Here is a 57,671-nt window from a genome sequence, read left to right as displayed (position 1 = left end):
GGCTGAACAGCTCCCAACTGTAGTTGACCGGCATCTTTTCAAGGATGTCAGCACCCAGAATATCAACTGAGCTAAGTACACCACTTGTGCTTAAAGGGTCGCTTGCCGAGCCCTGAATGCTGACCGCACCCAGGGTCAGGGTTGAATTTTCGATCTTGCTGGCTTCAGCTAATGCCACTGACAGCGGGCTCAACGCCAGCATGCCTATTGAAAACAGGGGCCATAGGGGACGAGACACAGACAAGGCCTTTGCTGGGCGCAAAGTAGTTGAAGCAGGCATAGCACGCACTTCCTGATGATCAAGAAACTTTTAGGGCGTTCAGCGTCCGTCGCAGGTCGCTAAAAGAATTTAAAGAGGGCAGCACCGCAGGTTTTAAGCGGTGTTGTGATCAGGCGAAAGGAGAGGCGCGTGGACTTAGACTGGGCCAACGAATCCTTGGATGCAGCGTCGGTAGTTCAGAATTTTCGAGGGCGGTATCGGGTGTGTATTGCGGTAGGAAATGGCGATAGTAGTCAGAGGGTAATGCTGCCAATCCTGCATGCCCACAGCAGCAGTCGCCGTGTTGCATGACAGGTTTCGATTGGGGTGACTGCAAGGCATCAATCACCTTGCCAAGATCTTTAGGAACGGCACTCGAGTTCCCGCCCGAACAGAACCCGCCCCAAAGCATCAGGTTCACGTCTGGCGTCTGCATCGCACGGCTCAGCGGCATGGCGAACATGTTCAGCAAGACGGCCAGGCATGCAATCCAGGGACGGATGTGTTTCAACGAACTCATAACTGAAATCGCCGCGAAGGGGCGGCTATTTAGCCCGCTTTATAGAGTGAAGTAAATTTTTCCTGGGTGCGCTATTTCGCCACAGGTCATATTGGATCGCAGGGGAGATGTCTGCGTCCAAACAAGACGCCTGCACCAACTGGTAAACTCGCTCATCAACTTGTTGGATGATGGCTATGTCTCTACGCGCACTTCGAACACTGCTTGCCATTGCCCAACACGGTTCTTTCGTCAGAGCAGCGGACGCGGTGCATCTCACCCAATCAGCTGTCAGCCTTCATGTTCGGTCTTTGGAGGAGGATTTCAATACACGCCTGTTTGACCGCTCACGACGGTTGCCGGTGCTGACGGATGCAGGCCATATTGCCGTTGAGCGCGCGCGAGAAATTCTAGCCTTATACGACGGGATCTCCTCCGAGATTGGAGGCGACACTGAGTTGCGCGGCAGGCTCAGAATCGGTGCCATTCATACAGCGCTGGCGAGCGTCTTGCCCCTCGCGTTGTCGGCAATGCGTGCTGAGCATCCTCACCTTCGCATCACTGTTGCGTCGGGAATGTCCGCTGAGTTGGCCACGCGCGTGGAGGCGGGCGAGCTTGACGTTGCGATCACCACGGAGCCGGTGAAGCCACACCCTTATGGCCTGGCAAGCACGGTACTTTACGAGGAAGGGTTCTGGATCATCGCGCCGGTGTCTCATGCGCATGAGGACTTGAAGCTTCTACTCAAAAGCCAGCCGTTCATTCGATTTGATCGTCGCGCCTGGGCAGGTCGTACCATTGAGCGAGAGCTTCGCGCTATGCGGCTGCGCGTGCAGACCAGCATGGAACTGGATAGCCAGGATGCGATTATCCAGATGGTCTCAAGCGGGCTGGGCGTATCCATCATTCCGCTCTCTGGACATCAAGTCGCAAGCTTGAAAACACTGGCCGTTGGGCCTTTCGGCATCCCTCAAAAAACCAGGCGCGTGGTATTGCTGGAGCGCGAAGATCGTCCGCTTGGGCGACTGGCGGCAGCCCTGGCGAACGCGGTGAAAGCGCATGTTTTGCACGATAAACCATGAGAAATACTTGTTGATTGCTGAAGTTTAAAACGTTTTTATTTTGGAGTCCGACCTCTTATCGTGGTCCTCGTACAAGTGAGTTCTTGAGGGCACCATGATCACTGGACCTGCCGTAGACATGCCGCTGATGAGCCGACTGATTGTGGGATGTGAACCGTCGGCACAAAAAACCAAGGCACGCGTATGACCCTTTCCTTGTTGACTGCCTTGTTACCCATCGCACTACTGATCGTCCTGGGCGCGTGGCTCAAGCGTCGTCAGTTTCTGACGGATACTTTTTGGGCGCAGGCAGAGCGCTTGGCGTATTACGTGTTGCTGCCTTCTCTTTTCTTTCACGGATTGGCGACCGCCAACCTTGATGGCGTGCCCTTTCAAAGCATGGTTTCGGTGCTCGTATTCTCGACTGCGGTGGTATCGTTGATGCTGTTGGGCGCGAAGTCGCTGATCACCATCGACGATGCTGCGTTCACTTCGGTTTTTCAGGGGGGGATACGTTTCAATAATTACGTAGGCGTGTCGGCAGCCGCGGGCTTGTTCGGTGTGCAGGGTATAGCCCTGGCAGCGGTCGCGAACGCGGCCATAGTGCCCAGCGTGAACATTCTGTGCGTAATGGTATTCTCGAAGTACGGGTCAGCCGGCAGGATGCCATTTAGCAAAGTCCTAAAGCAGTTGGCATTGAACCCACTGATACTCGCGTGCTTCGCCGGCGGATTGGTCCAGGTCTCGGGCTGGGGACTGCCTGTCGGTATTGAGCCGATGCTCAAGGCCTTGGGACAAGCGTCACTGCCGCTCGGATTGCTCTGCGTTGGTGCTGCGCTTGAGTTCGGAAGCATAAAGCAATGGTTTCGCCCGGTGGGTTACTCGTCGCTGACCAAGTTTTTAATCATGCCACTGGTTACGCTTTTGGCGTGCCACCTATTCGAACTTGAAGGAAAGGCCGCGGTTGCAGCACTTCTATTCCAGGCACTGCCCACAGCCTCATCCTCCTACATCATGGCAAGGCAATTAGGGGGAGACGCCCCCCTTATGGCTGGGATCATCGCTTGCCAGACCATGCTGGCAGGATTAGCACTTCCAGCGGTTATCCTCGTGATGGCCCAGTGGGTTTGAGTGTCAAGTGTTTACAAACATTGAGTAAAGTAAGACCGACAAGAAAGCGCCTCTGGTTCGTTCGAGTGTGTCAGGTGTTACTCATTGACAAACGAGAAATGAGCTGACCACTTCAGGAAACTTTGCATCTGCCCTCCCTCGAACACCGTATTCCTGTTTGGAAAACGACTTTTGCTGCCGCGACACCGGGTCGAGTTATGAAGCGAGAACATGAGTTGGTGCCGGGCGGCCAAACCCTTCGGGTTGATCGCCTTCACGCGTTAGGCACAGCCCATAATGCGCTGTGCCTAACACAGTTTCATGAGTATTCGATAATCTGCTGGCTACGTAACATATTGAACCTCGCAAAGCCTTCTTCGAGATCGGAGATAAGATCAGATGGATCTTCAAGACCGATATGAAGCCGCACCAGGTGCCCGTCGACTTCCCAAGAGGTCGCACTTCTGACGGGTTTGGGGTCGGCAATCATCGCCAAGCTTTCAAAACCACCCCAAGAGTAACCAATTGAAAACAACGATAGGCTATCCAAAAGTGCGTCTGCCGCGACTTGTGTTGAAGGTTTGGTCACGAAGGAGAGTAAACCGGACGCTCCTTTAAAATCCCTCTTCCATAACTGGTGCTGAGGGTGAGATTCTAATGCAGGATAATAAACCGCTTTCACCTCCTCGCGTGTCTCCAACCACTTGGCGACAATCGTAGCGTTTCTGTAATGACGCTCCAGTCGCACATCAAGTGTTCTCATGCCCCGGAGCGCCAGCGTCACGTCATCTGGACTCGCAAATAAGCCCATGCTGAAATGGAATCGTTTGAGGCTGTCCCACGCGCGCTTGGAGGCTGATACGGTGCCAAGAACCGCATCGGAGTGACCGACGATATATTTCGTAGCTGCCATGATGGACAGATCAACACCAAGTTCCAATGAAGGAAAGTAAAGCGGGGTGCCCCAAGTGTTGTCTGCAATAACTAGGATGTCATGATCATGTGCAACCTTGACTATAGCAGGGAGGTCTTGTATTTCCAAAGTCAAGGAGCCAGGAGATTCGGTATAGATCGCCTTAGTGTTCGGCTTGAGCAAGTCAACGATTCCGGCTCCTATTGTCGGGTCGTAAAACGAGACCTCAATCCCCAGCCGTTGACCCACCTGCTCACAAAAAGCCCTTATCGGCGAATACACATTGTCGGCAACTAGCAGATGATCCCCAGTTCCCACGACAGACAGTATGGCAGTCGTGCATGCCGAGAGCCCTGAAGGACAAAGAACCGTGCCTTCCGCTCCCTCCAACTGCTGGAGGGCCTGAGTCAATGCCTCTGTCGAAGGGTTATTCCACCGGCCATACGAATATTTTTGGCGACCCTCGCGCATCGATTCCGATGTAGGAAAAGCTACGGTGGAGCCCCGGTAAACCGGTGTATTCACGAAACCATGATGCTGATTGGGGTTGATAGAAGCATGGGCGAGCAGGGTTTGCACGGTTTTATATTTTTTCATACAGGCTGCCATTTCTTGAGTAGTGGGGGGCGTGTCGTTGCGCGTGTCGCTGAGATTAAAGTACTAAATTTATTAAATGTCTACCATTTGGTTTGCGTTTAGTAAAAACTCCTTTAGAAACAGATGGTTATCCTTAGATTATAAAATCTGTTGCATGGCTACCGAGTAGATGGTAGGTTTTTAGTGCCTGATGGTTTCGGCCTTTTTCGACCGAAATGTGATGCTTATGGCGCGCTAGGACATTTCTAGAGCGAGGCCTAATAACCGTAATGGTGAAGGCGCGGTGCGCTCTCTTTCTTCTCTTTGAAGCTGGGGAGGAAAGACTTAAGTTTGCAAGGGATAAGAAAAATAACTGCAAATTAATTGTTTGGGTGACACATGAAAAAGAAAAACGTACAGCCCGTTCCAGCCGTTCAGTGTGAAAACGAATTGAGAGACAGATCAACCTGGCTTGACTCTCATGAAAGTGGCTACTCAAAACACCTAAAAAAACGCCATGTGCAGATGATGGCACTCGGCGGAGCTATCGGCACTGGGTTGTTCTTGGGAGCAGGGGCCAGGCTTCAAATTGCCGGGCCTGCACTTGCGGTGGTGTATTTAGTGTGTGGGGTTTTCGCCTTTTTCATACTAAGAGCATTGGGTGAACTGGTTATGCACCGCCCTAGCAGCGGGAGTTTTGTATCTTATACTAGAGAGTTTATGGGGGAGCGCGCCTCGTTTGTAGCGGGCTGGATGTACTTCTTGGTTTGGGCACTAACGGGTGTAGTTGACATAACAGCGATTGCGATATACATGAAATACTGGAGCGTTTTTTCGGACGTCCCACAGTGGATATTCGCGCTTAGCGCCTTGGGCGTTGTGACATTGATGAACATGGTTGGTGTCAAATGGTTTGGTGAAATGGAGTTTTGGTTTGCTGTTATTAAGGTGGCAGCTATCAGCATTTTTTTGATTGTCGGCTCGTTCTTTTTTGCAACTGGCCACGAGGTGGCGGGGCACATCCCGGGTCTGCATTTGATCTCGGATAATGGAGGTGTTTTTCCCCATGGCTTTCTGCCGGCGATTATTATCGTGCAAGGCGTAATTTTTGCTTATGCGAGTATAGAATTGGTGGGAACCGCTGCTGGTGAGACGGCAGATGCTAAAAGGGTCATCCCTAAAGCAATCAATGGCGTGGTTTGGAGAATAGGCCTTTTTTACGTAGGCTCGGTATTCTTGTTAGTCACTGTATTGCCGTGGACGGCCTACAGCGCTAATGTCAGCCCTTTCGTGACGTTCTTTGAAGCGCTCGGCATTCCTGGAATTGGCTCCGTTATGAATATCGTTGTAATGACTGCCGCACTCTCTAGTCTGAACTCAGGCTTGTACGCAACGGGGCGGGTACTGAGATCGCTAGCCATGGGAGGATCTGCCCCAAAGATGTTTAAACGTATGAGCACCCAAGGGGTTCCTTATATGGGGATCTTAGTGACAATGGGGATCAATGTATTTGGCGTGCTATTGAATTTTCTAATTCCGTCCCAGCTATTTGAGCTGCTGCTTAATCTAGTTTCTCTGGGGATCCTTTCCACTTGGGCATTCATTGTACTTTCTCAAATAATGTACCGTCGTGCGGTGAAGAGAGGTGAAGCCGAGATGGTCTCGTTTAGAATGCCTGGTGCTCCGTTTACCTCTTGGCTGACCCTGGGTTTCTTGCTCGTAGTGCTGGTGCTATTGGGTTTCGATTATCCTAATGGAACATATACTGTTTTATCTATACCGTTAGTCGCTGGAGCTCTAATGCTGGGTTGGGCAAAGGCCGTCCGTTCCAAAGCTGTACGCTCGGAAAAAATAGAGGGCAGTTCGAGCCATGTAGGAGTATAGCTTAATGCCGATGAGCGCGCGGTTTATGACGTGCTTTCATCGCTTTAAGTTGAATCGTTGCTGTAAAGCAGTTAATATGCGTATGTCAATAATGCAAGGTAAGATTTATGAGTACTCGTTCTGACCTTTTAACCACTGCCGAGCTGTTGCTGCGTACCAAAGGGTACGCTGCATTTAGCTATGCCGATTTGGCTGACGAAATTGGTATAAAAAAGGCGAGTATTCATCATCACTTTCCTACAAAGGAAGGGCTTGGAATTGCCGTTATTGATAGCTATCTTTTTAGGTTTGTGAAGAGTCTAGAATTGATAAATGAAGAGAGTTCCGACACGATTGTTCGGTTGAGGGAGTTTTCTAAGCTGTTTATTGATAGCTCAAAAAATGGAATGCTACCCTTATGTGGTGCGCTCGCTGCCGAACTTTCTGCTCTGCCGGACAGTCTTAAGGATTTGACTAGGAGGTTTTTTGAAATCCATATTGCTTGGTTGGAAAATAATCTCGCATTGGGTCAATCTGAAAAGGTTATAAAGGCGGATCTCAATCCCAGAACAGTTTCACGGGCGATATTGAGCTTGCTTGAGGGTAGCAGTTTTGTATCTTGGGCGCTCAATGATACAGTTGTTGATCAGTCTGGGTTTGATTTGATATTGAATAATATTGTCGTTTCGTAATATAAACTGAGAATCAGGTTGCCAAAATCAGTAGGAAGCCTTTCACGTTGTGTTTGCCCATCTTATTAGGTGGGCTTCATATTTCTCCCCCCCCCCCCTTTTTTTTTCAGTCCACCGCTACAGCTGATCTAATCCCACAAATAGGATTTCGGTTCGCGCACACCTTCCAAGCGTTTCTCCGCCTGTCAGATCGGACAGGCGGTACTTCGCCATGAGCTACGTTTAATCAGGGATAGGAGCTGATCGCACCGTTAGCACGTGGGAGGTGGGGTACCAAGTCAAAGAATTTTATTGCTAGCAAACCTACTAATAGGTAGGATTGCTGTGCGTAACATTTATTCGGCCAAAAAATGCGGTTAATAGAGGATTTTTTAATGACTACTAATCTGAATGGAATTGATGTCGTGGCTCTGCAGCAGTTTGCTCAAGGTGTTGCGGAGGATGCGAATAAGCGTCACGCGAGCTTCAACGTCAATACCCAGTGGAAAGGCCAGACGCGCTCTGTGGCGAAAGTCAGCCGTTACAGCTTAGCCGGTGAAACCTATTCGCGTGATTTCGAAATCGTCGCCGATGAGCCAATTGAACTGTTAGGTCAGGACTCGGCGCCAAATCCTCAAGAGCTGCTGATGGCCGCGCTGAACGCCTGTATGGCGGTAGGTTACGCAGCTAACGCAGCCATGATGGGCATTAAAATCCACAGTCTGGAAATTGAGACCGACGGCACTCTCGATTTGCGTGGTTTTCTGGGCATCGACGAGAGCGTAAACCCAGGGTACGACCAAGTGCGGGTCGTAATCCGTCTTCACACCGATGCACCTCTTGAGCGTGTAGAAGAACTGCACAAAAATGTAATTAAAACATCAGTTAATTACGCGAATTTCTCCAAAGCCATCCGCATGGTGCCAACCCTCGAGGTTCGTGAGGACTGATAATCATCAGATCTTTCATCTTTACAACCTTGAGAGCGCCAGTAGGCAAGGCCTACTGGCGTTGCTACATTTGCTATTGTAATTGAGCGCGTTGCTTTTTGCTGTTAAACGGTTTTTTAACTTTGCTCAATGGGGTAGCAGCGTTTTTATTTATTTCAATATAGAGGGGTGTATGAGCACTATTTCGAAAAAGTTTGTAGTAGATGTTTGGTCTGATTTCGTCTGTCCTTGGTGTTGGGTCGCCAAGCGTCGTTTTGAGAATGCGCTTGAGGACTTTCCGTACAAAGACGATGTTCAGGTAAACGTGAGAGCGTATCGTCTTGCCCCTAACCATGCTGCTGAGCCTATGGTGAGAGCCCTTAAAGTCAAATTAGGTAGTTCAATCGCTGCTTTGAATATGATGAGTACGGTAATGCAATATGGCCAATCTTCAGGGCTTGATTACCGTTTCGAAACCATGATGTTTGGTGACACCGCGGATGCGCATGTCCTCGTCAAAGCGATTGACGATGAAGTATTGAAGACGCACTTGATGGAGGCGCTCTATGAGCAAAGTACTACCCAGGGTAAGTCACTATTTGACCGAGGTAGTTTAGAATCGATTGCAAAATCTGTAGGTGTTTCTGATGAGTCGATTCGACTCGCGTGGTCATCTAATGAATTGTTTCACCGGATGCAGGAAGACGAGCGTGCTATGGGCCAATTTCACTCGGGCGTCCCGTTTTTTGTTTTCAATAGTTCATTTTCTATTTCGGGGGCTCAGCCTCAAGAGATATTTTCCCAAGCACTCAATCAAATGTATTTCGAACCAAATGACGGACATGAGTCGTCCAGCAGTCAAGTTTGCGGGCTTGATGGATGTAATTAGTACCAGAGATGCTTCGGCACTGTTGGTGCCGCAATTCCTGGATTTGGAATGATGTTGTGGGTGAAGTGCAGATGAGCCGTATTGTAGACGTGAAAGCCGGAGAGTTCGCCCGATTCGTTGCAAAAGGTAGCTGCGCTGTGCTGTTTTCGGCGTCCTGGTGCAAGCCCTGTCAAGAAATGAAGCCGGTTTTTAATGAACTGGCAGAAAAGCTGCAGTCGTGCGCCGCATTCGGGAAGATTGATGTGGCTGTTTCGCCCACGATCTCCCAGATGTATGGTATCCGGTCGGTTCCATCCTTGGCGATTTTCCACGAAGGGCGATTACGTTTGGTTTTGGCCGGCTCTCGATCGGCTGCCGCGTTGAAGAAAGCAATCTTAGCTGACTTAAAGGATGTTCTGTAGGTCGGTCTAAAAATGCAATGCGCTCTCAAATTGACTGTCCGAATGAGTGTAGGAAGCGCGTCAGGATGTTGCTGGGCTAAGTGTCCGACTGGCGTATAGGCAAGCTAAGCTCCGCTTTACGACCGGCCAGGCCATGTTTAGCCCAGCGTAGCCTTTGCTTGAACACAGTTACGCTTCAGCCGGAGTATCAGCGATAACGAAGTTCGGATAATGTAAAGACTTTGATTTCATCGGCAGGCCATCAGCACAACGACGTGGTTGGCTAATGGCATGCAGAACAGCTTATAGGGCTTTAGCGACTTCTCAGATTTAATTGGCGACGGGGGTAGCTAAGCCTCTACTATTATTGATCCTTCCGCACTGCTGGGTATCAAGATTTATCGAATGCATCCAAAACGTGAGTGCTGTAAACCAATGCAGCGCCAGCGTTCATATTAATCGCAACGCCCAAAGCTTCTGAGACCTCTTCAGTCGTTACGCCGAGCTTTTTGGCCTCAGCTGCGTGGAAAGCGATGCAGCCGTCGCAACGGGTGGTGACGGCAACTGCGAGTGAGATCAGTTCACGAGTCTTAGCGTCGAGGTGGTTTGTTCTTTCGCCGGCGCTCCCTAAAGAAGCCATACCTTTCATGGTCTCTGGGGATAGGCCATTCAGTTGCACTAGGCGGGCGCTGACGTCTTTTCGAGTTTGCTTCCAATCTTGCATGGGATATTCCACTTTGGGCGCGGTGCCCTGTAGGTGTAGGGGAGGTGTGAAACTGATCGAAACATACCATCCAGTTGGTAGGTATGCAAGTGTGTCCTACAAATGGCTTGATCGTGCGGTCGACGTAGAAGGGGTGAGCTGGTGTGGTGAGAGGGCATTGGCGTTAATGCCTTACTTGTAGTGATGAGCTCTCCCGGCTCAGAATCAGGAGATACTTGAGCGGAGTTCGCGTGATCAGGGAATGCTGCTGGTATCAGAATTTTGAGCGCATAAGGAGCCTTAGGGATGTAATGCTGTTGTCAAGCTAATTTTCCCGCGCACTTACATAAGGCTATTACTGGGAAGCAATAAAAAGCTCCACAGCCAAAACGAGAATCTATCGTCATAGCTGTGGAGCAAAAAACTGCCTGGACATTTAACGTATACGGGATATCAGCCAGAATAACTCACGTGTTCATGGTGGATATCATCTATCAGATGCTGGGCAACAACTTATTCAATACCAAGTCGTTCAGGCAGCCGGAAGCCAATAACTCACTGGCCGCATTGATATCCGGCGCGAAGAAGCGATCCTTCTCGTAATAGGCCACTTTGCTTCGCAGACTGTTCCGGGCCAGTTCCAGCTTGGGCGACGTCTTCAAGCCGTCACGCAAGTCCAGGCCCTGACAGGCCGCTAGCCACTCCACAGCCAGGATTCCACGGGTGTTTTCAGCCATTTCCCACAATCGCTTGCCAGCCGCAGGTGCCATCGATACGTGATCTTCCTGGTTCGCGGACGTGGGCAGGCTGTCTACGGAATGGGGGTGAGCCAGCGCCTTGTTTTCACTGGCCAGCGCTGCTGCTGTTACTTGAGAAATCATGAAACCCGAGTTCACGCCGCCATTGGCTACCAAGAACGGCGGCAGTTGTGACATGTGTTTATCCATCATCAACGAAATGCGGCGCTCGCTCAGGGAGCCGATTTCAGCAATGGCCAATGCCATATTGTCTGCGGCCATGGCCACTGGCTCGGCATGGAAGTTGCCGCCAGAGATCACGTCACCTTCAACGGAAAACACCAGCGGGTTATCGGATACGGCATTGGCTTCGACGACTAATACTTCCGCGGCCTGACGGAGCTGGGTCAGGCATGCGCCCATGACTTGAGGTTGGCAGCGTAGAGAGTAGGGGTCTTGGACCTTGCCGCAGTCCTTGTGCGAATCGGCGACCTCACTGCTTTGGCCCAGCAGGTCGCGATAGGCAGTAGCAGTATCAATCTGAGCCCTCTGGCCGCGTGCGGCATGGATGCGTGCGTCAAACGGCGAGCGGGAGCCCAAGACAGCTTCGACCGTCAAAGCACCAATGGCCAAGGCGCCCGCAAACAGGTCTTCGCCCTCGAACAAACCGCGCAGAGCATAAGCAGTGGAGACCTGGGTACCGTTGAGCAACGCCAAGCCCTCTTTGGCAGCCAGCGTCAACGGCGCCAAACCGGCCACCTTCAGGGCTTCGGTGGCTTCCAGCCATTCGCCCTTATAACGGGCTTTGCCTTCTCCCAGCAGCACGAGGGACATGTGCGCCAAAGGTGCCAAGTCACCAGATGCGCCGACCGAACCTTTTAACGGAATATGCGGATACACCTCGGCGTTGATCAATGCTATCAGAGCATCGATCACCACGCGGCGTATGCCGGAGAAACCACGGCTGAGGCTATTGACCTTGAGCACCATGATCAACCGCACCAGCGCATCGCTGATCGGCTCACCCACACCAGCGGCGTGGGACAGTACTAGCGAACGTTGCAGATTTTCCAGATCTTCACTGGCGATACGGGTCGAGGCCAGCAGGCCGAAACCGGTATTGATACCGTAGGCGGTGCGATTCTCGGCGAGGATCTGCTCCACGCAAGCGACACTGGCTTCAATTTGCGCAGAGGCACTGTGGTCGAGGGTGATTTTTACTGGGTGCTGGTAAACGGCACGCAGTTGGGCAAGGCTCAATTGGCCTGGGATAACGTTAAGTGTTTTCATGCTTTGGCTCCTTTAACAAGAGTGATCATTGGCAGGTTCAAGCCTTGCTCATTCGCGCAATCAATGGCGATCTGGTAACCGGCATCGGCATGGCGCATCACGCCGGTCGCCGGGTCGTTGTGCAGTACACGGGCAATCCGTTCGGCCGCTTCGTCAGTACCGTCGCAGACGATCACCATGCCCGAGTGCTGGGAAAAGCCCATGCCGACGCCGCCACCGTGGTGCAGCGACACCCAGGTCGCGCCACTGGCGGTGTTGAGCAGGGCATTGAGCAGCGGCCAGTCGGAAACGGCGTCGGAGCCGTCCTGCATGGATTCTGTTTCACGGTTCGGGCTGGCCACGGAACCGGAGTCGAGGTGGTCACGGCCGATGACGATCGGCGCCGACAGCTCACCGCTGCGCACCATCTCGTTGAACGCCAGGCCCAACTTGGCGCGCTGGCCCAGGCCAACCCAGCAGATCCGTGCCGGCAAGCCCTGGAAACTGATGCGCTCGCGGGCCATGTCCAGCCAGTTGTGCAGGTGGGCGTCGTCGGGGATCAGTTCCTTGACCTTGGCGTCGGTCTTGTAGATGTCCTGCGGGTCACCCGACAGCGCCGCCCAGCGGAACGGACCGATGCCACGGCAGAACAGCGGACGGATGTAGGCCGGGACGAAACCCGGGAAGTCGAAGGCATTTTCGACGCCCTCTTCCTGGGCCATCTGGCGGATGTTGTTGCCGTAGTCGAAGGTCGGCACACCCATTTTCTGGAAGGCCAACATGGCTTTGACGTGGACGGCCATCGATTGCTTGGCGGCCTTCACCACGGCGGCGGGCTCGGTCTTGGCGCGGGCACGGTATTCGTCCCAGGTCCAGCCGGCCGGCAGGTAGCCGTTGAGGGGATCGTGGGCGCTGGTCTGGTCGGTGACCATGTCCGGACGCACACCACGACGGACCATCTCCGGCAGGATTTCCGCCGCGTTCCCACACAGTGCAATGGAAATCGCCTTGCCTTCGGCGGTGTATTTCTCGATGCGCGCCAGGGCGTCGTCGAGGTCTTTGGCCTGCTCGTCGACGTAGCGGGTTTTCAGGCGGAAATCGATGCTCACCTGCTGGCACTCGATGTTCAGCGAGCATGCACCGGCCAACGTCGCGGCCAACGGTTGCGCACCGCCCATGCCGCCCAGGCCGGCGGTCAGCACCCAACGGCCCTTGAGGTTGGAATCGTAATGCTGGCGACCGGCCTCGACGAAGGTTTCATAGGTGCCTTGCACGATCCCCTGGCTGCCGATGTAGATCCAGCTGCCGGCGGTCATCTGGCCGTACATGGCCAGGCCCTTGGCGTCGAGTTCGTTGAAGTGTTCCCAACTGGCCCAGTGCGGCACCAGGTTGGAGTTGGCGATCAGGACGCGCGGGGCGTTGCTGTGGGTCTTGAACACGCCCACCGGCTTGCCGGATTGCACCAGCAGGGTTTCGTCGTCGTTCAGGTTGGTGAGGCTTTCGACGATCTTGTCGTAGCACTCCCAGTTGCGCGCCGCGCGGCCGATGCCACCGTAGACCACCAACTCCTTGGGGTTCTCGGCCACTTCCGGGTCGAGGTTGTTCATCAGCATGCGCAGCGGCGCTTCGGTCAGCCAGCTCTTGGCGGTCAGCGTGTTACCGCGAGGGGCGCGGATTTCGACATTGCGGAAATGGAGTGGTTTGCTCACCGGTAATCCTCTCGAGATGACTTGCAGCTTATTGTTGGTTTTCGCTACATCGGGCGAGTAAATATAATCATGTATATACAAGCTTAATCAAGCAGATTTTTGACCGCTAATGTTGTCGGCATGAATATCTTCACGTGATTAGTTTTTTCGTTCGAATGGCATTGATGCAGGTTTTGCCATCAAGCTTTGCGCACTGGGCGCGCTGTGACAGTTTCAGCCAGGGATCATGAGCTGAGCCATAGGAAAGACGCTGGATTGCTCTCGTACAGGGCTTTTCTAGTCAACAGAACGGCGAACCATTTCGGCCTCAACCGCGCCTGAGAACATTTTTCAGGCGCGGTAAGCGACCAGCCGGCTTAAGGCACTTCGGTTATTTCAGATTGCCGCTGAGAAATTGCTGCAAACGCTCGCTCTTGGGGTTCCCCAGCACTTCCTCAGGCGGCCCTTGCTCTTCTACGAGCCCTTGGTGCAAGAACAACACCTGGTTCGATACCTTACGAGCGAAGCTCATTTCGTGCGTCACCATGATCATGGTTCGGCCTTCTTCGGCGAGGCCCTGAATGACCTTCAGCACTTCTCCTACTAGTTCAGGGTCCAGGGCAGACGTCGGTTCGTCGAACAGCATGATTTCCGGTTCCATGGCCAGCGCCCGGGCTATCGCGACGCGCTGCTGCTGGCCGCCTGAGAGAAAGGCCGGGTATTGATCGGCAACTCGCGATGGTAAACCAACCTTGTCCAGGTAACGCCGAGCCAGCTCCTCTGCATCCTTCTTGCTGACCCCCAACACTCGGCGAGGGGCCATTGTGATGTTGTCGAGCACGGTCATGTGGCTCCACAGATTGAAATGCTGGAATACCATCGCCAGTCGAGTGCGCAGCCGCTGCAGTTCGTCTGCGTTTGCAACGCGCATGCCGTGGTGGTCATGGATCATGCGTATCGGCTGATTGTCGAGGCTCATGGCGCCGTTGCTAGGGATTTCCAGAAAGTTGATACAGCGCAAAAAGGTGCTTTTGCCCGACCCGCTGGCACCGATCAGGCTAATGACGTCGCCGGCCTTTGCGTTCAGCGAAACACCCTTGAGGACTTCGTGGTCGCCATAGCTTTTATGCAGGTTTTCTACGGTCAGTTTGTACATATTCAAGCACCCTGAATTAATGAGCTGGGCCGAGGAACGACAGCCAACGGCGCTCAGCCAGACGGAACAGACCGACCAGAGAGAAAGTGATAGCGAGGTAAATCGCTGCGGCGATGCCGAACGATTGGAAGGTCAGAAATGTTGCTGAATTGGCATCTCTGGCAACCTTGAGGATGTCCGGTACCGTGGCGGTGAAAGCGACCGTGGTGGAATGCAGCATCAGTATCACTTCGTTGCTGTAGTTCGGCAGTGAGCGGCGCAATGCAGACGGCATGATGATGTAGGTGTAAAGCTTCCATCCTCGAAGCCCAAAGGCCTTCGCTGCTTCGACTTCACCATGATTCATGTTACGAATCGCCCCGGAGAAGATCTCTGTGGTGTAGGCGCAAGTGTTCAAGGCAAAGGCCAGGATGGTGCAGTTCAATGCATCGCGAAAGAATGCATCAAGCAGCGGTTGGGAGCGCACCGCAGCGAGGCTGTAGATGCCGGTGTAGCAGATCAGTAGCTGTATATACAGAGGCGTGCCACGGAACAAATAGGTATAGAACTGCACGGGCCAGCGCACGAAAAGGTTGCTTGATACCCTGGCAATCGACAGCGGGACCGCCATCAAGAAGCCGAAGAAGAGCGAGGCACTGAGCAGCCATAGTGTCATCGCCAAGCCCGTGATGTGATAACCATCGTGGTACAGGAAGGGTTTCCAATATTCTTGCAATAGCTCGATCATCGCACGGCCTCCCGAGTTCCTGCGGCGTAAAAACTTTCCAGCCTGCGCAAGACATAGTTTGATGCGGTGGTGATAACCAAATAGATCAACGCTGCAAGGACCAAGAAGAAGAACAGTTGATAGGAACTCTTTCCTGCATCCTGGGCAACCTTGACCAAGTCAGCCAGACCAATGATCGAGACCAGTGCGGTCGCTTTCAGGATCACCATCCAGTTGTTGCCAATGCCCGGTAATGCAAAGCGCATCATTTGCGGGAAAAGCACCAGGCGGAATCGTTGGGCGCGGGTCAGGCCATAGGCCGTGGCTGCTTCTAATTGCCCCTTTGGAACGGCGAGAATCGCTCCGCGGAAGGTTTCGGTGAAATACGCACCGTAGATGAAGCCCAGGGTGATGACCCCTGCGCTGAACGGATTGATTTCGATATATTCCCAGCCAAAGGCATCGGTCAGATTCGTCAGCCACGTCTGAAGGCTATAAAAGATCAGCAGCATCAAGACCAGGTCGGGCACGCCGCGGATAAGCGTGGTGTAGGCTTGCGCAGGGATGCGTAGCAAGGCTGACTTCGAGAGTTTCGCGCTGGCACCGATCAATCCCAGGCCCACGCTCAGCAACAAGCACAGTGCGGATAATTTGACAGTCATCCAGGAGCCTTGCAGCAACAGCGGGCCGAAACCCTTTAGGCTGAAGCCTAGAGTCTGCAATAGGTTTTCTAGCATTGGACAGCCCTTCGTCAATCAAGAAAAACGCCCATCCGAAAATGGGCGCAGCGTGTTATTTACCGCTGTAGATATTCTGATCACCAAAGTGTTTTTTCTGGATGGCTACATAGCTGCCATCCTCATGCAGTGCCTTGATGCCTTTGTTTATCAGGGCCTTGAGATCGGCGTTGCCTTGGGCGAGACCTACCGCGGTTTTCGCGGGCAACAGTTCATGCTCGACTGCTTTACTTACCTCAAAATTCGCCCCTTGCGGCGACTTCAAGAAGCCCATTTCGGCTTGCAACATATTCTGGATCGAGGCATCGAGACGGCCGGTCACCAAGTCCGAATAGACCTGATCCTGGTTTGCATAGGCTTGGGTTTTGACCCCGGCCTTGTTCAGTACGGCTTTTGCATAAGCTTCCTCGGTGGTGCCTTGCTCATAACCAACCGTCTTGCCGACGAGCGTCCTGATATCTTCGGTCAGGCCGGAGCCTTTCTTGAAAACGAAGGAGGTAGGAACGGAGAACAGTTCATCGGAGAAATCGATGACTTTTTCTCGCGAGGATGTCACGGTCATGGCGGAGATCACGCCGTCGAATTTGTTGGCTTTCAGGCCGGGAATCATGCCGTCAAAATCACTCTCGACCCATTTGCACTTCACTTTCAATTCCGCACAAATCGCATTGCCTAAGTCGATATCGAAGCCCACCAGGCTACCGTCGGCAGCTTTGGACTCGAAAGGGGCGTAAGAGGGGTCAACGCCGAACCGCAACTCCTTGTACTCCTTGGCCGAGGCAAAGCTGCCAGCCACACACAACGCCAGTACAGAGAGGGTCAAAATAGATTTTTTCATTGTTTTTATTCCTAAGGACCAAAGAGCGCTTGAGCGCACGGATGCGGTACGGAGCTCGTGTGTGTCGCTATGGGAGTGGTACACAGAGCCCATTTTTTGGTTTAAGCGTGTCGAGGTGACGGATCGACTTTACCGCGTAAATACATACTTGTACATACAGGCATAGCCAATCAAGCAACCATTTATCTGCTCGGATGTGCATGGGTGGAAGAAGGGCTGGAAACGCTGAGGGGAGGGGGTGATCAGTTTCGTTTTTTCCGGTCACTACGGGCGTAGGGCCTGGGTCTATTGTGATGTATGAATCAGAAAGCGACCGACGCCCTTTGGAAGCGGCGCTGGTCAAGCTTTACGGCAGATGTGTCGAAGAGTCAGACGTCTCTGTGCGCTGCGTTCATGGGTAGGCGGCTACCCAAGCGATAGCGGGAGGAGGGGTGGACGAGCCGCACAAAGGTGACAATTTTGTTTTGGCTCCAAGTCCGGCGTATGAGGGCCAGGCAAGGTTCGGTTGCATCAATTTGCAGATGCTTACTCTCCTCGGCGCTGGGGTGGCAGGCCTCTACGATATGTTCCATTTCGTCGGGCTTGATCACTTGCAGAAGGTATTTGGCCGGTTGCAGGTGTTCGCCGAATTTTTGTTTCAGGAACTCTGGCACCAGCTCGGGATTGACGTAACGATCCTCAAGCTGCACTGGCACGTCTTCTTCGCTGTGCGCACAAACCAGATGAAAAACCGAAGAGCCCGTGGGTAGGCCCAGGGCGGAAGCGACTGACATCGATGCGGATTCGCGTCCCAGGTGCAGGACGCGACAGCCGTAACTATGACCCCGAGCGAGAATCTCGTCAGCGATGTTGGTGATGCGCAACAGGTTCGATTGCGGCTTGCTTTCGGCTACGAATGTTCCAACACCTGAAATCCGCACCAATAGACCTTCTTCGGTCAGCTCGCGCAGGGCTCGATTGACGGTCATGCGCGAGATGCCCAGCTCTTGCACCAACTGGTTCTCTGAGTAGATCAGGTCGCCAGGTTTCCAAACGCCCGCTCGAAGTTGGTCCAGCACAAAATCCTTCGCGCGTCGGTAGAGCGCTTGTGGTGCATTTTTGATCATCAGTCGGTCCGTGTCTCTTGTGCGGCAAGGACTCTTGCCAAGGAATGGAGGAAAAGATCGTTATCCTCACAGCTTCCTATGGATACCCGCAAGTACTGAGTATATCCCGCTTCGCGCCAAGGCTTGATGATGACCCCTTCGCGCAGTAATGCCTGGTTGATGATTTCGGCAGGATAAGGGGTGCTGAAAAAGAGGAAGTTGGCCATGGAGGGGGCAGTTGTGATGCCTTGCTCTTGCAGTGCGATCTCCAGTCGTCGGCGTTCGCTGGCGACGTGGGAGAGGCCGGCATTCAGATGATTTTCATCGGCCAGCGCGGCGACCGCAGCGGCTTGGGCCACTCGGTTTACGTTGAAGGGGGTGCGCAGGCGATTGATCAAATCGGCCAGTAGCGGGTCGCTGACAATGCCATAGCCGATGCGTAAACCTGCCAATGAATAGGCCTTGGAGAAGGTTCGAAGCAGGATAAACGGCTTGCCGCTGGCCTGGATCAAGCCGAGGCAGTCTGGGTACTCAGGCTCCCATTGGGCGTATTCGTAATAGGCTTCGTCAAACACCAGCAAGCACTTCGGAGGTAATGCATCAAGCAATTGCTTCAATTCGATTGCGCTCAAGGTGCAGCCAACCGGATTGGAGGGGCAGGAAAACATCAGCACATGGGTATGCGGTGTAAGGGCGGAAATCATCGCCGCCACGTCAAAAGTGCCTTGGTCGGTCATGGGGACACCGATTACCCGAGCGCCGGCTGCCACTGGAAAAATGAAATGCAAGCCGAAGGAGGGCACCACGGTAACCACTTCATCATCATGGTCCAGAAACACTCGACTGATGACACTCAGCAAATCCTCAGAACCGTTGCCGAACACGAAGCGATCTTCCGGAACATCAAGTTTTTCCGAGAGTGCGGAGCGCAGTGCCTGGCAGCCAGAGTCGGGGTACAGCGCAATCTCATGGCAGGCTTGGGTGGTCGCGGCGTTGACAGCGGGGGCGGTGCCCATTGGGTTTTCATTGCTGCCCAATTTAGCGACGCGTGTCAGACCGAAGCGTTTGCGCACTGCATCAGCGGCGAGGCCGGCGTTGTAACTGGCCAATTCGCGTACTTCAGCGCGAGCAAGCAGGGTCAGGTCGTTGGCGTTCATACAAGGCTAACCTCTCGGGAATTTTGCTGGAAGGTATTGCGATCTGGATGGTGCCGCAGGGGACGCTGCGGGCTCGGCAGTTCAGCGCTTTGAAGGATTTCGTGCGGGAGGCTGTAGTGGAAGAGTGTCGCCAATTCGGCGATCCGGCCTGCGAGGCTCATCCCTTCGGTAGTCGCGGCAGTCATCGGGTGCAGTTTTTTCATTGATTACCTCTTAGGTGCAGGGCCACAAGGAAGTGTTGCTGTATGATCCTGTATATATAGGTAACGCAATGTTCAGGCCAAGCCTTATCTTTTCTGTTGATCGCTGCTCGTAAACGCCTTCCAGGCCAGGGGGTGCTCACATGAATATTTGTTCAGGTGTAACTGAAGGTTGCATCGGAGTGTTTCCGCTGTCTCATTGATGAGTCGAAAGGAAGCGCATGGTAGGCCTTTCTGCGGACAGTATTTTGGACAGAAGCAGTGCTCGATCCACTTCGGATCAGGGGTCTGAAGGGAATCCTTGTCTAACAGGCACGGTAAATGCTTAGTCCTGTATATACAGTCTCATCGATCAGGCTTGTAGACCGATTTCCGATCTGCTGTGACACGCTCGGTCGAGTCGATGGCTAAAAGTGGCGCCTGCTATAGGCGCTTTCATAATCCGCTTAGAGAGAGTCCCCCATGACGGTTAGCAATTTGCCCTTTTCAAAAGTCCGCCACAGCCAAGGCCTAGTGTTTTTATCCGGTGAACTGCCGTTCAATGAGGACGGCAGCTTCCCGGCGGGTATCGAGGCACAAACGCGCCTGACGTTGATGCGCATTGCTCAAACATTGGAAGCTGAGTCACTGTCGTTGGATGACGTGGTGAGCGTCACGGTGTACTTGACCGAGCGGAGTAACTTCGCCGAGTTCAACCGGATTTATGCTTCGTTTTTCACGGCCAATTTGCCTGTTCGCGCTACCGTCTGTGCCGGCCTCGTGGTGGATGCGTTGGTTGAAATCAGTGTCATCGCGCAGCAGCGTGCTTGAGTTGGAGGCAGCGTGAACGACAAACAAGTAGTAGTACTGGGCGCCGGCATCGTCGGTATAAGCACGGCCCTGCATCTGCAACGCCGGGGCTGTGCGGTGACCTTGGTAGACAAGGGGCCGCCCGGGCGCGAGACGTCATACGGTAATGCCGGGATCATCCAGCGCGAGGCCGTTGAACCGTACGGGTTCCCAAGGGACCTGGCGAGCCTGATGAGAGTGGTGACCAAGCGCGATATCGGCGTCAACTATCATCTGCGCGCGATGCCGGAGTACATGCCTACGCTGACCAGGTATTGGGCCAACTCAGCGCCAAGGCATTACCGAGCTATTGCGGACGCCTTTCGGACCTTGGTCGAGCATTCAATCAGCGAGCACTCCGAGTTGATCGAGCAAAGCGAGGCCCAACACCTGATCGTGCGCAAAGGTTGGATTCAAGCTTTTCGAACCCCGGAAAAATATGAAAAGGCGATGGAGAGCGCCCAGCGTGTGAGTGCGCACGGTGTATTGTCGCAAGCGTTGGACGGCGCCGGGCTCAGGCTCGCAGAACCCGCTTTGGGTGAAGCTCTCGTTGGGGGGATTCACTGGCTTCAACCTTGGACCTGTGTTGATCCGGGTGAGCTGGTGCAACGCTATGCCGAGCTCTTCTTGCGTGAGGGCGGACAGTTTGAACGCGGCGATGCCCGTTCATTGCGCCAAGCGGGAGCCGGCTGGCGAGTCTCCACCGAGTCCGGGCCGGTCGAAGCATCACAGGTCGTCGTGGCGCTTGGTCCTTGGGCCCAAGAGTTGCTGAGGCCCATGGGTTACCGCATCCCGTTGTTTATCAAGCGTGGTTATCACGCCCATTTCGCCAACGGGGCAAACTTGAGTCGCCCGGTGCTTGATACCGAGCAAGGCTACATGTTGGCGCCGATGAAGCGTGGTGTGCGTCTATCAACGGGGGCCGAATTCGCCCGTCTCGATGCGCCTCTGACCCCAGTGCAGCTAGGGAAGGCCGAAAGCGCGGCCCGACAACTCTTGGCATTGGGATCTCAGGTTGAGCGGACGCCATGGAGCGGTGCGCGACCTTGTACCGTTGATATGAAACCGGTCATTGGTGCCGCGCCGTCGCATAAGGGGCTCTGGTTCAACTTCGGCCATGCTCATCAAGGATTTACGCTAGGTCCGGTCAGTGGCCGGCTGCTTGCGGAATTAATGATGGGAGAAACACCAGTGGTCGAGCCGGCACCCTTCGCTCCTGGGCGTTTCTGAATTGACGATGCGTCGGCCTTCTCGTCCCTCCTCTTGAGAGGAGGGCAGGCATTATCTGAAAGAAAAATGACGACCGAGTTGTCTCGTTTCCACGTCGTGTGAGCAACGTTAACGGCACTTGCCGCGGGCGCTTTTACCCATGGGCGCCCACGTTCCATCTGCCTGCCCAGGAATACTCATGAACATCAAACAGAAACTCACGTGGGCGTTTGCCGCTATCGCCTGCGCGCCAGTCATATTAGTCGCAATGGTTGTCGTACTGAACTTGCGTAGCGCAGCGCAAGCCAGTTTCCTGGACAGCAGTGGCCGCGAAATCAGGCAGATTGACCGCGGGATGCGGCAGTTTTTCGACAGCATCCGCCAAAACGTCGAATACCTTGCCAAAGACCCTCGGATCGCCAACGTTCAGGGATTGAAGAACTATACGGCCGCTGACGCCCTGCAAACGCCTGTGACGAAGGTCGATCGACAGATCCAGGTGGTATTCGACAGTTTCGCAGAAACCCACCCAACCACGGCTTCCATTTCCCTTGGACTCAATGACGGAGGTTTTGCAGGTTGGCCCGATGACCAGACAATGGCCAGCTACGACCCACGGGTGCGACCTTGGTACAAGGCGGCCATGGAAGCCGCACGAGGCTCAACCGTACGGACGGGCGCGTATTACTGGGCACCCGATGACATGGTGCTGGTCAGCACGGTCCGCACGATCAATGACGCGAGCGGCGCCCCGGTGGGCGTCGTTGGCGTGGACGTATCGCTCAAGCAACTGACTGAATTGGTCAAAGCCATCAAGTTGGGCAAGAGTGGTTACCTGATGTTGGTCGAGGCCAATGGCAATGTCTTGGTCGATCCCGCAAATGCCAAAAACAATTTCAAGCCGTTAGGTGAGCTAGGACCCGGCTATGCCGAATTGGCCAAAAGCGCTGATGGGGTGACTCAAGTCGAGATCGATGGTGTGCCATACATGGTCAACGTCCTGAGTTCCGATGGCCTGGGATGGCGTTTCATTGGCCTGATCAAGCGTGATGAAGTGATGGCCGACGCCATGAGCCTGACCTGGTTGATTGCAGCCATCGCTGTTGCATTGGCGGTGGTGTTCGCCATCGTTGGTGCTGGTTTTGCCAGCATGATCGTGCGCCCGATTCGTGGCGTGGCTGATGGGTTGCAAGAGATTGCCGAAGGTGAAGGTGACCTTACACGTCAACTCCAGGTACGGGGCAAGGACGAAACTGCCAACCTGGCCGGTTGGTTCAATCAGTTTCTAAGCATGATCGCTCAGTTGGTGAAGCGTATTGGCAATGCGTCGTCCGATCTGCAAGTCGCTGCCGCTGACACCAACGAAGTCGCCAATAACATGAACCTGGCTGCCGGCCGCCAACGTGAGGCGGTGGAATTGGTAAGCACCGCTTTCAATGAAATGCTCGCCACTGCCAATGAGGTCGCACGTTCCTGCAGTGCCGCGGCGTCGAGTGCTGATGAAGGCTACCGCGACGTGCACGATGGCCAGAAGCAAATCAGCGAAGCCACCGGCAGCGTGCTTAAGCTCAGTGAGGAGCTGCAGGTATCGACCCAGACCATGCATCTGCTCGAGCAAGACAGCAATAACATCAATGCGATTCTCGACACCATTCGCTCGATTGCCGAGCAGACCAACTTGCTGGCGCTCAACGCCGCCATCGAAGCCGCCCGTGCGGGTGATCAAGGGCGTGGCTTTGCAGTGGTCGCGGATGAAGTTCGCGCCCTGGCTCGTCGCACCTCCGACTCTACCGGCGAAATAGACAGCCTACTGGGTAACCTCGCTCGCCGCACCCAGGAAGTCACCCAGCAGATGCAAGGCAGCCTGCAAGCGTCCCAGGCTAGCGTGCAGCGGATCCAGCGGGCCCGCGACAGCTTCGACAAGATCCGCGCTTCAGTGGACTCGATTCGCGACCAGAACACCCAGATCGCCACGGCGGCAGAGGAGCAGCATCAAGTGGCGGAGGAGATCAATCGGCACATCGCACAGATCCACGCCGATGCGCAGATGGTAGAGGAGTTCGCGCATTCAGCCCATGCCGGATCGGGGCGAATGACGGCCATTTCTGGCCAGCTTCAAGGATTGGTCGGGCGCTTCAAGTTTTAGTCCGTACGAACAATGGACGCTCAATTGTCGATTAGAGGGTAAGCCCCATGAGCGTTGAGCTCAGAGAAAAAACAGTGAAAGCCGCCGTCCCTGGCGGTCCCGTCCAGCGGGCCATTCAAACAGGCTGATCAACGCGGGAAGGCCTGCGCTCCGAATCATGATTAGACCTGTCAGGTCGCCAGACCGTGTGCTGCATTCCGTTCGGGGTCGTCAGTACTTCCACTGCACAGCGATTTCCAGACTGCGCGGCTCGCCCACGTAATACTGGGTGTTGCTCTGGTGGATGAAACGGGCATAGACCTCGTCGGTCAGGTTGCGCAGGCGCGCGCTGACCTGTACGTGCTTGTCCAGATCGTGGGTCATGGACAAACCATAGACAGCGTACGAGGGCACCCAGGTCGTATTGGCGGTGTTGGCGTAGACCGACGACACATAGCGCACGTCGGCCCCGAGCTGCCAGTCAGGAGCCACGTCATAGGTCAGCCAGAGATTGGCTACGCGGTCGGGAATGTTCACCGGATTCTTGCCTTTGCGCGAGAACACAACACCTGCGATGGTTTCATTGAACTCGTCGTACTCAGCCCTTACCCAACTGAAGTTACCGGCCGCCAATAGCTTGGGCGTGATCTTGAATGAGGCGGCCAGCTCTATGCCGGTGGAGGTTTGTTGACCCGCTTGTTCGGTGGTGTTGGGCACCGTCGAGGAGGGGACGGAGATGTTCTTGCGCACGATGCGGTAGGCCGCGGCGGTGGCCGAGCCGCGACCGTCGAGAAAATCGAACTTGCTGCCCACCTCGAATTGGCGACCGGTGCTCAAGTCGAAGTCGCTCACCTGGGCAATGGAGGCGCCGGTAAGCGTCCCTCCCGGCGGTTCGGCCGAGGTACTGTATTGGGTATAAAGGCTGACATTCGACGTCAGGTCGTACACCAGGCCCAGGCGTCCCGTGATTGCATCCCAACGCTTGTCGAGCCTGGCCTGCGCCGCATGATCGACTACCTCGAAATCGATATGGTCATAACGCAGCGCAGTGATCAGTGCCAGTTGCTCGGTCAGGCGCGTGCGGTTCTCGACGAACGCCGAAGAAGTATCAGTCCAAGTGCTGCGACCTTTACTGCGCGGTGCATCCATCCCCGGAATGTCCAGGAAGTGGCCCGGCTCGAAGCCATCTGGATCGATGGTGTCGAAGGCGCCTTTGGACAACGGGTAGTTGGTTTGCTGGTTGGTGTTGAAATCCACGCCCAGCGCCCAATCGCTGGCCAGGCCGAACAGCTGAGCCTGGTGAGTCAACTCGATTCGGTCACCGTTGACCTCCTGGTCGTGCCGCTGGCGGTAACCGCCGGAGCGGGCGATGGCGCTGTTGTCGCTGTTGTAGCGGTAGACCTCAAGGTTGCGGTAATCGCGCTGGCCATCGTAGTGGTAGAAGGTATTGCGCAACTGGGTATTGTCGTCCAGCTGGTAGTCCGTGATCGAGCGTATCCAGCGGGTGCGCTGCTCGTAGCGACCGTCCTCGACGTTGTAGTTGTTGAAGCGGTTGTGCTTGTCGATCTGCAGCTTGCCGGTCAGCGGTTGCAGTACCGGCGTGCCCCAGTAAGGACTGTCTTCCTTCTCTTCCAGGTATTCGATCGCCAGCGTATGGGAGAGTCGGTCGTTGATGTCGCTGAGCAGCGAGAAGGCCAGGTTGCCCGCACCGTTCTCCTGGCGATCTACGTAGCCGTTGCTGCTGGTGCGGCTGTAGTCGAGGCGCGCATAGTGGCGCGGGCCATCGCCGCTGTTGAGCGCTTTATTGAAGCCGACCGCGGTTTCCCAGGTGTCGTAGCGACCGTAGCTCATTCGGCCCTCGAAGGTATCTTCCTCACGGTTGGCAAGCTTGGTGATCACGTTCAGGCTGCCCCCCACGGCACCGCTGCCGTTGAGGAACGAGGAAGGGCCGCCGAGCAACTCCACCCGGTCATAAATCCAGGCGCCGACCGGACGGGCCGCGCCACCGTATTGCAGATTGATGCCGTTGAACAGCTGGCTGATCTGGGCACCGTTGAAACCACGGTACGACACATAGCCTCCCCAGCCGGGTGGCGCAGAAGCGTTAACCCCAGGCAGGGCGTTCGCCGCGTCTTGAAAGTTGCGTGCGCCGATACGTTCCATCGTCTTGCGATCGGCCACGCTTACAGAGGCGGGATTTTCCCGGGCACTGAGATTCAGGCGCGAGCCGCTTTCGATGGGAGTATCCAGGTCCAGGCGGGTGGCCGGTTTCGGCTGGTCGGCCGAGGCGTTGATGTAGCTGTTGGGTAAGTTCAGGGCAGTGTCTTGCGCCCACGCGCAGGTGCTGCCCGCGAGCAGCGCCAAAGTAGTCAAGCGAAACATGAAGAGCTTCCTGGCTTAATTCAATGAGCACACACCGGCCGCGCGTCATGCAGCGGCGGGTGGTGAAGAGGTCAGAGCGCGGGAAGCGGGGCGGGGGAGGCGCGAGGATTGATCAGGGGCCAGCGCTGCCTGGGTAGGCAACGGGTCGGTTGTGCGGGCAAGGGCCAGGCTGGCTCGCTGGCAAGCAGGGCGAGCAGCCCGAAAAACGCTGCCAGCAGGATCGCACCGAACAGGCTTGCAATGACGCAATCACCGACGACGGGCAGCGAAGGGGCGGGCACATCCTGCAGGCCCTCGAATATTGCCCCGCCGTCAGTAGAGCAAAACAGTCCGCCGTCCAAACCGCTCAATCGCAAGCCGGCCATTTGTCCATGGCCCATCGCGCACAGCAACGAACCGAACAGGATGCTGAAGTACAGCACCCAGGCAATCATCGATTTTTCGCGGCTGGCCAGCTTCATCAGCAAAGCTCGTTGAGAAGGAACGGTTTATCGGCGAGCGGATTTTACATTTTTTGATCCGTCAGTGAGCTTTTAAACAGTTCGACATACAGGCAACAGCCTTGCTGTCCGGTCTGTCATCGGTATAAAAACCGTCTCGATTCGGCATCTTTACATCCACCAAGGTCGATGCTTCCACGGTCGCGTTGGCGTCCAGCAGCTTGTTCATGTGCAGGATGTAGCCGGTCACTGCATAGACTTGTTCGTTGGACAATGACTGTGGCGCCTGGAAGGGCATGGCTCTGCGAATGTAGTCGAAAAGCGTCGTTGCATAGGGCCAATAGCTGCCGACTGTCTTGAGCGGTTTGTCAGTAGTCAGGGTTCCTTCGCCGCCCGCCAACGCAGGACCGACGCCGCCCTCGAGTTTCACCCCATGACAGCTGACGCAACTGTTCATGTAGACCTTTTCCCCGTCCGCCACCGTTGCGCGCCCTGGAGGCAAAGCCTTGCCGTCGGGCGCCACGTCGATGTTCCAACTGGCGATCTGCGCTTCGGTAGCCTTGGTGCCCAAACCGTATTGGGATTGTGCCGAGGCGTGGGTCAGCGCAAAGGCGCACAGCAAGCCGATGAAAAACGAACCTCCTTTAAGCCCGTCCATTGGTCACCTCCCCACTGCTGGACACGCGCCACGGTTGCACGGAGTTGTTGTGGTAGAAAGAGACCTTGCCGCGTTCATCGATCAGCTGTTCCAGCATCGGCTGTACATAGCCGGTCTCGTCGATGGCGCGGCTCATGATCATCAACTCTTGGCCGTTCCATTCGAAAGGCGCCCTGAAGGCGGTCAGCGCCTTGGTCAGAATGGGCTCCTGTAACCTGGCTTGCGTCCAGGTATTGCCGCCATCGACGGAGACATCGACACGGGTGATTTTGCCGTGGCCGCTCCAGGCGATGCCACGCATCTCATGCAGGCCCTTGCGTGTCAGTTTCTGGGTGCCGGAAGGGTAGGTCACCAGTGATTTGCATTCCATGACAAAGGAAAACTTCCGAGCTTTACCATCGGCCATTAAGTCGGTGTATTTGGCGGTTTCTTCCCGGCTGTAGGCGGGCGCATCGGTGATGTGCAGTCGGCGCAGCCATTTGATGTGGGTGTTGCCCTCGTAGCCGGGGACAAACAGGCGCAGCGGGTAGCCCTGTTCCGGCCTTAGACGCTCGCCGTTCTGGCTGTAGACGACCATCACATCGTCCAGGCATTTCTCGATGGGAATGCTGCGCGTCATTGCGGCGCCGTCTGCCCCTTCGGCAATGATCCACTTGGCTTGGGGCTTGAGCCCGGCTTCATCCAGCAGGGTCTTCAGGGTAACGCCAGTCCATTCAGCGCAACTCACCAGGCCGCTCACTTCCGCTGCGGTTTTACCCCAGGGAGGAAGAAACGATGGGTTGCCCGAACACTCCATGAAGTGCACGCGTGACACAGCGGGGAACTGGCGTATCTCGTCCACGGTAAAGATCAAGGCAGTTTCGGTGAGGCCGTGAATCGCCAACCGATGTTGCGCCGGATCGATTTGTGGGACGCCCGCGTGATGACGCTCATAGAACAGGCCGTTCGGGGTAATGATGCCGTCCAGCTCCTGAAGTGGCGAGGTGCTGTAGGCGGACATCGTGTCCTTCAGGCCGGGATACAGATTCCTGACGGCTTTGGTTTCGAACGTTGAAGGTTTGCCATAAGGGCTTGCCGTCGGGGCGCCAAGACTGCGGGTCCATTGCGGGACTTCAAGGGGCTGGCTCGGACCAAGCGGGGCGATGTTGGTCGTCTCTGCGTTGACCAGGTCGCTATCACCCAGCGCAAAGGCAGCAGTGCCGATAACGGCCCCGCTTTTAATCAAGAAATCCCGGCGAGCCAAAGCTGTTTGAAGCGTGTCTTGCTGGGCGGGGACCATGGATTTTTTTGTCATTGTTGTTCCCTCTGGTTCTTTGTCGGGATGGACCCAACGGCAAGTCTATAGACCGATCGGTCGGTCTGTAGTCAGACTAGTACGAAAAACGCGGGGGGTCCAGTCGCAAGGACAACCATCGGTGATGGCGCGTGAATGAGGAGGAGGTCGAGGGAGGCGGCGCATTTGAAGCGCCGCTGATGACAGTCAAGCCAGGGGTGGCTCAACCTTCAGTCCGGGCAGGAGGGTGTCGCAGAAAAACGTCGCGATGGATTCCGGCGAGCGTGGGCCTCCGGGTTTGATCCACAAGTAGCTGTAGTGATGAATACCAAGGATAGCCTTCACGGCCAACGAGTCCGATGTGCGGAAGGTCCCCTCGCTCACGCCAGTCTTGAGGATGTGCGACCAGAGCTTTTCATACTGTCGGTGCAGGTCGAGCAACTCGGTCTGGCGCTCGCCAATGACCGAATACACTTCCCGGAAACACACCGTCATTTCGGCCAGGTGGGTGACAATCGTGCGCATCACGATGGCCGAGAACTGGCGAAATTTATCTTCCGCAGCCAAATCGCTCTCGCACAGAGGCGTGCCTTCTGCGATGAGCACCCGCAGATACCGGCTGGTGATTTCGAACAGCAGTTCTTCCTTGCTGCCGATGTGGTAATACAGCGCGCCGCGAGCCAGGCCAGTGGCTTTTTCCAACTCAGCCATGCCGGTCGCGTGAAACCCGCGCGTCGAAAACAACTGCGCGGCGATTTTCAGTATTCGCTCCTTGGTGCTTGTTTCAGCAGGTTCGGCAGCGACGACGGCTTTCTTTTTTCCCATGGGTCGATTCCAACCGGTTGAGCTTCAATCATACCCATGCGTGCGCGCTGAAGGATACAGACGGGAGAAGCTCATCCCAAGGTCGCAGGAAGATAGTTGTATTGACCGATCGGTACAGAGGCGTTTAACGTATTTTCAAGGGCGCGGTGGCGTCGAGCGTTCTGAGAGCCTGCCTGGGCATTGGGATCGACCATGACAATAAGCAACTCCGTAACGAAGGCGTCCAGCTCGTCAGCTTCGGCAAGATTGATCGCGATGATCTGTTTCGCCATGCTCGCCTTTGCCGCGAACTCGCTGCTGTGCCGCCTGGCGCTTAAGCACACCAACATCGATGCCGCGAGTTTCAGCGTGGTCCGGCTGGCCAGCGGGGCCTTGGTGTTATGGCTGATATGTGCCTTGAGACGGTCCTCCAGCACGATCAAAGGCAGTTGGAAGGGCGCCGCAGCCTTGTTCGTTTACGTCTTCGCTTTTTCCTTCGCGTACCGTCATTTGGAGACCGGGACGGGGGCGCTGCTGTTGTTTGGCGCGGTTCAACTGAGCATGGTTCTGTACGGCGTGTTCAAAGGCGAGCGGATGCACACGTTGGCAGTCGTTGGGTTTGTGCTGGCGATTGTTGGCTTGGTTAGCCTGCTGCTTCCAGGTGCCGCAGCACCTGACCCCGTTAGCGCACTCACGATGCTGTTATCGGGGGTGGCATGGGGGATCTACTCACTGCTTGGCAAAACTGTCGCCGATCCGCTGACCACCACAACCGGCAACTTCTTGCGCTCGATTCCCCTGGTCTTGATGGCAAGCGTGCCGTTTCTCTCAGCGCTGCGTTGGGATCCGCAGGGGATACTTTATGCGGTGCTTTCCGGTGCGCTGGCGTCAGGCGTCGGCTACGCGGTCTGGTACGTCGCGGTGCGTTATCTTGCAGCGTTTCAAGCCGCGACGGTGCAGCTAAGCGTGCCCATCCTGGCTTCGCTGGCGGGCATCGTTTTTCTGGGGGAAAGCCTGAGCGTAAGGATGGTGTTGGCATCCATTGCTGTACTGGGCGGCGTTGCGTTGGTGCTGGGTGGCAAGCATGGCAGAGCCACAGGCAGCTAGAGGCTCCGCTCTCTCAATCATGTGCGCCTGGGCGTGCCTGAGTTTGTTCGCTCAACCACTCAAGGACTAGACTGGTGCCGCCCAGTCATAAGGCCCGTCAACCCATGCTCCTCGTCCCGTCAGATACCGCCGAACAGACAAAGCTCACCCTCGAGGTGGTGCTGCGCTATCACATGGCCTGGAAGCACCGCGACCTGGAGGCGATACTTGCGCTCTATCACCCGCAAGTGCAATACAACGATTTTTTCCAGAACCGCAGCATGGGGCTGACCGAGCTGCGCGCCTACATCACCGGCACGTTGCCGCGCCATCCCGATGAGTATCTTGAGCACAATGACCGCATCCGCGCTGACGGCTGCACGGCATTCATCCAGTACCAGACCGCTCTGAAGGGCAGTGGCGAGCGGGTGGTTTTTCGCACCAGCGAAGCGATCACCGTATGTGAGGGTCAGATCCTGCGTGTCAACGAATACGCGTCACTCGTGCGCGACGGCGAGCCCCACGCCGGGCTTCGCGCCCCCGCCATCAGTAAGCTAGGGCTCTCGGCGCGCCAGCTGAGCTTCATGGCGCGAGACTTGGCCGATTATTTTACCCGCCAGCAGCCATTCCTGGACCCTGACCTGGATCTTGCACGGATCGCCAGCGCCACCGGGTACAGCCGTAATCAGTTGTCTTACTTATTGAATCAAGTGCTCGGGCAAAGCTTCTATCGCTACGTGACTCAGGCTCGCTTGGCCTACCTCCTTGAACGCCTCGCCAGTTACGACGAAAACGCACCCATCGATGCCCTCGCAGTGGCTGCCGGATTCAATTCCACCTCGGCGTTCTACAAGGCTTTCCGCAGCCATACCGGCTGCACACCAAAAGCCTGGTTGAAGGCCAATTGCGCGCGTACCCGCAGATAACACAGGCCCCTTCGCTGCGCATTAAGCTCTGTCGGCAATCAAACGATGGAGCAGGTAATGGCTGGTTGGGGTGGTGTGAGTTTGTGGATGGAGCAAGTCGACGAGGCGCTGACGCCGCGTCCGGCGTTGCATCAGGATCTGCGAGCCGATGTGGTGATCATCGGTGCCGGCTACAGCGGCCTTTGGACGGCCTATTACCTCAAGCAGCAAGCACCGCACCTGGACATCGTCATAGTTGAAGCACAGATTGCCGGTTTCGGCGCCTCCGGCCGCAATGGCGGCTGGTTGATGGGGAATCTGCTCGGCGAAGACCGACTCCTGGGGCCCTTGCCCGCCGCCCAACGTCATGCAGGATATCAACTGCTGCACGGAATTCCCGATGAAGTGGCGCGGGTGTGCCATGTCGAAAGCATCGATTGCGAACTGCGTAAAGGTGGCGTGCTGTACTGCGCGGCGCGGTATCCCGAGCAAGAACGGCGCCTGCGCGAACAACTCGCTGCCGCCCGTGCGCAAGGCCTGGGTGAAGACGATTATCGCTGGCTGAGCCCTCAGGCTTTGCGCGAACAATTGAATGTGGCCCAGGCGTACGGCGCCCTGTATTCACCTCACTGCGCGACCCTTCAACCTGCCCGGTTGGTACGGGGGCTAGCCAAAGTCGTGGAGCGCATGGGGGTGCGTATTTTCGAGCAAAGCGCTGTGCTCGACTGGACGGCAGGCCAAGTTCGAACCGAGCACGGTCGGGTGAGCGCCGATTGGGTGGTGCCGGCCGTCGAGGGGTATGCCAGTGCCTTGCCCCCGCTGAACAAATATCAACTGGCCGCGCAGAGCCTGATCGTTGCGACTGAGCCGCTCTCGGCCGACGTATGGGCCCAAATCGGACTCAACCGTGGCCAGGCTTTCAGCGAAAACAGCCGACAAGTCACCTACGGTCAGCGCAGCCGCGATGACCGCTTGGTATTTGGTGCCCGCGGTGGCTATCGCTTTGGAGGTCGCCTGCGCAGTGACTTCAACCTCAGTCAGGCCGAACGTGAGTTGCGCCAGTACCTGTTCAGCGAGCTATTTCCGATGTTGCGCAATGTTCGCCTGACTCACGCCTGGGGCGGCAACCTGGGTGTCGCCCGGCATTTTCACCCGCACATGCTGGCCGACCGTCGCCAGAAGATCGCACTCGCCGGTGGCTATGGCGGTGAAGGCGTAGGCGCCAGCAACCTGGGTGGCCGTACCGTGGCCGCGCTGATTCTTGGTCAGGACAACGAACTGACACGCCAGCCTTGGGTGTGGGCCGACCGTCCGCTGGCCTCGTTGCCACGCTGGGAGCCAGAGCCCCTGCGCTGGCTGGGTTACAACGCCATTATCCAGAGCTTTGTTCACGAGGATCGGATATTGGCCAACCTCCATGTACCGCGCTGGCGTCGCCGGATGGCCGAGGGTCTGGCGGGTTGCATGGAACGATTGATGAAGTCCAAGGAGCCGTTCGCATGAAGATCGATCATTTTCGCGACACCCCACACTTGCCTCTCGGGGAATCGAGCGCTGTTGGCGTACCGCTGGGTGAGCCGGTTTCACAGGTTGCCACGACAAGCGTTGAACGCGATGACGGCGTCGAAGCCGGCGTGTGGGAATGCACCCCCGGCCGCTGGCGGCGCCAGATCGTGCAACAGGAGTTCTGCCATTTCATCCAGGGGCGCTGCACCTTCACCCCGGATGGCGGTGAGGTCCTTCATATCCAGGCCGGCGACGCATTGATGTTGCCTGCGAACACCACGGGAGTCTGGGATATACAAGAAACCGTTCGCAAAAGCTACGTGCTGATTTTCTGAACTGCCTTCACCCATAACGTAAAGAACAAAGGTTGAGGTCTCGTATGTTGAAGTCGATCGTTCCGCTACTGTTGATCGCGTCCACCGCTCAGGCGGCAGACACCGTCAGGATCTACAACTGGAGCAGTTACATTGCCCCAGATACCCTGCAAAACTTTACCAGCCATACCGGGCACCCGACTCAGTATGACGTGTACGACAGCAACGAGGTCCTCGACGCCAAACTGATGGCCGGCCGTTCCGGGTATGACGTGGTGTTTCCCTCCAACCACTTCATGGCCCGGCAGATCAAGGCCGGTGCGCTGAAACCGCTGGACCGTAGCAAGCTGCCGAACTGGCAGAACCTCAACCCGACGCTGATGAAAGTTCTGGAGGCCAACGATCCGGGCAACCGATACGGTTTCCCGTACCTGTGGGGCAGCACCGGCATCGGCTACAACGTCGCCAAGGTCAAGGCAGTCCTGGGCGATGTACCGATAGACTCATGGGACATCATCTTCAAGCCGGAGAACATGAAAAAACTCGCCCGATGCGGCGTAGCCATGCTCGACAACGGCCCCGAGATCCTTCCCATCGCCTTGAACTACCTGGGGCTTGGGCATCACAGCAAGGACAAGGCCGACTACGAGAAGGCCCAGGCCCTGCTACTCAAAGTGCGGCCCTATGTGAATTACTTCCACAACTCCAAGTACACCAGCGATCTTGCAACGGGAGACGTGTGTCTGGTCGTCGGGTTCTCTGGCGACGTGATGCAGGCGGCCGCCAGAGCCAATGAGGCCGGCAATGGCCAACAGATTGCCTACGCCATCCCCAAGGAAGGCTCACCCATGTGGTTCGACATGGTCGCCATGCCCGCCGATTCTCCGAATGAAGCTGCCGGTTACGCGTTTCTGAATTACCTGCTGGACCCCAACGTCATGGCTGACATCAGCAACCACGTGCACTATGCCAACGGCAATGCTGCCGCTGAAGGCATGGTCGACAAGGCCATTCTCAACGACCCGATGGTGTATCCGCCTGAAAGCGTGATGAAGAAACTCTTCGTTCTGGAAGCGATGCCGCTAGAGACCGACCGGCTGCGCACGCGTGTTTGGAGTCGGGTTAAAAACGGGCAATAAAGTCAATCGCCGATGATGCGGGCAGCCCGGATCATCGGCGGCAGGTCCGCGGTGCGAAAGCATGCCTCACACGGGCACCATGATTTCTGGCGGCGGAGTGTGTTGGCAATGGCTTGCGGTGGGGTGAGCCTCAGCGGTTCATTTAAGAAATGCATTCTGTTGACCAGCGATTGTTTCTACGCCCGGCTCGGAAATATTCGTTTCTTTAAGTGGGACTTCACCTACCGAAAGCGCACGCTCGATGAGTAATTCGCTGCCCTTGTTTTTCAATAAGGTCTGCAGCCGCTGGAATTCGCCGCACCAGATGGTTTCAATGTCGCGATCCCGCGCCTTGTCGCGATCGCTGCCGAGGGCTATGGCGCGAACCTGCAGACGGCCATTATCGGCTTTGCCACCCACTTCCACTCCGTACCCGGGGGTAGCGGCCTTGCGCAGCACGACCTTGCCGGTTTCTGCCCAGGCAGTCGCCATGCCTTCGCGCACTTCGTAGCCGAGGCTGGCCAAGCCGCCGAGCACGGCTTCGCGGCGGGCGAGGGCGGCCTGGTCCTGTAAGTGGGAAGCGATAAGCGTTTTACACTGCTCGATCAGTCCGGTCATTACCGAGAGCTCGGTGTCGGTTGCACAAGCGCCAATATGACCAAGCAAGGTCGCGTGTTCGATGCCTGTGTAGGTTTTGACTTCGCTGGCCAGATCCTGCATTTGTTCGAGACACTCGCGCTGTCTCTGGAAGTTTCGGGTGGCAGCGGCGAGGTCGAGTACTAGGCTGTCGAGCAGCAGGTTGCGCCGCTTGGCATCGGCTTCCGTTTCAGCGCGTTCCAGTGCCAGGAGGAACGGCGCGGCACACTCAGCGCCTTGCAGCAGTTGCAGCTCCACGATGTGGCGGTCAATGCGTAGCAACCGTACGTCGCGCGTTGCATCCGGCTCCCGGGCCGCAATCCATTCGCGCAGGGAAAGCTCGGGTTCGTCGAGCTTGAGTTGCTGCGCGAGGACGCGTTGGGTATCGCTTAGGGTTGGCTCCTCGTTTGCCTTGCTCAAGTGGCCGAAACCCTCGGCCAGCAGACGTTCGGCATCTTCACGACTGGCACCGCTGGCCAATCGGGAGAGGGATTCCAGCAAGGCCTGATCGACGCTTTCGGGGTTGGCTTGCAAAGCGTCAAGCAGGGTTTCTGCGTTTTCCTGGACGCGTCGGTCGCGTTGGCGTCGTTCGGCAGCGCGAATGATTGCGCGCTCTTCGCGGTCCTCCAAGTCACGGTGTAGGTGCTCGATCTCCACTGGAACGGCCTTCTGCAGTTCTGCCAATCGGTCTTCTGCCAGCAGAGCGCGAAGGCGAGTGTGTCGCTCCAAGAAGGCGGAGCGCTCCTGTTCACTGAGTTCGCCAAGCCTTGTGGCCTGTGTCTGCCAGCGGTCCACGGCGCGTTCCAGGCGTTGCAGGTGGCCTTCACAAATGGCGATGATTTCTTCGCGGGTAACAATGCGAACGACCTTGGGACCACTCATTGGCAGATTTCCGTATCAACTGAAGTAGGGCTGGGTTGCAGCGGCTGCTCGGCTTGCATGGCGTGTTCGATTGCTTCACGCAGCCGTGAGCGTTCGCTGTCGCCGCTGTGATACCAAGCTTGCGACGACACACGATGGATGTGCGGGATGGCGCGGTGCAGCACGGATGGGCGCCAAATTTCTCGGGCGCGGGCACGTTCCAGCAGATTATGGCAAGGCGCATCGCACTCGATGCCGATTGCGTAAAGGCCCGTGCCTGGATTCTCGATGGCGAAGTCGAGACCGAAAGCGTCGCCTTCACTGGCGGGAGCGGCCTGCCATCCCAGGGAATGAATGAATTCACCGACCAGCCTGACAAAGCCGTCGCGTTGCTGACCTTGCTCACGATGCTGGCTGCTGCGGTCGGTCTGCAGGCGCTCCAGCAACTTGGTACTGCTGCTGAACTCGCCCGAGGAGAGCGCGCGAGCATATTCCAGATAGCCTTGCAGATAGTCTCGCGGGCTGTTGGGGGCACGGTGCGTGTTGAGCATGTCGGAGATGTCGGCGATCGGCATCGACGTGATCATCACCACCTTGCGCCGGGCGCGAGTCACCGCCACGTTCAGGCGTCGTTCGCCACCCGTCTGCCCCAGTACACCGAAGCTGCGGCGGAATGTGCCTTGGCTGTTGCGACCGAAGGTGGAGGAGAAGACGATGATGTCGCGTTCATCCCCCTGCACGTTCTCCACGTTCTTGACGAACACCGACATGTCCTCGCCGTCTTCGCTGCGCTCGCGCTCCTGGGTGTAGGCGGCGCGGAACAGTTCATCCTGCTCTGCCCGCTGCTCCAAGTGCTCCTCGATGAGGTCGGCCTGCTTGCGGTTGAAGGTGACGACACCCACCGAGGGTCGCTGGTCGTAGGGCTCCTGCCACAATTCGTTCAGGTACTCGACGACCCGTTCGGCTTCCTGGGCGTTGCTCTGGTTTTGATACAGCCCACCGACCTGGATCAGCTCCAGCGGCTTGATGCGCTGGATGCTCGCTTGCGGGTGTCGGACCGGAACGTTCAGGCGATTGCCATAGAACGAGGCGTTGGAAAAGCCGATCAGTTCACGGTAGGCCGAGCGGTAGTGGATCTGCAATGTCGTGCTGGGCAGGGCGTTGCGCGCTAGTTGCAGCAGGTCGGGGCAATCCTTGATCTCGCGACGATTCCAAGTGTCTTCGAACGCTTCGCGCTGTTCCTCATCCGCGTCTTCATCAGGTTCGTCGCCATCAAACACTTCGGCTTCGTCGCTTTCGATGCGACTGGAAAAGAATGCCGTCGGCGGCATTTGCTTCTCATCGCCGCTGACCACAGTGATCTGCCCGCGGAACAGGGTCGGCAGGGCGAACTCAACCGGCATCTGTGAGGCTTCGTCGTAGATAACGGTATCGAACAGGCCTGCCTTGAGCGGCAGCACACGGCTGGCGACGTCCGGGTTCATCAGCCACACCGGGCGCAGGCTCATCAGGCCTAAGTGACTGCCCAGTTCAATGAATTCGCGCAGGCGTCGTGAGCGTTTGCCAGTCAGACGAGTGACATCCTCCCATTGTTTGCGATTACCCAGGTGATCAAGGTTGATGGCTTTGGCCAGCAGCTCGCGATTGAGCAGCCGCATCTGCGCATCGGCTTGCGCGAGGCTGGTGACTTTGGCGCGGGCTTCGTCCTGGCTGAACAGCAGTTCGGGATTGGTTTGCTCGACGCGGTGTTTCCAACCCAGTCGAGCTTCGCGGTTGAGCAGGCGCCGCACCGCGGCTTCAAGTTGCTCGGGCGCGATGTTGTCCAACTGTTCCTGGCGTTGGCGCAGCAATGCGAGCAGCTCCAGGTCGGCTGCTGTCAACTGAGCAGCGCGCCCGCGGAATGCCTGGTAGGCGGCCAGGAAGGGCAGTGCTTCATGCAGCCGATCAAGAGACAGTTGATTGCTCAGATTGTGCTCGATGGCATGCTGCAGCTGCTGCACCAGTTCTTCGCCCAGCCAGTCGCCGAGTACCTTGAGTTGCTCGAGGCTGGATTGGCGAACGCCATGGCGCATCAGCGAAGCATCGAGATCGCTGAGCAGAGCCTCGAGATGCTGCTTGTCGCCGGCGAGGGCGGCCTCATCGGCCTGCCGGGCGCGAGGCGATTGCGCCAACGCCACGGCCAGCGACTGGATTTCCAGGAGGTGGCGGATGTCGCTCTTCACGAAGCTGATCAATTCCAGGCAGGCTTGCCTACTCACAGGTTCCAGTTCCAACGCCTGGTGCAAGGTACTCAGCTCGGCGCGCAATGGTCGCCATTGGCTTTCAAGGCGGATGGCTGCCTGCAGGGTGGGTAGTGCTTCAATAACACGGCTTTCCCCCTGGTCCTGAAGGAAGTTGCGCAGTCGCTTGCGCCGCAGCAGATGCAGCGGATTGATATTCGCCAGCCAGGACCGGGTAGCCATAACCTTGGTACAGTCTTGATCCAGATGCCTGAGGGCCTTGTTTTCGAGCAGGCAGAGGGCCGGTGACAAGGCGGGGGCGTAGTGGTCCTGATCCAATTGGCCAAGTTGCTGATCCAGTTGCTGTAGTTCACCGAGAATCGACTCTCCCCGTGGAGGTTGGCCCGCTTCGCGGCTGCGGAAAAGCGGTAGCCACCGCGCAAGGCGCAGACGTTGCTCTTGCTTCAGGTCGAGCAGGGCTGCGACATGGGCCGCTATCCAGTTACGGTACGGCGCCGGGTCGTCGATTTCGAAGCTGGCAGGGTGTGCTTGCAGCGTGGCCTGACGGTTGTGTTCGGCTTGGGTGAAACTGTGCAGATTGTCGGTGAAAGCCTGCAAAGTCGCCCGGTCGGCGGCGAACGACTGTAACTGGGCCAATGGACTGCCTTCGTAGCGTGCGGGCAACCACAGGCGAATCAGAGGGGCGCAGCTTTCCTCCAAACGGGTCAGGCTAGCGAGGTCCAGGGAGGCCAGGCGTTGGCGCAGGGCCGGAAACTCGAGCGGGGCCGGGCCGGATTCCAATTCAATCAACTCGCCGAGCAGCCTGCGATAACTGAGGCCGGTATTTTCATCCAGGCGATGCAGACTCTGGTGGAAGCGGTCGAGCTCGCCCTCCAGGGCCTCGATGCGGGCCGCGACCTGTTCGCGCTGGCGCTGCCAGCCCTGCGCCTGGCTGCCGTTCGTGAACAGGCTTTCCAGTTGTTCGCGAATATTGCGGATGACGGGCTCGCGGTCGCGGTTGACGTCATTGAGCATGACGATGCGTTGGCCAAGGCCTTCGGCGACCAGGCGTTTGTACACCACTTCAAGCGCCGCATGTTTCTGGCAGACGATAAGCAAGCTGCGCTGGCGGCCGATGGCGTCGGCGACCATGTTGACGATGGTCTGGCTCTTGCCGGTTCCGGGCGGCCCCTCGACCAGCAGTCCCGGGCTTTGTCGGGCCTGGATCACGGCCGCTTCCTGGGAGGGATCGCTGGCCACGGTGAAGTAACGTTGCAGCTCGCCTGGCGGTGCCTCGTGCGCGGTTTCGTCGGCAGTCTTGAGGCGCAACGCCGTTTCCAGGCCGGTACCGGCGGGCGACAGGGTTTTCAGTTGGCGCAGGTCTTCACCGATGGCTTGTCCCATGAAGGTCACGTGAAACAGCACCGCCGCGCAGTCCAGTTCGTCTTGGTAGGGCGCGATCTCCACGGTGCTGGCGGGTAGGTTGCCAAGGGCCCGTGAGCGAATGGTGGCAAGCATGCCGAAGGCATCCATCACATCCGCTGCACGAATTGACGAGCGGCCCAGCAGTTCATCGACGGTCTTGCGCCATCGTTTGCAGGTTTCGGCGCCGAGCACGCTTTCCAACGCAGGGTTGAGCCGCACTTCCTCACGCTCACTGTCAAACGCCAAGGCGGCGTGACCACGAGCACCCAACTCCAGCAGCAGCTTCACTGGCCACAACAGCAGTGGGATGATCCGCGTACGCGTGGTGCCGCGAGGGTCGCGATTGAGCAGGAAAGGGAAGCCCAGGTACAGGCCGTCGATGCCGGTGTCGCGTTTGTACAGCGCGCTTTGCCGGTACAGGGCATGCAGACGCGATTCCAACTGGCCGTTGAGCTGAAAGCTCTCTGGGTCGAGGTTCACTGCCCGGGCATTACGTTGCAGCAGGTGATCGAGCAAAGCCGCGGCCGGACTGCGCTCGCTGTTCAGTTCATTGATGTCGACCCGTGCGGTGGTCTTGCCGATGCTCATACGCACCAGTGGCCCGCGCATCACTGCGGTCACCACCTTCTTCTCGAAGAAGTCGAGGATCTGTGAGACGTACTGCTGTTTCTGTGGTTCCAGCCAATGACTGGACGGGATGGCGAGCAACACCAGTGCCTGGGCCAACGGCATACGTCGCTCCAGGCGGAACTGCTCGGCCCATTCGTCCACTGCCGGCACGCCACAACGGGCAAAGCCTTGGATGCGTTCATCGACACTGCGGTACAGCTCAAGCCGCGAATGCAACAGCAGTTGGGTCGCCGCTTCGGCGTCGAACCAACCGACATCGGCAGCCCTGGCCAGCTCGGCGGCGGCCTCTACTATTGAGGCCCCCGAACGGAACTGACTGATCGCCGCGCTGAGCAGCACAATCAGATCTTCTTCGGCGATCACCCGACGCTCCGACAGTGAGGTCAGTCCTGAATGGTCGGTGTCTGGAAACAGGCGTTGGCGCTCTTGCCATTGCGTGGACAGCTTGGCTCGCGAGGTCGATAGCAGGAATACCCGCAGTTCCTCTTCCACCAACTCGATGTGTTGGTGCAGGGCACGCTGACGTACGTTTTCGGCGCGGGATTTGAGACGCGACAGCCAGTTGTCGGTCTGCAATTGCTCAAGCAGGTCCGGGACCGACCCGCTGATCAGGCGATAGCCTTCCAGTGGGTGCTCCAGTAGCCATCCTGGTGTGACGATGTCGCCACGATGAATCAACGGGATTTCCGGATTGAGGATTCTCAGCGCCAACATCAGACGGAAGTCGTCCTCAATCCCCTCGTGCTGAACGACCTGACGCAAGCCGGCGACTAGAGAAGGGGCGAGACCGACCTGCTCGGCCCACGTCACGATCACACCGCGCAGCAAATGGTCCAGGGCCTGTTGCCAGTTATCCGCCTGGGCTGCCGCCAGGGCGAATACGCCGGGCTTGTGAAAGCGGCGCTCGCCCAGCCGTAGGGTCGCGCCTTCACCTTCGTCGGTTTGCTGGACGGAAGAGGCCGGAGCCTCGACCGCAACGCCGTTGAGCCAGCCTTCGACCTGCGGCCATTGCCAGCGCTGATGACGGTCGCGTGCCAGCAGACCTCGCAGCAGCAGGTTCAGACGCGGGTCGAGATCGTCGGGGATCGGCACGCCGTTGGCGAGCACGTGAATAAGAAATGCATTGGCATTGATGCCATCGAAGCAGGCGCCCTGGGTCAGTTGCTCGAGCAGGATCATGCCCAGGCTCCACCAGTCCGAGGCAGCCGCAACGCCGCCTGCGATGGCTTCGGGCGCCATGTAGCGACTGGTTTCCAGTGGCGATACGATGTCCAGGTCGAACTCGGACAGGCGTGCCGAGCCGAAGCCGCTGATGACCAGGTCCAGCGGTTCGCGGGAACGTACCAGCAGGCTGGCCGGGCGCAGGTCACGATGGCGCAGGCCGGCCTCGTTGAAAGCATGCAGCGCCAGGCCCAGTTCATTGACCACATGGTGCACGCTGTCGCTGTCGCGGATCACACTGCCAAGTTCTGCCAGGGTCCCGCCGGTGAGTTCTTCAATGACTTCATAGGCACGGTCATCCCAACGGCCGGTGGCAATGATTTCGGGGGCGTGCTCGCGTGGCAGTCGGCGGATCACATCATAGATCGCCGGGTCCGGTTCGGCGCCGGGTCGATACAGGGTCAGGACCGCCTGTTGTGCGGTTTCTTCGTGCTTGGCGAGGTATCGTTCTCGCACGCCGTCGGTGCTGCTGATCTGACGGATCAGGCGCCAACCATCGATCAGGGTCTGGGCGATGCCCTCTGGTTCGCTGCTGTCTGGTTGGGCGTCGTAGGACGTTGCTTGCGCAAGTGAGCTACCACATTCAAGGCACATCAGGTCGCCATCGACCATCGGGTGACCATTTTCGCAGAGCAGGTCAGGGACATTCCCCTGAGCCGGACTGACTGGCGGGAGGGTTTCCTCAGTGAAGACGGCTTGCGGCCGCCAGCCGGCGGCACGAATGGGTTCGCCAGCGAGGTCCCAGCCGCAGGGTTGTTCCTGAATGAGCCCTTCGCAGAACATTTCCTGGAGGGCGCGCTCGGTTTTGCAGTTAGGGCAGAAACGTATCATGGGGTGTGCTCCACTCAGCGGCGTCGCGACGCGTGTGCGCTGATCTGTAAATGATGGCCTTGTTCATGCAGCAGATCGCGTAAGCGCAATAGATCGTCACGTCGTGGGATGCCGGCCATCCAGACGCTGCCACTTTCGTCAAACATCAGGTCGAGCGCCTTGTCGGTGGGTTCGAGCGGGCGTTCGTAATGACCCAGGCGTGCGCGGCCCAGTGGCGTGAGCAGGCTCAGACGTTGATTGTCACTGCCGCGCAAGGCCATGGTCTGACTGCGTGCTTCGATATAGGGGTCGCTGATCAAGGCATCTATCAAGCCCTTGGTCTGGAGCAACGACTCATTGAGTTGCTCCAGGGAGTAGCCACTGTAGACCAGGATGTCGAGTTCGCTGAGCCGACGTAGGCCTTCGAGCAGTGATCGCAGGGCGTCGAACTGGTCAAACGGTTCCCCTCCGGAAATGGTGATTCCTTCGGCCCCATGCAGCCAGGGGGTTATCTGTTCAAGCAGTTGCTCTAGCGACAAGCGTCGGTGCCCGGGGCCCCAGGTGTCGGCAGAGATGCAGCCTGGACAGCGGATGCTGCAGCCCTGGAACCAGATGCCAATACGTCGCCCCGGGCCGAGGGTAGTGACCGGAAAATGCACGCGCGACAGGCTAAGGTCCATGTTCAGCGACGTTCCATCTTCAGTCCGGTGATGTCCAACTCGGTGATCGTGAAGTGCTCGCCCGGTTGCGCGTCCTGATCGAACAGTGCCCGCGACAGGGGATTGAGCAGGCGTGCCTCTAACTGGTTGCGAATGCCCCGACCACCGTTGGACAGGTCCTGCAGACAGAGGCTGTGCAGTGTCTGGCGTGCCTGGGGGGCCAATTCGATAAACAGGTTGTGTCCCTGCAGGTCGTCGAAGGTGGCGTTGACCATTTGTTCGAAGATCTGCACTGCAACGCCTTCGCGAATGAAGTCGAAGACGATGATGTTTTCGCCGATTCGATTGAGGATTTCCGGCCGGTTGAGCACGAGCTTGAAATACCGGTCGATCTCGCTGTGCACCTTGTCCTGGACTTGCTCGAAGGCTTCGCCCGGCAGGACGTTGGCAACGCGTTCGCCATTGTCACCCTGGCGATAGATCCCCAGGTTGGAAGTGAACACGATCAGGGCCTCCGAAAAGTACACCCGATCACCGCGGCCTGAAGTCAGCACTCCGTCGTCGAGGATTTGCAGGAACTTGTCGAGAATCCGTGGGTGGGCTTTTTCGATTTCATCGAATAACACCACGCTGAACGGCTTCTCGCGGATAGCATTGGTCAGCTCACCGCCGACGTCATAACCGACGTAGCCGGGCGGTGCGCCGATAAGGCGTTGATCGGCATGTTCGGCGCTGAATTCCGACATGTCGAAGCGAATGTATGCACTTTCGTCGCCGAACAGCAGGCTGGTAATCGTTTTGGCAAGTTCGGTCTTGCCCACGCCGGTCGGCCCCGCAAGAAAGGCTACGCCCCGAGGCCGGTTGCCCTTGCGACTGGCACCGACGCCTGTCATCGCACGCTTGACGATGTCGAGCATGTGCGTCACCGCATGCTCCTGGCCTTTGACCCGCTGGTGGACGAGCGCGTCCGCATGCCGGATACGCTGACGGTCGATCTTCAGCCACGGGTCCTCGGTGACACCGATCTTGTAGCGGCGCACCGCATCGGCAATCTGCTCCATGGCTACACCCTCGACCCGCGCCAGTTGCGCAATGGCGCTGAGATCGAGCAGCAGCAATCCCTCGGTGTTCTGAACGAAGGCTTCCACAGCCTGATGCATGACCACTTCGCTTGCGCCCTGGCTGCCACTGAGCCCTTTGAGCAACGCCGGTGCCAATGCACGGCGGGACAATTGATCGGGTTTGGACACGGGAATGTGGCGCAGGCGCGGGTTGTCGACCAGCAACCAGTCGGGCAAGTCGCCTTCTTTTTCCACCAGCCAGAGCAGGGTATTGAAGAACGGTTTGCGCAGCTCCGTGGCCGGACGGCTGCGAGCCTGATGGGATTGCACCAGGGCTTGGGTGAAGAGCTGGTGTTCAGCCGCGCTGAGGGAGTCGTTGCGAACTACCAGGCGTGAGGCGAAATCGATGATCAGCGCGATAGGTTCGCCAGCACGCCCCACCAGCCGTGGCAGGGTTGCGCCCAGCAGATCGATACCTGCGGGTGCTGCGCCATTTATCGGAGTCAGGCCAAGTTCCTGAAGCAACGTCTGGCCGGCTTCAGGGGCGGAGCCGGTTTTGTCGACTGCCCGGAAACCCGACACGGGATCCCAGGCGATGACCTGGGTGTAGCCGGCATCGAGCAAGGCATTACAAAGAGTTTGGTTGAAGCTCTGCGCAGTCACCGTGCCGGGCGCCACTTCACTGGCCTGCAGGTCGCGGATGTTGCCGGACAGGACGAATTGGCTCTTCAGCGGCAGGAAGCGCAGAAGATCTCGTAGCCAACGTGGGCTTTCAAATATGGCAATCCCTGACATGTTTCAGCTCGTAACGTTGGGTCGGTACGGGCAGGGTATTGCTCAATGCGCGCATTTGCCAGTGCGCTGCTACGAAAAGTGGTATTGAGACTTCGCTTCTGAGGGGGCGCTCGTTTCATAGGAGTTTTTATGCAACTTTATCGAGGATCCGTCGACGTACAGAGCATTGGTAGGGAATGTTGTGGCTTTCCACTACTACTCCCTAACTCTATCAGGCTTAGATCTGTTCAGCCGAAGCTGCAACACTTCAGTTCCTGGACGGAAGCTGCAACCGCAAGCGTGTCAGGTTCGCCTCATCATCGACCTCTAGCTCCAAGCTGCCTTGCTGGGCCTCGGCTAGTAATTTTGCTGAGTAGGTACCAAGCCCTGTACCGCCAGATTTGCTATGGCTTGCGTACTTTTCGAAGAACCGTGACCGAAATGCTACGGGTACAGCAGGCTGGTTCTCCATGACCAATTCGATAGGGTCGGCAGAGGTCAATGTCAGTCGCACGCGGCTTTTATCGGGAGCCGCCTCGCAGGCATTTTTCAGCAGGTTATTCAGGAGTGAAAAGCATAGTAATTCATCTCCACTGGCTAGCACCGGTATCGATTCGTTGGTGTTTTCCGCCACGACCTCGATGGTCAGTTTTTTTACCTGATAGGTCAGCCGGGCCGATTCGCATAGGCGCCGCACCAAGTGCAGGAATTCGATGGCGACCGGCTTGAGTTCGAAGCTACCGGCCTCGATTTTGTAGATGTCTCCTGCCATGTCGATCATTCCTAGGAGGTTCCTACCGTCGGTTTCCAACATTTGCAACATTTGCAACTGGCGCGGTAGCAAATTGCCGCCTTCGAGCAGGCCGCGGGTCAAGCCGAGGATATTGCACAGAGGCGCCTTCAGATCATGACGTGAAATACAGCTGGCTTCCTCGCGCAAGCGCTCCAGCTCCAGCATGGTGTCGTATTCCTGCTGCAGAGCGTTGCGCTGTTCGACCAGGCGCAACAGGTTGGCCACCCGAAGGTGCAGCGACTTGGGATCAACCGGCTTACTGACAAAATCCACTGCGCCTAGCTCCAACCCGCGCAGTTGTGCTGCAGCATCGCTCATGGCGGTGATAAAGATGATCGGGATGCGGCTGGCGCTGGGATGGCTGCGCAGGTGCTGGGCCAGCTCGAAACCATCCATGTTCGGCATCATCACATCCAGAAGAAGCAGGTCTGGCGGGGACTCGGAAGTACAGATAGCCAACGCGCGGCGCCCATCACGAGCTGCCAGTACGCGGTACTCGTCCTGAAACAGCCCAGCAATCAGCGCCAGGTTGTCCGGTACGTCATCGACGACCAGCAACGTCGGGCTGCATTTCTGCTCCTTTGTCGCTTGAGCAGGTTCAGCGACCACGGGTGGCGAATGCAACCGAGGACGGTGGTTCATGGCACGCGTTATGCGCTGCGAAAGGTCGTTGGCGGTATAGGGTTTGATAAGAATATTGCTGACCCCGGCGGCGATGGCCTCGGTGATCTGGGAGCGGGAGCTCTCTGCGGTAATCATGATGAAAGGCAGCATCGCCAATTTGGGATCACTGCGTACCTTGCGCAACAGGGTGAGGCCGTCCATGACCGGCATGTTCCAGTCGGAAAGAATCACGTTGACCTTACGCGTCTTCAGCAGGGTGAGCGCCTCCGCACCATTGGCGGCGGTTAGTATGTGTCGTGCACCCAAGCGCTCTAGTTGGCTACTTGTGACCTTGCGCATGGTGTCCGCGTCGTCGACGACCAAGAATACGGTATCAGCGGTGATCATAACGCCTAGCGCTCCTGTGAAGGGACAGGGGGCAACGTCAGTTGGGCGATTCTTGCCGAGTCGCCGCTGCAGCGTGCCTTTGTGTGGCAGCCAACAATGCCGCGCAGTGCATCTGAAGGAGAGGCTAGACCAGTATTCGATTTATAACTGTGTCTTGCGCCTCGATTGACGCGGCAGTACCAAAGAAGCCAGCTACGCTGTACTTCATCGAGGGGCACTAAAATCACCTAGGGGTGCCACCTTCTTGGCAAGGGAGCCGCTCGCCATGAGCATCGGACAGCGCCATGATCTGCAGGCCACTATTCTATTGGTAGACGACACACCGGATAACTTGCTGTTGATGGCCGATCTGCTCAAGGATCGCTACCGGGTCAAAGCCGCGAACAGTGGTGAAAAAGCCTTGCGGGTGCTGCAAGGCGACTCGCTACCGGATTTGATCCTGTTGGATGTCATGATGCCGGGGCTCTCTGGTCATGAGGTCGCAGACCAGCTCAAGCACGATCCGCGCACCCGTGACATTCCCATCATTTTTCTCACCGCCCTGGCAACCATCGAGGATGAAATTCAGGGACTGGAATTGGGCGCGGTCGACTACATCACTAAGCCGATCAATCCTGCATTGGTCCTGGCGCGGGTGGATACCCAGCTCAAGATCAAGTCAGCGGCGGACTTCATTCGCGATCAGAACGACTACCTTGAGCAGGAAGTAGAGCGCCGCACCCGCGAGGTGATGGCCATCCAGGACGTGACCATTCAGGCCATGGCTTCCCTGGCGGAGACGCGCGACAACGAGACCGGTAACCATATTCGACGGACCCAACACTACGTGAAGGTGCTGGCCGAGCAGTTACGCGATCATCCTCGTTTCAGCCATTTTCTCAACGACGAGACGATCCGCCTGCTGTTCAAGTCGGCACCTTTGCATGACATAGGCAAGATTGGCATTCCTGATCATATCCTTCTCAAGCCAGGGCGTTTCACCGCCGAAGAGTTCGAGATCATGAAGACCCATACCACGTTGGGACGCGATGCCATCCAGCGCGCCGAGGATCAGCTCGGCGTTCAGGTGGACTTCCTCAGCCTGGCCAAGGAAATCGCCTACAGCCATCAGGAGAAATGGGACGGCAGTGGATACCCGCAGGCGTTGGCTGGCGACGCTATTCCCATCAGTGCCCGGCTGATGGCGGTGGCGGATGTCTATGACGCCTTGATCAGTCGACGGGTCTACAAGCAAGGGATGCCCCATGAGGAGGCTGTCGAGATCATACGTCAGGGACGGGGCTCACATTTCGATCCTGACATTTGCGACACCTTCCTGGCGAACGTCGAACATTTCCAGGCCATAGCGCAACGTTTTGCCGACAGCGACCAAGACATGGCCAAACAAGTGGCGGCTCTGGAGCGTATCGCCCAGAAACCTTGAACAAACCCTGCAATCGCCTTCGCCAGTTTCTTTCATCGTGGTCATCGGGGTATGTCATGGTCAGATTGCGCACGTTGCTTGAGCGTCTTCCGCTTCGCCACAAGTTGATCCTCGGCTTTGCCACGCTCTTGCTTTTGGTACTGGTACTCGGCGTACAGAGCTTGCGCACCCAGGAGTCGCTGAAGCAGGACATGCAGAACCTCTACCGCCAGGAACTGGTGGGCATGGAGCACTTGCACGAGGCGCGGGTGCAATTGCCGCACCTGGTGCAGACGGTGCAGCGGGCCGTGGGGACGAACAGTGCGGATATCCGCATCGAATCACTGAAACAGCTACATGATATTCAAAGCCGTCTACAGCAGGCTCTTGCCCAGGCCAAGCCCACCCTCAGGCGTCCGGAGAATCTCGCGCGTCTCGCGGAGTTTGATGTGCTGCTGCAGCAGCTCCAGCGTGATAGCGAACAGGCCTTCGAGTTAATTGACGAGGGGCGTCAAGGCCAGGCGTTACTGCTGCTCAACAGCAGTGAATTCCAACAGCTCGACCAGAAGGCGGACGCCCTGTTGTACGCGGTAGCCCAGATCAAGGAAGCCTCGATCCGTGATACAGCCAAGGACATTGCCGACTTTGCCGAGCGCAGCACGACGCAGACCTACATTCTGCTGCTGGGTGGATTGTCGCTGGCGCTGCTGCTTTGCTGGCTGGTCAGCCAGTCGATCCGCAACCCGCTCAATCGAGTACGAGCCGCCGTGGACCAGTTGGCTGCGGGAAAGCTCGACCAACCGATTCCACATACGGAATTGAACAATGAAACAGGCGACCTGGCGCGAGCCATCGCCAAACTGCAAATCGAGTCGCAACAGCTGGAGCGCCAGCGGTCGGTCAAGGCGCAAATCGCCCAATTGCAGATCGATCTGCAGCAGGCAGAGGCGCCGGGCGAATTGGCGAAGATGTTCCTACAGCATATGGCGAACCTGCTCGGTATTTGCCAGGGCGTTCTCTATAGCGCCCACCCGGACGCCACCAGATTGGTGCTGATGGGCGACTATGCCACCGATTCCGAGCGGCCACCGCAGGCACAAGTCATGTTCGGCGATGGCCTACTGGGCCAATGCGCAGTCGATCGCCAAGCCCGTCAGATGCTGGCGCTGCCGGAACGATACTGGCGCCTGCACTCGCAGCTCGGCGAGATTCCGGCCACTTGCCTGCTGCTGCAACCGATCCTGCGTGGCGAGCGGCTGCTGGGCGTGCTTGAACTTGCCGGATTAGAAGCCTTGGGTGAGGACCAATCATTACTGCTCCAGGAAGCCACCCCTCGCTTGGCTGCGGCGATGGCGATCCTGGAGCGTAACCAGGCCGTCCAGGCATTGCTGGAAGAAACCCGTCGTCAAGCCGATGAAATGGCCGGGCAAACGCTGCTGTTGGAGCGTCAGGCTCAGGAGCTCGAAGCCCAGCAATCGGCACTGCGTGCCACGGAGGCCTGGTATCGCGGGATTATCGAGGCGGCACCGGACGGCATGCTGGTGGTGGGCGCTGACGGACGCATCCTGCGGACCAACCAGCAATTGGATCGGTTGTTCGGCTACAGCGCCGGCGAGTTGGTGGGCGAGGCGATCGAGCGTCTTGTGCCGGTCGCGAGTCGCGGTCACCACGTCGAGCTGCGCAATGGCTTCATAGCTCATGGTGATACCCGGCAGATGGGGGCCGGCCTGGACGACCTGCAGGGTGTGCGCAAGGACGGCAGTCTGTTTTCGGTGGAGATCGGCCTGTCACGTCTGCCGAGCCTGGAAGGTCGCGGTATATGCGTGTGCGCCTCGGTGCGCGACGTCAGCGAGCGTCGCCAATTGCAGGCAGCGCTCAAAGTCAGCGAAGCGCAACTGCGCGCGGTGCTCGACAGTAGCCCGGTGGCCATGCTGATCAGGGACATCGAAGGCCGTCCGACCTACTGCAACCCGCAGTTTGAACACTTGTTCGGCGTCGATATCGTTCAACTCGCAGGGATCGATCCGAGGCACTTCTGGGTCGATCAGCAGGCACACCAGCGCTTCATCGAGGCGGCGGAGCAGGGCGCGGTGATTAACTTCGAGGCGACTTTCCAGCGCAGTGAGGGAGAGCGCTTCGATGTGCTGGTTTCGGCGGTCACATTGGAGCAGCGCGATCGAGTGATTCGCGCCAACTGGTACTTCGACATTACCGATCGCAAGGCCGCCGAGGCTGAGGTGCACCTGGCGAGGGAGATCGCCGAGGAAGCGACTCGGGCCAAGAGCGACTTCCTGGCCACCATGAGCCACGAGATCCGCACCCCGATGAACGCCATTATTGGCATGAGCCACCTGGCCCTGCGCACCGAGCTGGATCATCGGCAGCGCAACTATATCGAGAAGGTCCATCGTTCTGCGGAAAGTCTGCTGGGGATCATCAATGACATCCTGGACTTCTCCAAGATCGAGGCCGGCAGGATGAACCTTGAATACATCCCCTTCCACTTGGAGGACGTACTGGAAGGCTTCGTCAGCATGATTGGCCTGAAGGTCGAGGACAAAGGCCTGGAACTGCTGTTCAGCACTCCGCTGGGTCTGCCGACGGCGCTGGTCGGCGATCCGTTGCGCCTGGGCCAGGTGTTGATCAACCTGGGCAACAATGCGGCAAAATTCACCGAGCAAGGGGAGGTCGTGGTGGGCGTGGAACGCAAGGGGGTAGACGCGGAGCAGGCACAGTTGCATTTCTGGGTGCGCGACAGTGGCATCGGCATGAGCCCCGAGCAATGCAGTCGGCTGTTCCAACCCTTTAGCCAGGCCGATAGCTCCACCACTCGCAAGTACGGAGGCACCGGTCTGGGCCTGGCCATCTCCAAGCACTTGGTGGAACTGATGGGCGGACGTATCTGGGTGGAGAGCGAACTCGGTCACGGTTCTATCTTCCATTTCGAGGTGAGCCTCGGCGTGCAGCGCGACGCTCAGCCGCGGCGCATGTTCACTGCCGATGAGCTACTCGGCGTTCGCGTGTTGGTGGTCGACGACAACGCCAGCGCGCGCGAGATTCTCTCCAGCATGGCGCGCAGTTTTGGTGTGGAGGTGGACGTGGCGCAGAGTGGGCGCGTGGCGTTGGGGATGCTGGTGGAGGCGGAACGTAAGAAACTGCCCTATGACTTGGTGTTGATGGATTGGCGCATGCCTGGCATGGACGGTGTGGAGACGGTGCGTCAGATGCACGCTGCCAATTTGGCGCAAACACCGTCTGTCATCATGGTCACTGCATTCGGGCGCGAAGAGGCACGTGAGGAGGCCAGCCGGCACGGTATCCAGTTGCCGGTGGTGCTGACCAAACCGGTGACGCCGTCCACACTGCTTGAGGCGATCGGCACGGTGCTCGGCAAGCCCCCCCACGCCGATACCCGGGCCGGCGAACGATCTGGACAAAGTGCCAGTGCCGTGGCCAGCCTGCATGGCGCCCGGCTGCTGCTTGTCGAGGATAATGAGTTGAACCGCGAGCTGGCCTGCGAGCTGCTGGAGAGCGCTGGCATTGAGCTGTGTGTGGCCATTAATGGCGAAGAGGCACTCGACCGGTTGGTGCGCGATGATGATTTCGACGGCGTACTGATGGACTGTCAGATGCCGGTCATGGACGGCTATACCGCAACCCGCAAGATTCGTGAGCAGTCGCGTTGGGCTGGGCTGCCGGTGATCGCCATGACGGCCGACGCCATGGCGGGAGACCGCGAGCGGGCTTTGGCCTGCGGTATGAACGACCATATCTCCAAACCGCTGAATGTCGAGAGCATGTTCGTCACATTGGCCAAATGGATACATCCGGCGCCCGGTCGTAACGCCCAGGCGCAGGAGATTTCAGCGCCGCCCATACCGACTGGCGAGCATCTGCCCGCTGAACTTCCGGGTATCGACCAGAGAGCCGGCCTGGCCACTTGCATGGGCAAGGTAGACCTCTATCTGCGCCTGCTGCGCAAGTTCAGCTCCAGTCACCGTGCCTTCAGCACCGAGTTCCTGGCCGCCCGTGGCGATGATGATCGTTCAGCGCCGACACGCCTGGCCCATACCTTGCGCGGTACGGCGGGCAACATCGGCGCCAGGGACGTCGCGAGCGCTGCCGCCGACTTGGAGCAGGCTTGCCTGACCGGCGCCAAGGAGGAGGTGGTGGCTGACCGGTTGTTGGCGGTGGAGCATTGCCTGAACCTGGTGCTGGAAGGGCTGGTGGGGATAGCGGAACCGCAACCATCCACAGAGTCGGTGCAGATGTCACATTCTGACGCCGAGTTACAGGTGCGGTTGGCCCAAGTCAGGGACCTGCTGGCCGAGAGTGACACGCAAGTGCTGACGGTCCTGCACCAATTACAGGGGCTGGCGTCAGATCCCAGGCTAGCCGAGCAACTGCGTCGGATCGTCCGGCACGCCGAGCAGTTCGATTTCGACCAAGCCTTGGAGCTATTGGAGAACCTGACCTGACCCCGCCTAAGGAGCCGAAGAGTCGGCGCGAAGGTGCCTCGCCTCTACCTAAACCGCCCCACACTGTTTGCAGACACCAGTTCGAAATATTTCAAGCGGCCGTTGAGTCGGGTGATAGAGCCTGGTATTCAGGTTGAAATGTAAGGGGCTGATATGCAGGTAGATGGGCGAATCAACAAATTTAAGCCAGGCGGGTAGGATCGGAGTGCTCCTTTAAGCGCTTATTCGGACCACCAATCTTTTTCCACCTGGCCGTAGTCTGTACCACTGAATCAGCTTTCCAGCTGCACGTCCAAATTGGTGAGCTGTGCGAGATTCTCCTGGAGTGGATCTAAGAGGTCTGGGCGCCAATCAGGCGCAAATGTAACTGCTGATATGCATGGCATTAGCGGCGCGGACGATGCAATCGTGACCTACGTCCTCGGGAGCTATGCCAGATGTCGCCGATGGGTCCTGGATCATTTGACAGATCACTGCCAAAGCGAAGGCGCCCATCCATATTGGCTATGGGTGGAATTAGTTGGCACATCCCGGAATCACCCCTTCTTGGCCCTTGATACTCCCCAAAAACGAGTCCAGAATTAAGTCTTTTCCTGCTTCGAAAAGAAAAGAAAACCCTTAAATTTCAACGAGTCGGACACCAGATACGTGTCTCGTTTCCCGCTCCAATTATTTTTCTATAGACTTCCATTGAAGTATGTGGAAACCAAAGAAAGAGGCTTCGGCCTCTTTTTTTAGTTCCAGTAAAGTCCACTCTGATACATCAATAGCCGCAATTTTTTAGTGCATTTTTTAGTACATCAATTCGACGCTTGGTAAATCAGTTTTCAGAGTTGCTTGGCACTCCGAAAACGGTACAACCCTCCTTCATCCATATGAGTGGAGTTAGTACAATGGTCCTTACCAATACGGCGGTCCGACACGCCAGGCCTCGCGCCAAAAACTACACCCTCCCTGACTTTGATGGCCTTGCGCTTTTCGTCAATACGAAAGGCACCAAGAGTTGGCACTTTCGTTTTTCTTGGGCGGGCAAACAGCCTCGTATTTCGCTCGGTACTTATCCTGAAATAGGCCTACGCGATGCTCGCGCTCTGCGTGATATCGCCAGGGCGCTGGTCGCGAAGGGTCTCGATCCCCGCGATCAGCGACGCCTTGAGCGGAATGCCAAACGATGTGATGCAGATCTTCAGCCCTAGCGGGGAGGGGCGGGACCGCCCGTTCTGACGTCGTGGACTGCTGGGAATTCAAGCAGTGCTGAACTGGTGAAAGCCAAGATCGTATCCTTAGACTTTTCGTCCCAGAGTCGCCGTGCTGATCGACGGCATGGCGTGCTCCCCTCAAACCTACCTATGCATCCAGATGAATGGAGCTTAGGCTGGATCTAGGTTATCAAGACTATGCTAAGATTAGATAACGTAGATAACGTAGATAACGTAGATAACGTAGATAACGTAGATAACGTAGATAACGTAGGTCACTAGTGAGGAGATTTCCATGAGCGTTACAGAGCAGTCGGGCGTCTCCACTTTGGTCGGTACGCCTAAGGAGGCTCGGGCTAGCTTGAGCCGCTCGCATGCGGACCGAGTATTGGTCGTGTCTTTCGATCAGGTCAACCTCAGTGTATTTGAGGCGTTGGCGGAAAACTTCGCCAACGTGGCCTCCTCGATGTATGAGGTGCTGCAGGAGCGTCAGGACCCTAAGTCGCTCGAGCGACTGGCCGAGGTGTTTGTGACACGTAAGCCGCCTTCGCCTCGCCTGCTCAAGGAAGCAGCAATGCTGGTCCAGGCCCGCAAAGCAGTGCTGGAGAGCGGTGACTGGTTGACCGCCGCGGATATCGCGCAGGTGGCCCAGTTGAGTACCCGAAACCCGAGTGCCCAGCCCAACAAGTGGAAAAAGCAAAGTCAGATCTTCGCTATCAATCATGGTGGGGTCGACTATTTCCCGGGTTACGGCTTGGATCCGGACGCGGGCTATCGGCCGTTCAAGGCATTAGCCAAAGTCATCGAGGCTTTCGCTGGCCACAAGGACGGCTGGGGTATGGCTTACTGGTTCCGCTCAGATAACAGCTTTCTGGGCGGCACAAGGCCTCAGGACCTGCTGGCATCGGCGCCTGATCGGGTGATTGCTGCCGCACAGGATGAAATCCAGGGCGTTGTCCATGGCTAAGCAGCGTACCGAGTCCAGTGAGGGTAGGGCGACGCCTCCCACGGATTTGGCGGCGTCCGTTACCCCAGTGCCTGCGGCTACGTTGCACGTCACTTTTACCGTGATCGCCAAAGGCGATGTGCTTCATCGTGTGCACCAGGATAAGTATCAGCCTGATCAATTCAATCCTGGTGTGCACGGCAACGCACGCTTCAGCCCGATCCAGGATGATCAGGGGCGGGCGATTCCCACCTTGTATGGAGGCACGACAGTCGATTGCGCCTTGATGGAGACCGTCTTCCACGACGTTCCCCATACGGCTGGGTTTAAGAGCTTCGACAAAGGCAAGCTGACTGGACAGGTGCATTCTGCCGTCCAGATTAGCCAACCGCTGCACCTGGTTGACCTGTCCAGCGTGCCCCTGCGGAAACTGGGCATCACGCGCAAACAACTGATCGACACTGAGAAAGACCAGCACCTGCAACTCGCAAATGGGCCGAGGCAATCCACCGTCAGTGTCCAGATGTCCAAGGGCTGTCTTGGGTGTCGCGACAAGATGATTTGGCACGTGCGGTGGTGCTCTTCGGTGACCGGATTCCTGACGGCGCACTCCATCCGCAGGGTGCGTCACGCAGCTTGACCGGCGACTCGACTGTATTCGACACGGTGCTCAATCTGGCAGAGCGGATTGGGGTCGTTATCATCGCGGGAAAAAACTGAGTCAAAATGACCGAACAGTGCCCCTGGAATTCGTTCCTTTGAGGCCGGAACCGTCATTACCTCGATCATTGGTTTGCCGAACGGCTGGCACTGTCAATAACTTCCGGAAAGGCGGCGACGCTATTAATCGCCGCGCCTATTGACCGGATGGTTTCCGCAGAATTCACCCTCAGCCAGATTATGTTTTGAAGTTATCGACTAAGTGCTTCAATGTCCGTGACTGAATCGCGACATCGGTGCAGGCCGATAAGGTTCGAGTCAGATTATCTTGCCCGCGCTGATTGAGTCCGTTGATTTCATCGATGTCCGTATTCAACGACTCCACTACAGCGGTCTGCTCCTCTGTTGCGGCGGCCACCGATTGATTCATGTCGTCTATATCTCTGATACGCTGGGTTACACTCGCCAGTTCACCGCTAGCCTCGGCGGCAATAGCGACGCTTCGCTCACTTTGTTCCTGGCTCTCAAGCATGGTATCGACAGCCGATTGCGATCCCAACTGCAGATGTTGAATCATCTGTTCGATTTCCTGCGCGGAGGTCTGGGTTCGCTGGGCGAGGTTGCGAACTTCATCTGCCACTACCGCAAATCCTCGGCCCGCTTCCCCGGCCCTCGCTGCTTCAATTGCGGCATTTAGGGCGAGCAGATTAGTTTGGGATGAAATGCTTTTGATGACTTCTAATATCTTACCGATTTCGGCAGTTTTGTTGTTGAGTGCTTCGATACTACCGCAAGAGTGACGGATTTTATCCGACAGGGTTTTCATTGCGTTAAGCGTTGATTCAACAATCTGTCGGGCGTTTTCAGCCTCATTACGTGCCGTAGTGGCTTGCTTGGACGTGTTGGCCGCATTTGTTGCAATTTCCTGAGCAGCAGCGCCAAGTTGATTGATAGCAGCAGCGACACTGGTGGTTCTTAAGCTTTGGTCGCCTGAGCTTTCCAACGAGGCGTTGGATGTGTGAGTGACCTCTTGAGCCACCCTGTTTAATTCGGTAGTGCTTGAAGCTACCTTTACAATAATCTGCTGTACTCGATCGACAAAGGTGTTAAAAGCGATGGCCAGCGCCCCAAACTCATCGTTATTGATAACCGGCAGGCGTCTTGTTAAATCACCCCCGCCCCCGGCAATATCATTCATTGCGTCGTTCATGCTGGCTAAGGGGCGCATCAAAAATTGCATGAGCATGCTGAGCGCTAAAAAAATAGTCGCTGTCGTGACAATTATTGCGATCACTACGGTTAGGCGGAATTGCTTGAGCGGCGCATAAGCCTTGTCTTTTTCCAAAGACACCCCCAAACGCCAACCTTCAAGCGGCAAGTTCTCTAGTGGAGTGAACAGTAGCAGGCGGTCTTTTCCCGCCAGTTGAACTTCGCGAGTGCCGTCTTCCGATAGCAAGGTCTTGTCTTGATAGATATCAAACACCGATTTGGACAATTGATCTTGATCCGGGCTGACGAGTACTTTGCCATCCTTATCGATGAGGAAGGCATAGCCCAGGCCACCGAAATCCATCGAGTTCACGATTTTTACCAAGCTTTCAATACTCAGGTCCGCCGCCACGACGCCTTCGCGTTTCTGTGTGGAACCCACGGGAGCGGCAATGGTGACGACCAGTCCACCTGGCCCCTCGTCCCTATAAGGCTCGCCAATGGTAGGACCGCTGGCGTTGATAGTCGATGTGTACCACGGACGGCTTCTCGGATCATACCCCTCAGGCACCGAGTCACCAGGGCGCAGGAAAATTTTGCCTTCCGTATCGCCAAAGTAGGCGTTGAATTCCGTCATCATCGTCTTTTGCGCAAGGACGCTCGTAATCAACTTGGGCGAACGATCATGCTCCAGTAGCTCCGCGAAATTTTGAATCAGCAGCAGTCGTCCTATGAGCCAGTCCTGGATATTCTTGGCTGCGGCATTGGCCCCTTGATGCATTTCATTCTGTAGCTGGTTTTGTATTGATCGACTTTGTATCCGTCCATTGTATAGGGCGAACAAGCTGAATGATATTATCGATACCAACGCCGCTGTAGTCAGTACTTTGTGTCGGAATTTTAGTTGCATTTAAAGTCCTTAATGAGTTTGGGTTGATGCGTTAAGCACAAACTTCAAGCAAGCAGATGCTTAAGACCGACCCGTTCAGTCAATCCGGATTTAACGATCGGAGTTAGTTCTGAGTAAGACGAAATGCATCCATGATTGCGTCCTGCATCAAGCTGGCGGTCCTGGACGCCCCTTGAGATTCGCGAGTGATAACAAACACGGGACGTTCCACCATGAACTCTGGCAGGGGTAGGCGATACAATGCGCCGCTCTCTACCCAGGGCTGAGCAATATGATCCGGAACTATCCCGACAAAGCCACCGCTCAGCAGTAATTGAACGGTCCCCTCGATGTGGTGGGCGAGGGTATTTGAGTTCTGCAGGAAAGAAGCGGGAGCTGTATCCTGCACCAGGTATCCTCGACGAACATAGCGTGCGGTCTGCTCGACAATCTGACGGGCTTTTTCTTCGCTTTTGCCGAACGCTTCATGATTGCGGCCGCAATATAACGCTGAGGCTTCCCGGCCGATTACCTGGTAGGTGAGGGAAGGGAAGTCCGATTTGCAGATAGTAATCCCCACCCCCGCCTTCTTTTCAGCCACTGCGCGCTCTACGGCATCAGGTGGTGCCACGCCAATGCTGAGGTTTACAAGCGGATACCGAGTACAAAAGCTTTGCAGTGCCGCGGCAATTGGGTTGCTCGGTGCGAAAGTGC

45 protein-coding genes and 4 pseudogenes (2 of these 49 running past the window's edge) are annotated in these 57,671 nt (G+C 56.9%); 22 read left to right on the top strand and 27 right to left on the bottom strand.

Features of this window, described 5'->3' with window-relative positions:
* Nucleotides 1–202 carry the 5' portion of a TonB-dependent receptor gene (locus F7R20_RS02990; protein ID WP_039011331.1) on the bottom strand. The gene continues 1,802 nt to the left of window position 1, outside the view, so only the first 202 of its 2,004 coding nucleotides appear in the window; it begins with the start codon at nucleotides 200–202; its stop codon lies off the left edge, out of view.
* Between the two features lie 187 nt (nucleotides 203–389).
* Nucleotides 390–779: a DUF2946 domain-containing protein gene (locus tag F7R20_RS02985; RefSeq protein ID WP_080766460.1), complete on the bottom strand. Its 390-nt coding sequence runs from the start codon at nucleotides 777–779 to the stop codon at nucleotides 390–392.
* 176 nt (nucleotides 780–955) lie between these two features.
* Between F7R20_RS02985 and F7R20_RS02980 the strand changes: the two genes are divergently transcribed.
* Entirely contained in the window at nucleotides 956–1,840 is an 885-nt protein-coding gene (locus F7R20_RS02980; RefSeq protein WP_039011333.1) for a LysR family transcriptional regulator, read from the top strand.
* 183 nt (nucleotides 1,841–2,023) lie between these two features.
* Nucleotides 2,024–2,950 (top strand): AEC family transporter, encoded by a 927-nt coding sequence (locus F7R20_RS02975; RefSeq protein ID WP_081352499.1) that lies wholly within the window; start codon nucleotides 2,024–2,026, stop codon nucleotides 2,948–2,950.
* 298 nt (nucleotides 2,951–3,248) lie between these two features.
* On the opposite strand, the gene metC is transcribed toward F7R20_RS02975, so the two are convergent.
* Nucleotides 3,249–4,439 carry a cystathionine beta-lyase gene (metC, locus tag F7R20_RS02970; protein WP_039011338.1) on the bottom strand — a complete coding sequence of 397 codons (1,191 nt, stop codon included), beginning with the start codon at nucleotides 4,437–4,439 and terminating at the stop codon, nucleotides 3,249–3,251.
* 378 nt (nucleotides 4,440–4,817) lie between these two features.
* Here metC and F7R20_RS02965 point away from each other — a divergent pair, with 378 nt between their 5' ends.
* The 5 genes from F7R20_RS02965 to F7R20_RS02945 all read left to right on the top strand — a co-directional run bounded on the left by F7R20_RS02965 (nucleotide 4,818) and on the right by F7R20_RS02945 (nucleotide 9,171).
* Entirely contained in the window at nucleotides 4,818–6,302 is a 1,485-nt protein-coding gene (locus F7R20_RS02965) for an amino acid permease (RefSeq protein WP_039011340.1), read from the top strand.
* Between the two features lie 107 nt (nucleotides 6,303–6,409).
* Nucleotides 6,410–6,973, top strand: coding sequence for a TetR/AcrR family transcriptional regulator (locus F7R20_RS02960; RefSeq protein ID WP_039011342.1), 564 nt, complete (start codon nucleotides 6,410–6,412; stop codon nucleotides 6,971–6,973).
* A gap of 374 nt (nucleotides 6,974–7,347) precedes the next feature.
* Nucleotides 7,348–7,902: an OsmC family protein gene (locus F7R20_RS02955; protein ID WP_039011344.1), complete on the top strand. Its 555-nt coding sequence runs from the start codon at nucleotides 7,348–7,350 to the stop codon at nucleotides 7,900–7,902.
* Between the two features lie 172 nt (nucleotides 7,903–8,074).
* Complete coding sequence (locus tag F7R20_RS02950) at nucleotides 8,075–8,770, top strand: DsbA family oxidoreductase (protein WP_039011346.1); 696 nt, start codon at nucleotides 8,075–8,077, stop codon at nucleotides 8,768–8,770.
* A gap of 71 nt (nucleotides 8,771–8,841) precedes the next feature.
* Nucleotides 8,842–9,171 (top strand): thioredoxin family protein, encoded by a 330-nt coding sequence (locus F7R20_RS02945; RefSeq protein ID WP_039012784.1) that lies wholly within the window; start codon nucleotides 8,842–8,844, stop codon nucleotides 9,169–9,171.
* Nucleotides 9,172–9,541: 370 nt separating this feature from the next.
* Here F7R20_RS02945 and F7R20_RS02940 read toward each other — a convergent pair whose 3' ends face one another.
* The 10 genes from F7R20_RS02940 to F7R20_RS02895 all read right to left on the bottom strand — a co-directional run bounded on the left by F7R20_RS02940 (nucleotide 9,542) and on the right by F7R20_RS02895 (nucleotide 19,429).
* Nucleotides 9,542–9,874 carry a carboxymuconolactone decarboxylase family protein gene (locus F7R20_RS02940; RefSeq protein ID WP_039011348.1) on the bottom strand — a complete coding sequence of 111 codons (333 nt, stop codon included), beginning with the start codon at nucleotides 9,872–9,874 and terminating at the stop codon, nucleotides 9,542–9,544.
* 473 nt (nucleotides 9,875–10,347) lie between these two features.
* Nucleotides 10,348–11,880 carry a histidine ammonia-lyase gene (gene hutH / locus F7R20_RS02935; protein WP_081352500.1) on the bottom strand — a complete coding sequence of 511 codons (1,533 nt, stop codon included), beginning with the start codon at nucleotides 11,878–11,880 and terminating at the stop codon, nucleotides 10,348–10,350.
* Nucleotides 11,877–13,568: a urocanate hydratase gene (hutU, locus tag F7R20_RS02930; RefSeq protein ID WP_039011352.1), complete on the bottom strand. Its 1,692-nt coding sequence runs from the start codon at nucleotides 13,566–13,568 to the stop codon at nucleotides 11,877–11,879. The genes hutH and hutU overlap by 4 nt, the downstream gene beginning before the upstream one ends.
* A gap of 370 nt (nucleotides 13,569–13,938) precedes the next feature.
* Entirely contained in the window at nucleotides 13,939–14,703 is a 765-nt protein-coding gene (locus F7R20_RS02925) for an ABC transporter ATP-binding protein (RefSeq protein ID WP_025214432.1), read from the bottom strand.
* Between the two features lie 16 nt (nucleotides 14,704–14,719).
* On the bottom strand, nucleotides 14,720–15,430 hold the full coding sequence (locus F7R20_RS02920) for an ABC transporter permease (protein WP_030141828.1): 711 nt from the start codon (nucleotides 15,428–15,430) through the stop codon (nucleotides 14,720–14,722).
* A complete protein-coding gene (locus F7R20_RS02915; protein WP_025214430.1) occupies nucleotides 15,427–16,146 on the bottom strand; it encodes an ABC transporter permease in 720 nt (239 codons plus the stop codon). The genes F7R20_RS02920 and F7R20_RS02915 overlap by 4 nt, the downstream gene beginning before the upstream one ends.
* A 55-nt stretch (nucleotides 16,147–16,201) precedes the next feature.
* Entirely contained in the window at nucleotides 16,202–16,984 is a 783-nt protein-coding gene (locus F7R20_RS02910) for a transporter substrate-binding domain-containing protein (protein WP_039011357.1), read from the bottom strand.
* A 368-nt stretch (nucleotides 16,985–17,352) separates the two neighbouring features.
* Nucleotides 17,353–18,090, bottom strand: a complete 738-nt coding sequence (gene hutC / locus F7R20_RS02905) for a histidine utilization repressor (RefSeq protein ID WP_039011359.1) — start codon at nucleotides 18,088–18,090, stop codon at nucleotides 17,353–17,355.
* Nucleotides 18,090–19,226 carry an aminotransferase class I/II-fold pyridoxal phosphate-dependent enzyme gene (locus F7R20_RS02900; RefSeq protein ID WP_081352501.1) on the bottom strand — a complete coding sequence of 379 codons (1,137 nt, stop codon included), beginning with the start codon at nucleotides 19,224–19,226 and terminating at the stop codon, nucleotides 18,090–18,092. The genes hutC and F7R20_RS02900 overlap by 1 nt, the downstream gene beginning before the upstream one ends.
* Nucleotides 19,223–19,429, bottom strand: coding sequence for a hypothetical protein (locus F7R20_RS02895; RefSeq protein ID WP_043042100.1), 207 nt, complete (start codon nucleotides 19,427–19,429; stop codon nucleotides 19,223–19,225). The genes F7R20_RS02900 and F7R20_RS02895 overlap by 4 nt, the downstream gene beginning before the upstream one ends.
* Nucleotides 19,430–19,888: 459 nt before the next feature.
* Between F7R20_RS02895 and F7R20_RS02890 the strand changes: the two genes are divergently transcribed.
* From F7R20_RS02890 to F7R20_RS32225, 4 genes and pseudogenes are all read left to right on the top strand, one after another.
* Complete coding sequence (locus F7R20_RS02890; protein WP_041020384.1) at nucleotides 19,889–20,236, top strand: RidA family protein; 348 nt, start codon at nucleotides 19,889–19,891, stop codon at nucleotides 20,234–20,236.
* Nucleotides 20,237–20,248: 12 nt separating this feature from the next.
* Complete coding sequence (locus F7R20_RS02885; protein ID WP_081352502.1) at nucleotides 20,249–21,484, top strand: NAD(P)/FAD-dependent oxidoreductase; 1,236 nt, start codon at nucleotides 20,249–20,251, stop codon at nucleotides 21,482–21,484.
* Nucleotides 21,485–21,623: 139 nt separating this feature from the next.
* Nucleotides 21,624–22,745, top strand: a pseudogene (locus tag F7R20_RS32230) (HAMP domain-containing protein); the annotation flags it as partial.
* Between the two features lie 9 nt (nucleotides 22,746–22,754).
* On the top strand, nucleotides 22,755–23,609 hold the full coding sequence (locus F7R20_RS32225; protein WP_394351186.1) for a methyl-accepting chemotaxis protein: 855 nt from the start codon (nucleotides 22,755–22,757) through the stop codon (nucleotides 23,607–23,609).
* 210 nt (nucleotides 23,610–23,819) lie between these two features.
* On the opposite strand, the gene F7R20_RS02875 is transcribed toward F7R20_RS32225, so the two are convergent.
* The 6 genes from F7R20_RS02875 to F7R20_RS31560 all read right to left on the bottom strand — a co-directional run bounded on the left by F7R20_RS02875 (nucleotide 23,820) and on the right by F7R20_RS31560 (nucleotide 29,438).
* Complete coding sequence (locus F7R20_RS02875) at nucleotides 23,820–25,970, bottom strand: TonB-dependent receptor (protein WP_081352504.1); 2,151 nt, start codon at nucleotides 25,968–25,970, stop codon at nucleotides 23,820–23,822.
* A 71-nt stretch (nucleotides 25,971–26,041) separates the two neighbouring features.
* The gene (locus F7R20_RS02870; protein ID WP_081352505.1) at nucleotides 26,042–26,431 is read right to left on the bottom strand and encodes a DUF2946 family protein; all 390 of its coding nucleotides are present in this window, start codon (nucleotides 26,429–26,431) and stop codon (nucleotides 26,042–26,044) included.
* 61 nt (nucleotides 26,432–26,492) lie between these two features.
* Nucleotides 26,493–27,068: a c-type cytochrome gene (locus tag F7R20_RS02865; RefSeq protein ID WP_027912464.1), complete on the bottom strand. Its 576-nt coding sequence runs from the start codon at nucleotides 27,066–27,068 to the stop codon at nucleotides 26,493–26,495.
* Nucleotides 27,055–28,362: a sulfite dehydrogenase gene (gene soxC, locus F7R20_RS02860; RefSeq protein ID WP_232002320.1), complete on the bottom strand. Its 1,308-nt coding sequence runs from the start codon at nucleotides 28,360–28,362 to the stop codon at nucleotides 27,055–27,057. The genes F7R20_RS02865 and soxC overlap by 14 nt, the downstream gene beginning before the upstream one ends.
* Nucleotides 28,363–28,548: 186 nt before the next feature.
* A complete protein-coding gene (locus F7R20_RS02855) occupies nucleotides 28,549–29,166 on the bottom strand; it encodes a TetR/AcrR family transcriptional regulator (RefSeq protein WP_081352507.1) in 618 nt (205 codons plus the stop codon).
* A 71-nt stretch (nucleotides 29,167–29,237) separates the two neighbouring features.
* On the bottom strand, nucleotides 29,238–29,438 hold the full coding sequence (locus tag F7R20_RS31560) for a hypothetical protein (RefSeq protein WP_162276479.1): 201 nt from the start codon (nucleotides 29,436–29,438) through the stop codon (nucleotides 29,238–29,240).
* Between F7R20_RS31560 and F7R20_RS02850 the strand changes: the two genes are divergently transcribed.
* The 5 genes from F7R20_RS02850 to F7R20_RS02830 all read left to right on the top strand — a co-directional run bounded on the left by F7R20_RS02850 (nucleotide 29,422) and on the right by F7R20_RS02830 (nucleotide 34,095).
* Nucleotides 29,422–30,252: a DMT family transporter gene (locus F7R20_RS02850; RefSeq protein WP_245224356.1), complete on the top strand. Its 831-nt coding sequence runs from the start codon at nucleotides 29,422–29,424 to the stop codon at nucleotides 30,250–30,252. The two genes, F7R20_RS31560 and F7R20_RS02850, sit on opposite strands and share 17 nt — an antisense overlap.
* Before the next feature lie 104 nt (nucleotides 30,253–30,356).
* Complete coding sequence (locus F7R20_RS02845; protein WP_081352508.1) at nucleotides 30,357–31,157, top strand: helix-turn-helix domain-containing protein; 801 nt, start codon at nucleotides 30,357–30,359, stop codon at nucleotides 31,155–31,157.
* A gap of 57 nt (nucleotides 31,158–31,214) precedes the next feature.
* Nucleotides 31,215–32,639 (top strand): NAD(P)/FAD-dependent oxidoreductase, encoded by a 1,425-nt coding sequence (locus F7R20_RS02840; RefSeq protein ID WP_041020390.1) that lies wholly within the window; start codon nucleotides 31,215–31,217, stop codon nucleotides 32,637–32,639.
* On the top strand, nucleotides 32,636–32,977 hold the full coding sequence (locus F7R20_RS02835; protein WP_039011379.1) for a cupin domain-containing protein: 342 nt from the start codon (nucleotides 32,636–32,638) through the stop codon (nucleotides 32,975–32,977). The genes F7R20_RS02840 and F7R20_RS02835 overlap by 4 nt, the downstream gene beginning before the upstream one ends.
* Nucleotides 32,978–33,021: 44 nt before the next feature.
* A complete protein-coding gene (locus tag F7R20_RS02830) occupies nucleotides 33,022–34,095 on the top strand; it encodes a polyamine ABC transporter substrate-binding protein (protein WP_151180587.1) in 1,074 nt (357 codons plus the stop codon).
* 138 nt (nucleotides 34,096–34,233) lie between these two features.
* On the opposite strand, the gene F7R20_RS02825 is transcribed toward F7R20_RS02830, so the two are convergent.
* From F7R20_RS02825 to F7R20_RS02805, 5 genes are all read right to left on the bottom strand, one after another.
* A complete protein-coding gene (locus tag F7R20_RS02825; protein WP_197675459.1) occupies nucleotides 34,234–35,592 on the bottom strand; it encodes a coiled-coil domain-containing protein in 1,359 nt (452 codons plus the stop codon).
* A complete protein-coding gene (locus tag F7R20_RS02820; RefSeq protein ID WP_081352509.1) occupies nucleotides 35,589–41,897 on the bottom strand; it encodes an AAA domain-containing protein in 6,309 nt (2,102 codons plus the stop codon). The genes F7R20_RS02825 and F7R20_RS02820 overlap by 4 nt, the downstream gene beginning before the upstream one ends.
* A gap of 14 nt (nucleotides 41,898–41,911) precedes the next feature.
* On the bottom strand, nucleotides 41,912–42,556 hold the full coding sequence (locus tag F7R20_RS02815) for a 4Fe-4S single cluster domain-containing protein (protein ID WP_081352510.1): 645 nt from the start codon (nucleotides 42,554–42,556) through the stop codon (nucleotides 41,912–41,914).
* A gap of 2 nt (nucleotides 42,557–42,558) precedes the next feature.
* Nucleotides 42,559–44,391 (bottom strand): AAA family ATPase, encoded by a 1,833-nt coding sequence (locus F7R20_RS02810; RefSeq protein WP_081352511.1) that lies wholly within the window; start codon nucleotides 44,389–44,391, stop codon nucleotides 42,559–42,561.
* Between the two features lie 247 nt (nucleotides 44,392–44,638).
* Nucleotides 44,639–46,174: an ATP-binding response regulator gene (locus F7R20_RS02805; RefSeq protein WP_081352512.1), complete on the bottom strand. Its 1,536-nt coding sequence runs from the start codon at nucleotides 46,172–46,174 to the stop codon at nucleotides 44,639–44,641.
* Nucleotides 46,175–46,439: 265 nt separating this feature from the next.
* Here F7R20_RS02805 and F7R20_RS02800 point away from each other — a divergent pair, with 265 nt between their 5' ends.
* From F7R20_RS02800 to F7R20_RS32050, 6 genes and pseudogenes are all read left to right on the top strand, one after another.
* Nucleotides 46,440–47,597 (top strand): response regulator, encoded by a 1,158-nt coding sequence (locus F7R20_RS02800; RefSeq protein ID WP_081352513.1) that lies wholly within the window; start codon nucleotides 46,440–46,442, stop codon nucleotides 47,595–47,597.
* A gap of 56 nt (nucleotides 47,598–47,653) precedes the next feature.
* Nucleotides 47,654–52,054, top strand: a complete 4,401-nt coding sequence (locus tag F7R20_RS02795; protein ID WP_081352514.1) for a response regulator — start codon at nucleotides 47,654–47,656, stop codon at nucleotides 52,052–52,054.
* Between the two features lie 893 nt (nucleotides 52,055–52,947).
* Nucleotides 52,948–53,214 (top strand): annotated as a pseudogene (locus F7R20_RS02790) (Arm DNA-binding domain-containing protein); the annotation flags it as partial.
* Between the two features lie 334 nt (nucleotides 53,215–53,548).
* Nucleotides 53,549–54,220, top strand: coding sequence for a hypothetical protein (locus F7R20_RS02785; protein WP_081352516.1), 672 nt, complete (start codon nucleotides 53,549–53,551; stop codon nucleotides 54,218–54,220).
* A pseudogene (locus F7R20_RS32055) lies at nucleotides 54,192–54,584 on the top strand (RES family NAD+ phosphorylase); the annotation flags it as partial. The gene F7R20_RS02785 and the pseudogene F7R20_RS32055, both read left to right, overlap by 29 nt.
* A gap of 119 nt (nucleotides 54,585–54,703) precedes the next feature.
* Nucleotides 54,704–54,919: a hypothetical protein gene (locus F7R20_RS32050; protein WP_346266512.1), complete on the top strand. Its 216-nt coding sequence runs from the start codon at nucleotides 54,704–54,706 to the stop codon at nucleotides 54,917–54,919.
* Between the two features lie 178 nt (nucleotides 54,920–55,097).
* Here F7R20_RS32050 and F7R20_RS32220 read toward each other — a convergent pair whose 3' ends face one another.
* From F7R20_RS32220 to F7R20_RS02770, 3 genes and pseudogenes are all read right to left on the bottom strand, one after another.
* Nucleotides 55,098–55,898, bottom strand: a complete 801-nt coding sequence (locus F7R20_RS32220; RefSeq protein WP_377589071.1) for a methyl-accepting chemotaxis protein — start codon at nucleotides 55,896–55,898, stop codon at nucleotides 55,098–55,100.
* A 54-nt stretch (nucleotides 55,899–55,952) separates the two neighbouring features.
* Nucleotides 55,953–56,978 (bottom strand): annotated as a pseudogene (locus tag F7R20_RS32215) (HAMP domain-containing protein); the annotation flags it as partial.
* 103 nt (nucleotides 56,979–57,081) lie between these two features.
* On the bottom strand, nucleotides 57,082–57,671 hold the 3' portion of the coding sequence (locus tag F7R20_RS02770; protein ID WP_162276483.1) for a LysR family transcriptional regulator. The gene runs 334 nt beyond the window's last position; the window shows 590 of its 924 coding nt (coding positions 335–924); the start codon falls outside the window, past its right edge; it ends in the stop codon at nucleotides 57,082–57,084.

The organism is Pseudomonas brassicacearum subsp. brassicacearum (assembly GCF_008801605.1).
In the GTDB taxonomy this organism is placed as follows: domain Bacteria; phylum Pseudomonadota; class Gammaproteobacteria; order Pseudomonadales; family Pseudomonadaceae; genus Aquipseudomonas; species Aquipseudomonas brassicacearum.
Note: the sequence above shows the minus strand (reverse complement) of the source record. Positions and strands in the feature narration are given on the sequence as shown.

What these genes read in the sequence shown, in the direction of transcription:
- F7R20_RS02920 (WP_030141828.1), bottom strand. Translation starts at nt 15,430, where the DNA reads ATGATCGAGCTATTGCAAGAATATTGGAAACCCTTCCTGTACCACGAT.
- F7R20_RS02820 (WP_081352509.1), bottom strand. Translation starts at nt 41,897, where the DNA reads ATGATACGTTTCTGCCCTAACTGCAAAACCGAGCGCGCCCTCCAGGAA.
- F7R20_RS02815 (WP_081352510.1), bottom strand. Translation starts at nt 42,556, where the DNA reads ATGGACCTTAGCCTGTCGCGCGTGCATTTTCCGGTCACTACCCTCGGC.
- F7R20_RS02825 (WP_197675459.1), bottom strand. Translation starts at nt 35,592, where the DNA reads ATGAGTGGTCCCAAGGTCGTTCGCATTGTTACCCGCGAAGAAATCATC.
- F7R20_RS02900 (WP_081352501.1), bottom strand. Translation starts at nt 19,226, where the DNA reads ATGAACGCCAACGACCTGACCCTGCTTGCTCGCGCTGAAGTACGCGAA.
- F7R20_RS02980 (WP_039011333.1), top strand. Translation starts at nt 956, where the DNA reads ATGTCTCTACGCGCACTTCGAACACTGCTTGCCATTGCCCAACACGGT.
- F7R20_RS32225 (WP_394351186.1), top strand. Translation starts at nt 22,755, where the DNA reads ATGATCGCTCAGTTGGTGAAGCGTATTGGCAATGCGTCGTCCGATCTG.
- F7R20_RS02795 (WP_081352514.1), top strand. Translation starts at nt 47,654, where the DNA reads ATGGTCAGATTGCGCACGTTGCTTGAGCGTCTTCCGCTTCGCCACAAG.
- F7R20_RS02800 (WP_081352513.1), top strand. Translation starts at nt 46,440, where the DNA reads ATGAGCATCGGACAGCGCCATGATCTGCAGGCCACTATTCTATTGGTA.
- metC (WP_039011338.1), bottom strand. Translation starts at nt 4,439, where the DNA reads ATGAAAAAATATAAAACCGTGCAAACCCTGCTCGCCCATGCTTCTATC.
- F7R20_RS02810 (WP_081352511.1), bottom strand. Translation starts at nt 44,391, where the DNA reads ATGTCAGGGATTGCCATATTTGAAAGCCCACGTTGGCTACGAGATCTT.
- F7R20_RS02865 (WP_027912464.1), bottom strand. Translation starts at nt 27,068, where the DNA reads ATGGACGGGCTTAAAGGAGGTTCGTTTTTCATCGGCTTGCTGTGCGCC.
- F7R20_RS02960 (WP_039011342.1), top strand. Translation starts at nt 6,410, where the DNA reads ATGAGTACTCGTTCTGACCTTTTAACCACTGCCGAGCTGTTGCTGCGT.
- F7R20_RS02870 (WP_081352505.1), bottom strand. Translation starts at nt 26,431, where the DNA reads ATGAAGCTGGCCAGCCGCGAAAAATCGATGATTGCCTGGGTGCTGTAC.
- F7R20_RS02910 (WP_039011357.1), bottom strand. Translation starts at nt 16,984, where the DNA reads ATGAAAAAATCTATTTTGACCCTCTCTGTACTGGCGTTGTGTGTGGCT.
- F7R20_RS02925 (WP_025214432.1), bottom strand. Translation starts at nt 14,703, where the DNA reads ATGTACAAACTGACCGTAGAAAACCTGCATAAAAGCTATGGCGACCAC.
- hutC (WP_039011359.1), bottom strand. Translation starts at nt 18,090, where the DNA reads ATGATCAAAAATGCACCACAAGCGCTCTACCGACGCGCGAAGGATTTT.
- F7R20_RS02985 (WP_080766460.1), bottom strand. Translation starts at nt 779, where the DNA reads ATGAGTTCGTTGAAACACATCCGTCCCTGGATTGCATGCCTGGCCGTC.
- F7R20_RS31560 (WP_162276479.1), bottom strand. Translation starts at nt 29,438, where the DNA reads ATGGCGAAACAGATCATCGCGATCAATCTTGCCGAAGCTGACGAGCTG.
- F7R20_RS02890 (WP_041020384.1), top strand. Translation starts at nt 19,889, where the DNA reads ATGACGGTTAGCAATTTGCCCTTTTCAAAAGTCCGCCACAGCCAAGGC.
- F7R20_RS02855 (WP_081352507.1), bottom strand. Translation starts at nt 29,166, where the DNA reads ATGGGAAAAAAGAAAGCCGTCGTCGCTGCCGAACCTGCTGAAACAAGC.
- F7R20_RS02830 (WP_151180587.1), top strand. Translation starts at nt 33,022, where the DNA reads ATGTTGAAGTCGATCGTTCCGCTACTGTTGATCGCGTCCACCGCTCAG.
- F7R20_RS02965 (WP_039011340.1), top strand. Translation starts at nt 4,818, where the DNA reads ATGAAAAAGAAAAACGTACAGCCCGTTCCAGCCGTTCAGTGTGAAAAC.
- F7R20_RS02940 (WP_039011348.1), bottom strand. Translation starts at nt 9,874, where the DNA reads ATGCAAGATTGGAAGCAAACTCGAAAAGACGTCAGCGCCCGCCTAGTG.
- F7R20_RS02785 (WP_081352516.1), top strand. Translation starts at nt 53,549, where the DNA reads ATGAGCGTTACAGAGCAGTCGGGCGTCTCCACTTTGGTCGGTACGCCT.
- F7R20_RS02955 (WP_039011344.1), top strand. Translation starts at nt 7,348, where the DNA reads ATGACTACTAATCTGAATGGAATTGATGTCGTGGCTCTGCAGCAGTTT.
- F7R20_RS02950 (WP_039011346.1), top strand. Translation starts at nt 8,075, where the DNA reads ATGAGCACTATTTCGAAAAAGTTTGTAGTAGATGTTTGGTCTGATTTC.
- F7R20_RS02840 (WP_041020390.1), top strand. Translation starts at nt 31,215, where the DNA reads ATGGCTGGTTGGGGTGGTGTGAGTTTGTGGATGGAGCAAGTCGACGAG.
- F7R20_RS02915 (WP_025214430.1), bottom strand. Translation starts at nt 16,146, where the DNA reads ATGCTAGAAAACCTATTGCAGACTCTAGGCTTCAGCCTAAAGGGTTTC.
- F7R20_RS02945 (WP_039012784.1), top strand. Translation starts at nt 8,842, where the DNA reads ATGAGCCGTATTGTAGACGTGAAAGCCGGAGAGTTCGCCCGATTCGTT.
- F7R20_RS02805 (WP_081352512.1), bottom strand. Translation starts at nt 46,174, where the DNA reads ATGATCACCGCTGATACCGTATTCTTGGTCGTCGACGACGCGGACACC.
- F7R20_RS02835 (WP_039011379.1), top strand. Translation starts at nt 32,636, where the DNA reads ATGAAGATCGATCATTTTCGCGACACCCCACACTTGCCTCTCGGGGAA.
- hutH (WP_081352500.1), bottom strand. Translation starts at nt 11,880, where the DNA reads ATGAAAACACTTAACGTTATCCCAGGCCAATTGAGCCTTGCCCAACTG.
- F7R20_RS02845 (WP_081352508.1), top strand. Translation starts at nt 30,357, where the DNA reads ATGCTCCTCGTCCCGTCAGATACCGCCGAACAGACAAAGCTCACCCTC.
- soxC (WP_232002320.1), bottom strand. Translation starts at nt 28,362, where the DNA reads ATGACAAAAAAATCCATGGTCCCCGCCCAGCAAGACACGCTTCAAACA.
- F7R20_RS02850 (WP_245224356.1), top strand. Translation starts at nt 29,422, where the DNA reads ATGATCTGTTTCGCCATGCTCGCCTTTGCCGCGAACTCGCTGCTGTGC.
- F7R20_RS02895 (WP_043042100.1), bottom strand. Translation starts at nt 19,429, where the DNA reads ATGAAAAAACTGCACCCGATGACTGCCGCGACTACCGAAGGGATGAGC.
- F7R20_RS02975 (WP_081352499.1), top strand. Translation starts at nt 2,024, where the DNA reads ATGACCCTTTCCTTGTTGACTGCCTTGTTACCCATCGCACTACTGATC.
- F7R20_RS02875 (WP_081352504.1), bottom strand. Translation starts at nt 25,970, where the DNA reads ATGTTTCGCTTGACTACTTTGGCGCTGCTCGCGGGCAGCACCTGCGCG.